The sequence below is a fragment of the Phocaeicola sp. RTP21198st1_B8_RTP21198_201120 genome (genome assembly GCF_040929485.1).
Lineage (GTDB): Bacteria > Bacteroidota > Bacteroidia > Bacteroidales > Bacteroidaceae > Phocaeicola > Phocaeicola dorei.
This window is the reverse complement of the sequence record NZ_JBCOCI010000007.1, coordinates 1-57,671: the sequence shown is the minus strand read 5'-3', so window position 1 is coordinate 57,671 and position 57,671 is coordinate 1. Positions and strand designations below refer to the sequence as shown.

The following is a 57,671-nucleotide window of genomic DNA, read 5'->3' as shown; positions in this document are numbered from 1 at the left end:
CGTCATGCGGATGCTGTCTATCAGGAATTCTCCCGTATAGCTGATTCCTCTGATCGTCTCGAATACCTTGTCGATCTCCGCCTTGTTGTTTCCGGTATTTTCGGAAAAGCCGGTGCTCCCGGGCCTGTAGGTCACATATGCCCGCAGGCTGACCTCGTCCTTGCGGGTGATGATCCTCTTCTTGTAACGTGGCGTACGGTCAAGGAACTGCACCATGCTTGAGATGAAATAGGTGATCGTGTCCGACGGGGGAAGCGCTGTCCGTGTCTCGTCCTTCGAGAGTATCTGGCCGTCAAGCGTGAGGTCTATCTTCTTCGTGTTCTCGGTGGCGGGAAGTTCCTGCTTGTAATAATACACGAAACTGTCGCCCTCCTTTATGACCGTGTCCAGACGGGCGCTCTCATAGGGGAAGCGCACATACTTCTCGTACATTTCGCCGGCCAGCTCCTTTTTTTTCTGGTTCTCGGCCATTTTCCCATAATCGGTGAAACGCTCCGTTATCGCGGCGGAGTCTTCCGGAGTGATGCTTTTTGTGCGGATCCTGTGGTTGCCGTCGGCGAAGATCCTCCATTTGGAGGGGATGTACCGGCCGTCCATCTCCCGGCGCAGCCAGTATGCCGGAAGATGCTCGAGTATGGAGTTGTATCCGGCGATGGCCTGCCGGTTGCGCTCCATCTTGTAATTGAACAGCGCGAACCGGGCGTTGGCCTTGTCGGACCAGTCAATCCACCTCTCCTTGGCGATGACCTCGTGTTTCCATGCCTGGAAGTATTCGTCCTCAAGCTCGGCCAGCGCCTTCCTGTAGCCTTTCTCGTCAAACAGTTTCTGCAGGTAAAGGCTGTCCGGAATGATGGAGTTCATGAACGCCTGGTACCGCATGTAGCCCTTTTTCTGCATTTTGGCGAAATCGGCCCCCGAAAGGAAGATCCTGTCCAGACGGATCGTGTCCGTCCTCTTGTAGGCCACGGGGGTGAGCTGGAGCTGCCATTTGTTGCTGATCAGTTCGCCGGGAACCGTGACTACAAAATCCAGGTTGATCCTGCCGTTCCTCTCGGCCACCTGTTTGCTTTTCGCCACCACGGTGATTTCCGTCAGTTCCATCTGGGTTATGTATTCCCCCGTCACACTGTCCTTCGCAGCTTCCGTCACGATATGCTGCACCCCCTTCTCGTCCGTCCAGGTAACCTGTTTGGGAAGCTGGTAGTTCGTGTCGGCTGCCGTCTCCCTCATTTGCGGCTGGGAGATGCGCACACGTGCCAGGCGGGGAGCGGTGGAGCATGAAAGCAGCAGGCCGGAGAACACTGCGAACGGCAGGATATGTCTTGTCTTTCTCATCATGGCGGAATTAGAACAGATATACGAGGTTCAGTGCGGCGCGGGTGGGCAGGAAGCGCCAGCCGTAGTCACTCTCCACCAGGTCCCCGCAGCGTCTGCACAGGTACCTGTCATATCCCAGCCACACCGCACCCGCACCGATCTCCCATTCGAGGTTCCAGCGTGTACCCAGCTGGTAGGCTCTCCCGATACTGACGCCCGCACCGTATCCTTCGCCCTCGTAACGGTACCTGCTGCCGAACAGGTTGCCCGCACTGTATGTGCCGGCAGTGGCGTACATGCCGATAAAACCGCCCATGTAACTTTCCAAAAGCCAGTAACGTACTCCAGGAGCGGCATAAAAATTGCGGAACTGCCGGTTCTTTGAGAAGGTGAACGGGTTATACTGAAGCGGCAGGTGCAGCGACCATTTGCGGTTCAGCGTCATGGACGCCTCCAGATTCAGGTTGGCCGTCCCCAGCCCGAGCAGGTTGGTGCGCAGGGAGTAGGACTGCGCCGCCGCGGACAACGAGCAGGCAAGCAGCCCGCAGAGAAGAAAAGAACGCTTTCTCATACCTGTACATCCTCCTTGTCCTTGATGACGGTCACCTCCCATGCGGTAAGGGTGTTGAACCACCGGTTATCCCACTGGCGGGCGGAAATGTCAAACTTGACATGTACAGTCATGCCGGTTTCGACCGCATAACGGTCGATGTTGGCGTTCATCAGTTGCAGGCACACGCTCTGTGGCCTGCTCTCCTCGGTCTCAAGAACGAACTCGCGGCTTTTCCACTCGTTGCCGGAGGTTTTGCCGATCCCGTCCCTGACGGGAAGTACGGCGATGATTTTTCCTTTTATTTCCATTCTGTTAATATTTGGTTTTCAAAATGTTACATTTTTATCCGTTACAGGCTGTCAGCCGGGCCGTAAGGCCCGCCATAGGGCTGTGACATGGCCGGGATACGTCCTGCAGGGTTTATTGAGATGTCATTGTCGACTATAGGTCGGATGGACGCATCCCGGTATGTTGCTTCTGCCGGCCGGTGTGACCGGTTATCGGTTACCGGTACCCGGTTCATTCCTGTATTACCTTGTATATTTCAACTTCGGGGACAACTTTCCCCACTCTGTTACGCATGAAGTCGGTTATGATATCTTCGTAGCTCCATTCTTCGGAGTAGGACATTGTATCCTGGTGCCCGTCACAAATTACGGTTCTTATTACCGGTTATGGACAAGCTGAAATGGGTGGCCGTTTCAGCCGGATTATGGCACTTGAAATGCCGGGTTCCTTTGATGAGAATATAGTTTACTTTCATATTTATCCTTCCTTTAGAGGGTTATCCCACAATCGGATTCAATAAGAAAAAAGGTCTCTTTCGTATCTTTACAGACCCTACGTTTCGCACCAAGGGCCTTCAAGGTCTTATGCGGAATTGCCGCTCTGGTATCCTCAACTGAATCCATACCGTCAATACGGATATGAATTTTAACATTCTTTGTTGTCACTGCCCGTGCCATATTTTAACTCCTTCTATTTTGTTTTGAGGGTTATTCAGTAGCCTTTTTGATAGCATCACATAATACATCATAGGCAGGTTCTTCCACACAGACATATTTTAGTGCTTCTTGGCACGCTTTTAATAATTCAGGAGCAGCTGCTATTAACTTGGCTCTCTCCCGTTGCTTTTTCGTTCCATTCTCATGTCCCCCCAATGGAAAAGCTACAATAGCCAAAGGGAATTCAATAGATGTATCTTCTTTTATAAAGATTGCACCATCAGGAAAGTCGGGAGTAATTGTTTCAACCGTTTTCCATTTTATCAAAATTTCTTTTTTACTCATAATTTTATTGTTTTAAATCAGACAAAAGCATGAATTACTTCACCAAAAGTATCTTTCATGGTTTTACAGGGACACGTACCTTGACGGTAATGTAAGCATGTCGTATTACATTCATCAGTGCATACCTGACCAATAACCGTATGTGGCACATCATTATCTGTCAGTCCTCCTAACCCGTCATTATCGTTCATGACGAATATTTCACCATGAATTTCAATTGCTAAATATTTCTCCGTCATTTCCGTATTCTTTTTTTTATTCATGTTACTGTACCGGTTATGATTCCTCCACCGGATTCTCCGGATCGTTTTCATTCCGGTTCGGGAAAGGATCTCCTCAATGACGTACCACTCCACGTCGTCCTCCTCCAGTCCGAAGAAGGCGGTGAGCCCCGCAGGATCGGTGAAGCCGACGTATGCGGTGGTAAGCGGTAGCGGAGAACCGGTCTCCTTGATGACAATCTCATAGTGTCTGTATTCCATGTTCAGGCATTTATGACTGTTTCTCCTTTTCCTTCCCCGGGAGGCGGAGGTACTTCTTCAGGAAATAACTGCAGATCTTTGACAGACGCAGCCTGAAGGTTTCCTCGCAGGGGAGGACCTCCAGTGTCACCGCAATGGGGGCGTCCTGCCAGGTGATACCGGGAAACATCTCCTTGAGTGCACCTTGGGGGATGTACAGCGACTCCTCACCGGTCCATATGCCGGTATCCCTTTCGGGTTTGTATATGAAAAGATGCCCCGTACCGTTATAATCCACCGCGAACCAGTATGTGTTCCTCATCTTTCGTCCGCATCAGTTTTTTCCCCGGGAAAGGCAATCGTGCCTTTTCCCAGCAGTTTCTTTACTTCCGTGATCCGGACGATGCATATCAGGCTGTCCGGTTTTCCCTTCACATGAATGTACCACCGGGAGGCGGTACCGCCTCCCGTGTCAAAATGCAGCGGCAGGGTGCGCGGATATTTGGCGTCCAGCTCCTCGATCCGGTTGTGGATGTCCTCCTTCAGGTTCTCCAGTCCCTCACGGTCTCTCACCAGGCTGTCCTGAAACTTCAGGATGTATTCCTGGAGCTCGTTTCCCTTACGGTTTACCGACGCGTAGGTCTGTATGGAATGTATGAAGAACATGCCCCCGTTGTCCGGTTCCCGGCATGCGCTCCGCATCCATCCTGTTTTCAGGTGGAAATCATGAAAGCAGCCGCCTTTGCCTCCGGATGGGGCCGTGTCAACGTACCGGACCGTCACAAGTGTGCGGCCGGCCATCGTCTCGACCTTCTCAACTACAGCCCTGATGTCGGTTCCCAAACCGGTGGCTGTGCCCGGAACGGTTACTTTTTCTCCTGTTCTCATCATTGTACGTATTGGTTATGTGCCGTTTGACGGCATTGTTCTCTTGTATTCATTCTATCTCCTCACCCCACAGTTCCAGATCGGTGGGGGCATGTCTGATCTGGTATATGATCCGCAGCATGCCCAGAAGATACAGGACGCCGGCCAGTATCAACAGTGTCTTCATATGCCCCCTCCCTCCGTCCGCCTGTTCAGGCTGACGCTCCGGCCGTCACCCGTTTTGGACCGGCAGGCCGGACAGTCCACGTCCGCACCGGACGGCGGGAGGCTGTATTCATCCGGGATCTTCTCCGGCATGTTGTCTTTCCGTTGTCTCATCATTCATTTTTTGTCGGTTTGCAAGTTTTGCTTTCCTTCACATCTCACGGCCGTTGACCGGAGATTTGATTTTCTGCAGAAACTCATTGAAATCATTGCATGAGGGGTACAGCCGTTCCGACTCGTTCACCAGCACCGTGGTTTTCGGCAGCAGGCCCTGTATCCTCCTCAGGGCTTCACGGCCGGGCGGATCATTGTCGAGAAACGCGTGCACCTTCCCATACCTTGAAAGGAAATCCTTCGAGCGGTCGGCGATGGCCGTGGAGTTCAGCACGCAGATGTCGAGCTTTCCGAGCTCCGGAATTTCGGGATGGTCCTTGGCATACTGCCTGAAACTGAGCAGGTCGAAGAACCCCTCGAAAAGAGCGCAGGATTTGTTCCCGCCCGCAATACAGGTGATATCCTTGGCGTTGGCACACCCCTTGAACATGCTGTTGCGGAGTTCGAATCCCGAGCGGTCGTTGGCAAAGCCAAGCGCGTATTTCTCACGGGGATTCCTCTCGAAACAGTAATGCACCTCCACACAGTGGCTGCGGACAATATCCGCATCAATGTGGCGTGAAGCGGCATAGTCAAGCAGGTGCCTGTTCTCCACCGGGATGACTTTCAGTACCGTCATTGAAGGGGCCTGTACCGTCCTGCCGGGGGATGCTGCCGCCGGCAGGACGGGAGGAACGCCGGCCAGACCGGAGAAGCCGAGCTCCTCGATCCGGCGCATGGCCTGCGGGAAGGCACAGTTCTCCATGCGCATGACCAGATCGACAACCCTGCCGTGGCTGCCTTCCCCGAAATCATACCAGCGGTTCTCGTTTATGAAAACCTTGAAGCTCGGGGAGCTGTCACGCCGGAAAGGCGAACTGTACATGTCATACCCTCCGTACCGTCTGGACGGCTTGTAGCCGTAGCGGGCAAGGATATCTCCCAACGGGATTGAATTGGCTTCCTGTGATGTCATGGTTATGTTGTTTTTATGGGTTTCCGTAAGGCTCCCGCCGGGCCTCGCGGACGGGCGGGAGGAGTTTTTTAAATTTATAAATTCATCCCTGCCATCCTCACGGACAGCCTTCGGCGGGATATGTCTTCTTCTGATAATTCCGTTGTTTCAGAACGCCTCCCTATGCGGGGACGGCCTGCCGCATACGGCTCAGGAGAAACCGTGTGGGACTTTTGATCCTCTTGTTGCCCCAGGTCTCCTTCAGGGCCGTGTCAAGCACCACGGGTGCCACGGAGGCGAGCTGCAGGATCTCCTGCTGGTCCCTCGCCGCGACCCCCAGAAGCTCGAGCGTTTTGCGGCGGTTGCGCATGGTTTCCTCCTGCCTCCTCTGCCGGTCGGCCTGTCCGTACTCGGCGTTGTATTTGGCGATATAGTTCTCGATCAGAGGGTACAGGAAGTTGAGATTGGTAAGTTGGAAATTACTCTGTTCAAGCTCCCGGATCCCCCTCTCGATGGGAAAGTCCGGATAATATCTTTTCAGGACATGCACCCATCCGATGTAGTGGTCGGACACGCCCAGATATTTAAGTTTTTCTGAAAGGAAGATCCCGTCCTCCTCCCCGGCCGGAATTCCGGCGGGCTGTGCCGGAGGGGTTGGGGAGGATATTTGTTTTTCTTTTATTTTATGTGGTTTATTTTCGCGAGGTATTTCCGTTTTTTCGCGAACATCCCTGTTAACCGTGTCTGAGGCCGGTAGTGTGTGCGGGCCGGACACCGCCTGTTCGGGAGCCGGGACATTCTCCGGCGGGGAGGGCGTGTCGCACCCGGATGCGGGCATCTCCGTCAGCCCGGATCGGCATGGTGCGGAAACGGCATGATGCGGTGCCGGAACCGATAAAGCTGACCCTTCGGCGGCCAGCAGGAAAATATCCCCGGGGATCGAGGGTTTCCGGTGGATGGCCTTGCAGATGCCCACATACAGTTCCTGTATATCCTCACTGGTGAGAATCTGTCTTTCACGCCACAGGTCCTTGTTGAAAAGGCCCAGGTCGGCACAATAGTCTATTATGGACGAGATCTCCTGTTCGTCCATACGGGAGTAGTCGGATATGTCGAACAGTCCGTCGGCATCCATGAGCATGTAGCACCCTTCAACACGGAAAATCTCGTTAATGATGAAATGGTACACGCCCCAGCCTTCCATGCCGAACTTGTTTTTTAGCCTTTTGACTTTCGGATCATAGAAGTGGTCGGTTTCGAACCTGAAATAGGTGAAACCTTTTTTCGCTGTTTTTGGCATAAGCTTATTTATTTAAAGTGGATAATGATCTTATGGATCAACTGGCCGAAAGCTCGAACTCCTTGGGGATTTCGGGAAACGGGGGGAACACGCCGCAGGACTGGAGATAGTTCCGCTGGATGTCCGCGGAGGTCAGCACGCGGTGTTTCTCGTATAGCTCACCGTTGAAAAGACCGACCTGTATGCAGCCGTTGACAATTCTTGTGATATCTTCCAAAGAGGCATTCCAGTAGGAGGCGACCGCACGGGCGGTCTCCTCGCACCAGGGAAGAAGATAACCTCCCTTGCAGAGCGTCTCGTTCACGAGATACCGGTAAATGCTGTAGCCGGAAAAACCGTATTTGCGGGTGAGTCTTCTGATCTTCATGTCTGAAAACTGAGAAGTGCCGATCTCATAGCAGGGACGGGTGCCGTACTCCTGCCGCCGTGTGTTCCCTGAGAGGGGACGGCCCGTTGTAAAACTTTGGATATTCATATATAATAAGGTATAATGTTGCTGTATTAAAAGACAAGTACACGAAAGCCCGGGTTCCGCCGGGAAAGGCGGAAGCGGAAAATCACCTTGCGGAAAGAATATGGTGCTTTTTGCGGATGAACTGCACATAATTGTGCACAGTCTTCTCACAGACCCGGGGAAAGTCCGGATAATGCTCTTTTAAATGGTCGTGGACACGACTGCTGGAAATGGAGGGGAAACGCAGCAGCAGCGAGACAACTGCCTGCTCATAACGGTGAAGTTTGTACCGGCGGTTCTTTGAGTTCTGACATTCTAAAATGAGATCCTCAGAACTCAAAGATTCGAGATGTTTCACTGTATCGCGGGAAACTCCAAGACGTTGTGCGGTTCTCGTAATGTTGATTCCACGAGAACGAAGATCAAGGATAGTATTCCGTAAAATGTATTTTTTCCTTAAATGTGCCGTATCCATATGCTATTGAATGGAAATCGAAACTGGAACATTCCAGTTTACGAATGTTTGATACGGCTAAATTACCATTCACACTATTTCTATTTGATTATTTTCCTCAGAGTATATATCAACAGTTGTTAGTTCATTCTCATATTTAAGGGTGCAACTTTCAATTCTCTCTTTGTTGTTTAAGAAGTAGGGCTTTTAAAATATCACAATTTTTTTATTTTCCCTCTTCTCTAAATCCTTTATCCCCATCCACAAAATTATTATAGATACTATTAAAAATATAGGTGCAATGTAAAGAAGAGCTATTAGTCCTATGAATATTAAAATTAAATATAATATCAGTCTTAATTTATCTAGCATACAGCTTCAATTATTATTTTAATTATATTGCTAATATTATAAATACTATTCCTGCATATTGGAGCATGGAAAATTTACGTTTTCCATTATATTTTAGACATTGCTATTTCAAATTTTGATTTTATTTCAGCTGTTAATTCTCCTTTGGGGAGTGAATCCATTCTTTTAAGCAGTTCATTTGTTCTGCGCTTTTCCTTGCGATATTCAGCAACACCGAAATAATTTTTTAGACATTGCAGATAATAATCATACCTGTCAGACTTGGCAAATATATATCTTTTTATATCATTTTCCAAATAGCCTGTATAATCCACTTCAATATCATCAAAAACAATTTTATCAAATATCTTTTTCATTAAACGTTTGAAACGTATATAATGCAAAGGACTTAATAGGTTACTGCCTGTCACATTGGTGAATCCCTTGTTCTTTAATTGCTTACGTGATAATTTAATTTCATACCGCAATAAATTCACAGGAACTTTATCACGCTCTGCTATAGGGATACGGGAGCTCTTGATAGCTTCAAAAGTCTTATCATAGAACTTTATGGAATATTCCGAGAAGCTACACCTACATCCTCTCAATTGACTCGTTCCTTTTAATGGTGTCATAGGAATAAACCTATTTGATTTATAGCTATGTATTGTATTAAGATAACGTGATACATCTTTATCCATTTGAAAATTGACACCTAATTCTATACTGGTAACGATAAAGTATTCCAAAGGTATGTTCGTTATATCAGACAATTTCAACAATACAGCTTTAGCTTCTTCATAAGTAAACAAAGAATAATTATTTCCTTTCGCATATTTGTGCAAAGAACCTGTTATGGTTAAACGGTTGCCTTTATAAGTAAACCTTAAGTTGCTTATAAGTGAAGAATATATAAAGCTTTCATCCTCAGCAACCTTTGATGGCGTTAAACCAAGTCGTTTTTCTACATCTTCAAACTTTACATCATCTATATAGATTGTTATTCTATCTATCATTACTACGATTATCTATATTAATGGAAGTAAAGATACAAAAAACAAGTTTACAATAAACATATTATGCTGTTTTAAAATGGAGGAAAATACGGTTCCATTATATGGCATACAAATATAATACCATACATTTTACGCCCTTCATGCCACTCATCTTCTGCTATTTCGGTTATTCCCTTACTGCATTTCCATAAAACAATCAAATTGGGTTTTGCTTTACTGCAACCAAAATCATTATTAGCTATTTCAACTACATCATCCACTAATGACGCAACATCTTTTGTTTTGTGGGCATAAAGAGCTATTGTTTCCATACAAACACGAACAATCGGTTTTTTATAGAAATTCTTGTTTAGTTTTATCTCTCTTTCTATTCCACAAATTTGTTTATATGCAGCATTCCAAAAAGAAAGGCTATCGGTTCGATATTTGCAGAACGGTAAAGATTGCTTGTTGCTTTTAAGTTCTAAAAACAAATGATATTCATTTTTCTTTCTTGCATTGCATCGGCAGTAATAATCCACTCGTCCCCAATGATTTTCTTTTCCAACTTTCCGCTCAATAGGGTATTCAAGAATAAAGCAATCAGTATTTTTAGCTAATGCCGGTATTATTATAGAGTGCATTTGTAACTCTCCGAAACAGAAAGTCGTGTAATTTGTTATCTCAATATATTTTTTTGCAGATATTATACTATCACGAATAACCTCTATCAGAAAGTCAGAAACGACTTGCTTAAATCGAAAATTCCCTGTTCTTTCTATACGTATGATTTCCTCTGTGTTTGGTATTTTTTCTTCCATAAAAAACGTGGGCTAAACTACATTTGCTTCTATGGTATCGCCAAACACCGTGCTGTCAAATGAGTAAAGCCCACGCATAAGCATGGGCACTAACACTTTACTCTTGACAGCTTCAATTTTGGCGATTTTTAGAAGCAAGAATAAAAGCTAATGCTTTTAATCAATATGTATGTTATTAATTATTGTCTGTTTCTTATTATTTATTAGGGATTTTTGCAAAGGTATAAAAAGTAAATCAGTTACCAGCATAAAAATAAAAAATATCTCAATTTTCATTTTCATGCCCGAATTTAAACAAACCACCCTTGTCTATTCTCTTATCTGTTGTCATTTAAGGGGGGGGCTAATAGCTTGGCTTACGTCCAAATGCTTTCCTCTTACTTATGCCGCTAGGCTAGCCATGTGGTTGAGGCTTTTCATTTTTACACAACCGTATTTTTACCACATTTTCTATCGGTTAGATATACTAACCTGATTCCCTCATTTTCTTTATATGACTATGATACAGCATTTTACGTATTATAGTAAAAGGCTTTTATAGTTTACTCGTTATTTTTATTTTTTGCGTATTCTGAAAATTCAAAAATAAGGTTGAATAATGTTTCCATTTTAATTATCTAAAAAAATAATGGAAATGGCAATTTTGTCATCTCCATTATTTATTACTTTAATTTGAATTATAATTTTACCGTGTATTTCTCTATGAGCGCGTTAACTCTATCTTTCTGATAGGAACAGCAATTGCTTTGTTTTAAAAAATCAACCACATCTTCCACACGATATCGAATCGTCTTAGGACTAATTTTATAAAATACTAATTTACCTTCGGAGCGGTAATTTTGTAATGTGCGTTTGCTTACCATTAAAATGGCAGCAACAGCTTTGGAGTCTAAAAATAAATTTGAATTATCCATGATATACTTTATTTAAACATTCTACAACTTCATTTCGTTTGCTGTCCACAACCTTTGCGTAAATCTGAGTAACTTTTATATCACTATGTCCAAGCATTTCTTTTATTACTGGTAATGGTATATTATTGGTTAGTAACGCAGTCGCATATGAATGCCTGGCACAGTGAGTGGACAAGTTCTTATCAATATTAGCTTGTTCTGCAATCTTCTTTAATTGTTTATTGATAACCGCCGTAGCTGAACTGATAGCGTTCAAAGCATCTTGTGCTGACACTTCATCCACATCCACTTTTAATATATTAAAGACATATTTTTCAGATGTTATTTTTCCTCCATTATTCTCTACCGCACAACGTCTTCTATCCAAGACAGACCTAACATAATCATTTATTGGAATAGTCAACAACTTTTCAGTCTTACGCATACGGATTGATATTTTTTCATCAGTGATATGCTTCCACTTCAAAGTTAATATGTCCGAGATTCTAATTCCCGTATAGCATTCAAACAAGAAAACTTCTCTTGCATCATATAACGGATTTCTAACTCTCAATCTAAGATGTTGGATTTTATGTATTTCCTCTATTTCTAAAAACGTCCTGTCTGTTTGTTCACGTTTAAATCTCATTTTACGGAATGGATTTCCCGTTTCATCCATATCATAATTTCGATAAATATCCCCTACCAATTTTGCAAGTGCTTTCAGATTAACAGTAGTGGTATTTCTATTATTACCTATGTGATTCATCAGATAATTTTCATACCCTTTGATAAAATCCAATGATATAGATTTTATAGGTAAAGAACCATTCCCCACATAAAAACGTAGTTTCTTAACTACAGATTTATACTTTTTATATGTAGCGTGCTTCCCATCCTTGTATAATTGTTCAATATACTTGTTGGCATACTCAAATAAATCAAACGAAGTTCTATTATTAATTTTGTTTCTGATTGTTGCCATACTAATGGAACTGTCCGCTAATGTTAGAAACAAAGTTTCTTTTTCTAATTCAGCTTTCTTTTGGTTTATAGTAGTATTTAATATCTCTGCATTCGGATGTTGTTTCTTTATACATCTATTTTTATCATCCCAAAACTCCGGACTAACATGAAATAATGTCTTGTACATAACTCTCCTATCTTTGGTAATCCGTAAACATACAGGGGCTTCATTCGTGGACTTTGATAATTTCTCACGTCTAATTACTGCTACAATTCGTGCTACGTTCATTTCTACAATTATTTAATCGGATTCAACATTCATTTTATGCTTGCAATTTACAGGGGTAAAACATTGGTAAAACATTTGCTCCCCATTTTTACGAATAATAGAAATAAAAATGAAAAATCCAAATCACCAATGGTCTGATAAGAAGTTGGAAATCAGTAACCAAATTATTTTAGTTAAAAAATAAAAGAAAATGAGAGCAATCTGTTTTAGAACTGGTGGCACCACCAAAGAAAGTACATAACTTTACTTAAAAGCGCATTAGGCAGGTAATTACATATGTAATTACCTGCTTTCTTTTATATCTTTCCTATCAGTATTTTTAGATATTTGTCAGTTTGGCTTATATTTAAAGTTCAACTAATTCCCGGATTATGATGGCCGCTATCCTGCCTGCCGAAAAATTCCGGGATAGTATATGGTGGGGTAAGAGTTTTTCGTTATCTTTGCTCTCTACATGATAAAACTGATTTTATTTTCCTGTTAACCATTAGGATCATAAGATATACCTTCTTGATGATTTCTTTAAGTAAAAAATGAGAATTAATGAATATGAGAAATTTGTTTTTGACTTTAGCTTTTGGTCTATGTTCCGGCATATTCGCCCAAAATACGACAGTTTTTGAATCTCCTATTATGGGGTGGAGCTCATGGAATACCTATCGGGTTCATATCAATGACACCTTAATAATAAGACAAGCGGATGCTATGGTGCAGAAAGGGTTGAAAGAAGTGGGCTATTCCTATGTGAATGTAGATGACGGTTTTTTTGGATGGCGGGATGAAAGAGGAGTGATGCAAACACATCCCGAACGTTTTCCGAACGGATTGAAGGGGGTGGCTGATCATATTCATTCTTTAGGATTAAAAGCCGGCATTTATTCGGATGCGGGAAGCAATACTTGTGGTTCTATCTGGGATAAAGATATGAACGGAATAGGTTCCGGTTTGTATGGACATGAATTTCAGGATGCCACGTTGTATTTTAAAGAGTGGGGATTTGATTTTATCAAAATTGATTATTGCGGAGCCGGTCAGGAATTGAATTTGGAAGAGGAAAAGCGATATACAGAGATTCGTCAGGCTATAGATAATCTGGGTTGCGGACATGTTTCTATTAATATCTGTCGATGGGCTTTCCCGGGTACTTGGGCTAGAAACATTGCTCGTTCATGGCGAATCAGTGCGGATATCCGTCCGGAGTGGGGATCAGTAAAGTATATTATCAATAAAAATCTTTATCTGTCTGCCTATGCGGGAGAAGGTCATTATAATGATATGGATATGTTGGAAATAGGCCGGGGGCTAAAGCCTGAAGAGGAAGAGGTGCATTTTGGAATGTGGTGCATCATGAGTTCACCTTTGTTGATAGGATGTGATCTGACAACCATTCCGGAGGCGTCATTAAAACTGTTGAAAAATAAAGAACTGATAGCTTTGAACCAAGACCCTTTAGGATTACAGGCATACGTAGTTCAGCATGAAAATGAAGGGTATGTGTTGGTGAAAGATATAGAACGGAAGCGTGGTAATGTACGTGCGGTTGCTTTATACAATCCTTCGGACACGATTTGTAACTTTACAGTTCCGATGAATATTTTGGAATTAGGAGGAAAAGTTAAGGTACGAGACCTGATGAAACAGCAGGATTTACCGGAGATAAAAGGGGGTGTTCTGAATCGGGAATTGCCTCCCCATAGTGTGCTGATTTTACGTATGGAGTCCGAAAAGAGGTTGGAACCGACTGTTTATGAAGCGGAATGGGCTTATCTGCCTTGTTTCAATGATTTGGGAAAGACTCCGAAAAGCATCGTATATGTTCCGTTACATGAAGCATCCGGAGGCATGAAGGTAAGCTATCTGGGAGGGCGAAAAGAGAATTTTGCAGAATGGAAAGAGGTGTACAGTGAGCAAGGCGGTAAATACGAAATGACTATCCGCTATGTGCCTAAAGCAGACCGTAAGCTGGAAGTCTGTGTGAATAATGAAAAAAGGATTCTTCTTGATTCGCTGTCGGCGGATGAAACTCAAAAAATAGCTTCGATTACTGTTCCGGTGCATTTGAAAGCAGGGTATAATAAGGTACGTATGGGAAGTTCATTTTGCTGGGCTCCGGATATTGACTGTTTTACTTTGAAAAAAGTAAGTGAGTAAGCTGAGAAGATCTATCCTCTTGAAGTACTACTTTGATAAAGAGTAAGAATATGAGTGTAACAGATGTCACCCGTGAGGAATTGTGGGCAAAGCAACATTTGTCTTGCAAAAACATAGATTATGCAGTATGGGAACGGGATAAATCCATGCTCCGGAAGTTATCTAGAATCAATGGCGGCTGTTCTTTCGTGGTGGATGTATATAAAGGATGTTATGCGTATGCTTCTACGGGTTTTGTCGATTGGTTGGGGTATGACAGGCACAAGATAGAAACATTGGAAAAACAGGGTGATTATCTGGAGTCGCGTATTCATCCGCATGATCGTTCCCTATTGGAAGACTTGCAAGTCAGGCTGGGGAAGTTCATTTATAACCAGCCTTTGGAACATCGGAATGACTATTGTAATGTATATAGTTTTCGTATACTCAATGCTCGTGGTAACTATGTGCGTGTAACAAGCAGGCATCAAGTTTTGGAACAGAGCCATGACGGAAAAGCATGGCTCATTATAGGGAATATGAGTATGGCCCCCGGTCAGAAAGAATCAGAACAGGTGGAATGTACTGTTCTGAATCTGAGAAATGGAGAAATGTTTTCACCCGGTGTGGTGATAATGAATCCGGTTGTCAGTCTTACCGGACGTGAAATGGAGATATTACGCCTCATCCAACGAGGATTCTTAAGCAAAGAAATTGCCGATAAATTATGTATCAGTATTCATACCGTCCATATTCACCGGCAAAATCTGTTGCGTAAGCTGGGAGTACACAACTCTTTGGAGGCGATACGCCTGGGACAGGAGTCGGGGCTGTTAAGCTGATTGCCCGATTTCATCGGGTTAAGGCATCCATTCCACTACTCCCGTAATAGGATGCTGCTTTCTCCATTCCTTAAATCCGCTATAATCCCGTACCCCATCTCGGAGGACTGCCTGATAATATTCCACTCCGATAATCTTCTCGGTTTCCGGTGTCTCATATTTTAACCTTAGAATAGTTTCCCGTATTTCATCGGTCATAATTTCCGAAATGCGTTGGGCTACCTTTTCAAAATAACCGTCATAACGTGAACCTTCCCGGATGTGAATCATATCCATCTGCCAAAGTTCGTTTTCTTCATTCTGATACCATGCATGCCATTCAATACAGGCTTCAGAGGTATGCAGTAGATTGGCACATTCTATTCTTTTGATAGACGGATTCTCTGCTAGTCTGGCCATTGCCAGAAAACTGTCCGCTAGGTTCAAGGGTGATGAATAAATATGGAAATCAATGTCCCTATGTTTCATCAGTAACCCTGTTCTGAGTGAACCTACCAGATTAATTTTTGCACCGGCATCTTCCCATATCTGGATGATGTTCGTGTTTTTGATAACTTGCCAGGCTTTCTCCTGATTCTGTTTGGCAATGTCGAAAATATTCATACGCTATCTTTTATGGTGAGTTTGCAAAAGTAGAGAAAAGCTTTCAAACTGAAGATAGTTATAAATAACTATTTATTGCCGGAATGAATCGGGAGAAAGGGTGTGGCAAGGAACTTAGTAATGCTTCCTTTTCAAGTAAATGACAGATTGTATTCCTAACATGATGACAAACAGATATTCTGTTGTCATATATACCGCTAGAGGTGCATATATACAGTGGCTCAGCCAGTAAAGATAAAGAAGATATACCATAATGGTAACCATTTGAAAGATAAAGGCAATTTTTGTCTTTCCGGTTCCAGTGACAGCACTGATGTAAACATATCCGGGCACTGCGAATACATAATTAAACAGCATAACGATGAAAGGGGGGACAGTGTGTTGCACCAGTGTTTCATTGTTGGTGTAAAATCTGATAATCCAATAATTACAAAGCAATGCGATTCCTACCAGTGGAAGACCGATGGCATATCCCATTTTGATGATTTTGTGGCAGATAGGAAAAACACCTTTTCGTTGTCCAGCTCCTACAAGATTGCTTACTAAGGAACTATTGGTGGTTCCTAAAGAACTGACAATCACAAAAAAGAGGGTGGAAACGCTGCGGGTAATGTTGGATACGGCCAGTTCCATCTTTCCTAAATGTTCGATGGCGACGAAGAACAGGAACCATGGCGCCATGCTGATAAAAGAATGCAGCATGCTCCATACGGACAGGTAAAACAGTCTTTTCAATAGTTTTCCATCAACTACCGGTTGTAGTCCATATTTGTTTTTATCAATCTTTCTCCACATATAGATAAGGAGAATGATTAAAGATACCATTTCTGCCAGCGTTGAGGCTATTGCCGATCCTGCTATCCCAAACTTTAAGGTAAATATCAATAGATAATTGAAAGGAATGTTGATAAGTACGGCTGCTATTGCAGACCAAGATAAGGTCCTGGTCTTTGTTATTCCCACAAAAAAAGCCCGGAGTGCCAGAAAGGGAAATGAAAATAAAAGTCCGAAACTGCGCCAGTCCAGATAGTCCGTTATGGCCTGATAGATTTCCGGTGAGGTAATTAATTGTTTCAAAAGGAAGGGAGAAAGGCCCTGTATCAACAAATATAAAGAGAGCGCTAGTCCGGAAAGGAAAAAGAGTCCTTGAAAGAAGGTACGTCCTGTCTCGGCATAGTTCTGTTCTCCATTCCTGCAGGCAATCATGACTTGCAGCCCTATGCTGAAACCGAAGCCTAGCATATAAGTTACCAGATAATATATTCCTGCTAAGGCAGATGCGCCAAGTTCCACTTCACCGACATGGCCCAGAAAGACGGCATCGGTAATATTGATTAATTGCTCCATTAAAACGCTCATCATTATGGGAAAGTTGATGAGCCATATTTGTCTATATGTATAATTCATTGTTTAACTTAATGTATACACCATGCTTATGCACTTATCGGTTTGGGGATGGTGCATAATCTGTATGAATTGATAATAGGGGTATAAAACTCTGTAACGAATCTTGTTTAAGATCCGTCAGAATAGCTGAATAGCTTGGGGAGGTAGTGCTATTTGTTGAATGTAGCTATATACAGAGTTGATGTTTCATTAGTTAAACAATTGTGTTTTGCAGGTTAAATCAAATCTCCTGGTTCGGCATAAATTTTGTATTCGCTCTCTAGTCCCTTGAAATCTTTTCTGAGGAGTACAATTTTAGCTTTGGGGGTAAGCCAAATGTTTAGTGGAATGGCATTCTCTTCTTGAAATGAAAATATAGTGCTGAATTCTTTTCTCAAAGATTCGTCTGAGGTTGCGGTATAATTAGGTAATGAGAAAAATGAATTTATGTAGTCATACAGTATCTGTTTACTTTTTATAGATCCCCCTTTTTCATATTTCTCACTTCTAGCATACAGCACAACAGATGGAATACCTTGATGGATATGAGTCTGTGTACTCAGATGATATTCGTCTAGATTATTTGCATAGCCTGTGATAAAACTGGAGTCGGTTACGTCTTTCCAATTGAAAGCTAGGAAATCTTTTTTATTTGTGATATCAATGGATATTGTATCACTACTATAGATTATTTCATTGTTTTTGTAACCTAGCAGATAAGTCTTGTATGTGCCGGGTGAGTAATAAACATGTGCCCATTTGAAGAATGTTGTTTCCACATATCTGGCGTAATTTGAATGACTGAATACTTTAAAACTATTTGGGGAATGAGATGATTTCCACACTATGGAATCATACACTTCGCTTAAACAAGGTGCATCTTTACCAAAATCAAAAGATTGGTAGAACACAATAGGAGCAAATATGTTTTGAGAACTTTTTTCTGCTTCTAATATAATTTTTATGTCTTTATTTTCTGTTTCTTTATTTTTGTCACCATCCATATCGGCCTCTTCTTTGGAGCAAGACAAAGCAAAGAAGGTAAGTAGCAAACAGTAGAATCTCTTTTTCATATTGTTTCTGAGGCTTGGTAAATAGTTCTGTTTGTAATGTCGAAAACAAAGTTAGCAAATATATTTGATAATCTTAGCTCTATATCCTATATTTTATTTCAGACTGATGATTTGATAATCAAAATTGGTAAAAAAGAGACATTTACAGAGACTCGAAAGGTTCCTGCACATACCTCATATACTCCTCATAGTCTATATACCTTCCACCCATTGACTTTAAGTGTGGTGTCTCAAATTGACAATCTATCAAGGTCCCTCCCAATTCTTGAAATGTTTGTGCCAGATAGATAAGCGCCAGTTTCGACGCATTAGGAACCAAAGAAAACATACTTTCACCAAAAAAACACTTTCCCAAAGTGACTCCATAGAGCCCGCCGACCAGGCAAGATTCTTCCCATACTTCCACACTGGCTGCAAAACCTTGTTCATGCAGGCGGGTGTAGGCTTTCATGATATCCTCTCCCAACCATGCTCCCGCTTCTTCCATCCGCAGATTACCGCAAGTTTGAATCACTTCATGAAATGCCTGGTTAAAACTAACTCCGTATCGTCCTTTGTTCATAAGGGTACGCATGGAGTGGGAAATGTGAATCTCGTTAGGGAAAATCACAAATCGTTTCAGGGGACACCACCATTGTATCTGTTTTTCACGGAAAGCATACCAGGGAAATATGCCATTGGAATAGGCAAGGATGAGGCGGTCTACAGAGAGGTCACCACCCACAGCCAATAGTCCGTCCGGCTCGCCATAGTAAGGGTCGGGGAAAACAAGTTTTTGAGTTAGTTGAAAGACCATAATGTTTTTTATTTGTGTGATTCATATACTGTCTCCTGTAGGGACTGACTCGTATGTATGCCCCTACGGAGGAGTTACCGGTTTCATTTAGGCTTGTTGCTCTTTGAGTACTTGCAAGCTCAATTGTCCGTTCTCTACTGTCACTTCCACTTTGCCTCCCGTTTTTAATGTTCCGAATAGAATTTCACGCATAAGCAGTGGTTTCAGATGCGAGGCAATTGCCCTGTCCATTTCTCTGGCCCCATATTCTTTGGTAAAACCTAGCTTCAGCAGATGTTTATAGGCTTCCAGGCTGAGTTCCATTTCTACATGACGCGCCGACAGCTTGTTTCTCAGTTCGCCGAGCTTTTTGTTTAGGATGAGGGAAGCCATTCCGTAATCCATATCATGGAAAACAACTGTTGCAGATAACCGGTTGATGAATTCAGGCTTGAAAGTTTTCTTAACTTGTTTCAACATTGCCTCTCCAGCAGCAACCTGTCCGCCGAAACCTATAGAGGCTTGGTGTGCGAATTGCGCTCCGGCATTGGAGGTCATGATAAGTATCACATGACGGCAGTCCGCTTTTCGTCCTTTGTTATCCGTCAGTACGGCATAGTCCATAACTTGCAGCAGAATATTGAACACATCGGGATGTGCTTTCTCGATTTCGTCAAGCAGTAACACACAATTGGGAGTTTTGCGGATAGCATCTGTCAGCAGTCCACCGTCTTCATAACCTACATATCCGGCAGGTGAGCCGATGAGTTTGGCCACTGTATGCTTTTCCGTATATTCGCTCATGTCAAAGCGTTGCAGGGCGATACCTAGTTCGGAAGCCAATACTTTGGCTACCTCTGTCTTTCCCACACCGGTGGGGCCGACGAAGAGAAGGCTTGCCAGTGGTTTGTTTTCGTCCAGTAGCCCGGCTTTGGCCATTTGTACGGCTTCCACCACTTGGCAGACAGCTTCTTCCTGACCGTATATCTTTGCACTGATGCGTTCATGCAAGGTTTCTAATGTGGCATTGTCTTCTTCCTTCATGGCAAGTACATCCACTTTACAGATACGTGCCAGTATATCGGTTATCAATGCTTTGTCCACCGTTTGTTTTTCTGTATCTGTGGGGTGGATCTCACGATAAGCACCGGCTTCGTCTACCAGGTCTATGGCCTTGTCGGGCAAGAAACGGTCGCTGATGTACCGTGCGGCGGCTGTAACGGCATACGCTATCACTCCTTCTTCATAAATCACTCCGTGGAACGTTTCGTATTTTTCTTTTAACCCTTCCACTATGTGGATGGTTTCCTCGATTCCCGGTTCTTGTATGTCAATCTGTTGGAAACGCCGTACTAATCCTCTGCTACGCGAAAAATAGCGGTTGAATTCTTCGTAAGTAGTGGAGCCGATAAATCGGATCTCTCCTCCTTCCAGATAAGGCTTGAGCATATTAGAGGCATCCATCGAACCGTCTCCCGTCCGTCCGGCGCCTATCAGGTTATGTATTTCATCTATATATACGATGGCGTGTCCTTCTTTCCGTATTCCTTCCATAATGGCTTTCAGCCTTTTCTCGAACTCACCCCGATATTGTGTACCGGCCAATAAGTTGCCTAAATCCAGCTCGTAGATACGACAACCTGTGAGACGTTCGGGAACATTGCCTGCTTCTATACGTGCGGCCAGTCCGTAGGCCAGTGCGGTTTTTCCCACTCCCGGTTCGCCCACGTGCAGAGGATTGTTCTTTTCTTTGCGGCAGAGAACCTGAATGGTGCGTTCCAATTCCACATCCCTGCCTATAAGCGGATTCCGGTCTTGCAGGCCCTCGTTGAGGCAGGTAACATAGTTACGCCAAGGCTCGCTTTTCTCTTGCTCAGAGGAAGTTTCCTCTTGAAACTGATTCATGTGCTCGTAATTTGAAATGAGGGTGCTGAGGAATTCCGGCATATCTTCGCCCACTGTTTTTTTTAACAGATAGCCAGCCCATGAATCTTCCAGTTGAAGCATTCCTTGTACCAGATGAGGAACATCCATTTCTTCTGCGCTTGAATGGCTGATTGTCATATAGGCATATTGCAGCAGCTCGGAGAGTTGACCTGAAATTTCCAATTCATATTCTATTTCTTGAGGAACTCGTTCCACTTCTTTTGACAGATATTCGGAAATGGACTGGGACAGTTCTTCCGGGGTACAAAAACACTCTGCCAATGCTTTTTGAAAAGGAACTTGTTTCAGCAATGCGCTCAATAAGTGTTCGGGCGTGATAAATTCATGCCGATATTGCATCGCTTGGCTCTGCGCAGAAGCGAAAGCGTAGTTCACCGAATCGGTATTTGGTATATCCATATCTTATTCTTGATTTTTTATTCTTCTTCCGGTGTAACCGTGAGTCGGAGAGGGAATCCCTCTTCACGAGCCATACGGGTGGCTTTTTGTACTTTTGACCGGGCGATATCATACGTATAGATGCCTACTACGGCCGATTCACTTTTATGTACCTGCATCATCAAAGCTTCTGCTTCCATCGTTGATTTGAAAAAAACGGTAGTTAATATCTTTACAACAAATTCCATTGTAGTAAAGTCGTCATTGAAAATGATAACTTTGAAGCGTCGCGGCTCGTGAAGGTCTATACGTTCTTTTTCTTTATAAGATGATTGTTGTTGTTCCATATTGGTATTTGTCATACGTACTTATGGCACAAAGGTAGGGAAAGTATTGGAAAGGTAGGGTAGGGAAGAGATGAATTTTGTCTCCCAAAGTAGCTAGAATGGCGAACTTCACAAAACTCATAACCATACCATGGATTGCATTGAAAGATTTGTATCATTCATAAATGGTATCACTAATAAAAAAGGGCAGAAACAATGCTATTATAAATAAAAAGAACAGAATATCACTCTTTTTCATAGATAGAAATGTGTTTTTCATTAATATTTGCGATAAACATACGAAAAAACTTCTAACTTCCTAACCAAACAACAATTTAAATTCGAGGTGTGAAGGAATGGCAAATAAGATTGCTTTCAGGCAATTTTATGTATAATATGGTCTGTGATTAATAATTCGACGGCTCTTTATTTGTTATCTAGCCATAATCTTTTATCTTTGTTTCCCGTCATGGAATAAAGTAAAAAGGTTATTATGAAAACAAGAGGATGGATTTTAACTGTAATTTGTAGTATGTTGTTATTGGTGGCGGGTATCACTTTTGCATCAATGGTGCTTGTCGGGCAACCGGCTTTGGCAAACGAATCATTGTGGTGGTGGATCTTGATAAATCTTGGTGTGATGGTTTTATTATTCGGGTACGGCGTGAAGCGGGGAATCCAGATATTGCGTATCTTCAGCATACCGAAAAGCAAACTGACACGGGAACCAGGTGTCGTGGTTTGTGATTATAATATCAGCCTGAAAAAGTATGCTTTGTATAAATTGTGGGACATCCGTCATTTCAGTTTTTCTTTGTTGTTTATCATTTATATTTGTATTGCATTGTGTACAGGGCACTATATTGTTCCCGAAGAGCAAAGCCTGTTCAGCCCGCTGCTGATTTGGTTCTTGTGTCTTATCTATATCTTGATTATGCTGCCTGTCAGACTAAATAAAATTTATAAGCGGAGTATTGCAGGGCAGACTTGGGTGGAAATAACTCCGGAAGGGTTGACATATGACAAGGCGAAACTGAAACAGACATTCCCTTGGGAAGAGATAGCAGGTATAGCTCTTTATAAGACCTATTGCTTTCTGTATGATAAAAGAGGCGGTGAATTTTTGATTGTAACTTCGGATGAAAAGGTGAAAGAATCCCTTCTTTACTATTTAAATACGAAAAAATAATGAATTAAAGCTAAGTGTTTTTCATAATAAGGTTGTTCGTATTATTATAATGTGTATTTTTGTAACAAAGTAATAATGAAAAACCTCTTAAGTATGAAAACACCTGTTCTCGCGCTATTCATTTCTTTAGTGGCATTTGGAGCCTGTGTGTCCAATAAACAAACCCAGCCGTCAACCGATTATACCCAATTGGTGAATCCGTTTATCGGAACCGATTTTACCGGCAATACTTATCCGGGAGCGCAAGCGCCTTTCGGAATGGTACAACTTAGTCCGGATAACGGCTTGCCCGGATGGGACCGTATTTCCGGCTATTTTTATCCGGACAGTACGATTGCCGGATTCAGTCATACCCATTTGTCGGGGACGGGAGCCGGAGACTTGTATGATATCTCTTTTATGCCTGTTACTTTGCCTTATCAGGAAGCGGAAGCTCCTTTAGGCATCTATTCCAAATTCTCTCATGCGGATGAAGAGGCTTCAGCAGGTTACTATCGCGTGTTGCTGAAAGATTATGATATCAATGTGGAATTAACTGCTACAGAGCGTTGCGGCATCCAGCGTTATACGTTTCCTGAAGGGGAGTCGGCTGTCTTTCTGAATCTGAAGAAAGCGATGAATTGGGATTTTACCAATGATTCTTATATTGAAATAATTGACTCATGCACTATTCAGGGATATCGTTTTTCTGAAGGATGGGCAAGAGACCAGCATGTGTATTTTCGTACTCGTTTCTCCAAACCGTTTGCTTCGGTAGAGATGGATACTACTGCCATTACTTTGAAAGGTAAACGTGTAGGTACGGCTTATATCGCCCGCTTTAATTTTGATACGGAAAAAGGAGAACAGATTGTTCTGAGTACTGCTCTTTCGGGAGTGAGCATGGAAGGTGCCGCTAAAAACATGGCGGCTGAGGCACCTCACAATGATTTCGATAAATATTTGGCTGAAACTAAAGATAATTGGAACCGCCAGCTAGGAAAAATAGAAATAACAGGTGACAACAAGGACGATAAGGTCAATTTCTATACAGCATTGTATCATACTATGATTGCCCCGACTATTTACAGTGATGTGGACGGGTCTTATTATGGTCCCGATAAGAAAATTCATCAGACGGATGGTTGGGTGAATTATGGAACCTTTTCATTGTGGGATACTTATCGTGCCGCACATCCGTTATTTACTTATACGGAACCTCAACGTGTCAATGATATGGTGAAATCATTCATTGCTTTTTATGAACAGAACGGACGTTTGCCGGTATGGAACTTTTGGGGAAGTGAAACTGATATGATGATTGGCTACCATGCTGTGCCTGTTATTGTTGATGCTTATTTGAAAGGTATTGGTGATTTTGATGCTGAGAAGGCATTGGAGGCTTGTGTGACTACTGCTAATTTGGATAATTATCGTGGCATTGGTTTGTATAAAAAGTTAGGATATATACCTTATAATATAAAGGATGAATATAATGCGGAAAATTGGTCGCTTTCCAAGACATTAGAATATGCTTTTGATGATTATTGCATAGCCGAAATGGCCCGGAAGATGGGGAGGACTCAATTAGCGGACGAATTCTACAAGCGTTCTCAGAATTATCGCAATGTGTTCAATCCGGCATCAAGCTTCATGCAGCCGATAGATGATAAAGGAATATTCCAACCTAATTTCAGCCCGGATGACTACACTGCCCATATTTGTGAAAGTAACGGTTGGCAGTACTTTTGGTCTGTACAGCAGGATATTAAGGGGTTAATTGCCTTGACTGGTGGTAAGGATCGTTTTACAGAAAAGTTGGATAGTATGTTTACTTATATCCCGGCTAGTAATGCAGATTTGCCTCTTTTCAGTACAGGTATGATTGGTCAGTATGCTCATGGTAATGAGCCTAGCCATCATGTGATTTATCTATATAATAAGGTACGTCAGCCTTGGAAAACTCAGAAGTATGCGGCGCAGGTCATGCATGACCTTTATTTCAATGCACCTGCCGGACTGTGTGGTAATGAGGATTGTGGACAGATGTCTGCTTGGTATGTATTCAGTGCTATGGGATTTTATCCTGTCAATCCGGTAAGTGGTGAATATGAGATTGGTACGCCGTTGTTCTCCGAAATACAGATGCATTTGGATAATGGAAAAACGTTCACAGTACTGGCCCCTGGAGTAAGTCGTGAAAATATCTATATCCAGTCGGTGAAAGTAAATGGGCAACCATACGATAAGAGCTATATCACACACCGGCAAATAATGGACGGTGCTACTGTAGAATTTGAAATGGGTCCGGAACCGGGAAATATTTGGTATAGATAATAATTGGTTCAACTTATTAAGAATTGTACAAGAGGTGAGTTAAAAGTGATATTTGTTGTTATCGTTTTGCTGTAGAGGCGGGTTGAATCTGCGTGAAAATTGTATGATGAGCGGAAGCTTTCTACCCCTGCAGTGGATGATTGGATCGTTATTTGGAACATTGGCTCCCTCCTCATACAAAGGTGAATTATATAATATGAACGAGGAACTTGATGACACCTATAAGGCCGTCTTTCGTCAATGCTATCCTAAGCTGTTGTTTTATGCGACACGGCTGGTCGGTACCGAAGAAGCCGAAGATGTAGTGCAGGATGTTTTTGTGGAGTTGTGGAGGCGGAGAGATTCAGTCGTCATAGGAGAGCAGATTTTAGCTTTCCTTTATCGTTCTGTATATACCAAGGCTATAAATTTATTGAAGCATCAGGTTATAGAGAACAACTACAGTGCGGCAATGATAGAAATCTATGAACGAAAATTGCAATATTACCAGCCGGATCATGCTGAAGTTATTAAAAAGATAGAGAATCAGGAATTACGTCAGGAAATTTTTGAAGCGATTAATGAATTGCCGGATAAATGTAAGGAGGTGTTCAAACTGAGTTATCTTCATGATATGAAAAACAAGGAAATTGCTGATACTCTTGGTATTTCTTTACGTACCGTAGAGGCACATATGTATAAGGCCTTGAAATTTTTGCGCGAACGTCTCAGCCATTTATTATTGTCATTGATTATATTTTCAGCAAAACTGCTAAGTGTTTTTACAAGTTGAATTGTTTACTATATGAATAGGGAAAAAGATGAGTAAACTTAACGAAGATATTATTATCAGGTATTTGGAAAACCGATGCTCGGAGGAGGATTTTGTTCTTATCAATGAATGGATGAAAGAATCTGATGAGAATGCCGGAGAGTTATTCCGTATGGAGGAGATTTATCAGTTAGGTAAATTCCCCTTTGAGGAGGAAAATCTGGTAGCGAAGGCAGAGCGCAGGTTGGGTAGAAGATTGGAACAGGAAAATCAAAAGAGACAGGAGGTGTTCAAGCTTAAGAGTGTGTTGCGTTATGCAGCTGCTATAGTGGGCGTGATAGTGCTGGCTGCGGGATTGGCCTATTGGTTCCGGAATAAAGCGGAGGAATTGGTGGTAGCATCGGCTGCTCATGGACAAGTGCGTGAGATGTTGTTGCCTGACGGGACAAAAGTATGGTTGAACCAGTCGTCTGTTTTAAAATATCCGCGTGCTTTTGAAGGAAAAGAACGTCATGTATATCTGGATGGGGAGGCTTATTTTGAAGTGGCACGTAATCATGAGAAACCTTTTACGGTAAAAAGTCAGGCAATGGATGTCAGGGTCTTGGGAACCTCTTTCAATATAAAATGCCGTCCGGATAACAGTTTTGCTGAAACGACTCTGGTAGAGGGGGAAGTTGAGGTAAAAGATAAATCAGATAAAGGCAGAATTACTTTGTTACCGGGACAAAAGGCTGTTTTAAACAGGGTGACAGGGCGGATGCAGGTAAAACAGGTCGATCCCAAGATGGAGATAGTCTGGCATAATGATTTGATTCCATTTGAAAAATCATCTATTTTCCAGATTGCGGCAGCATTGGAACGGTTCTATGGGGTGAAGATTATCCTTTCACCGGATGTAGACAGTACCAATACTTATTCAGGAGTGCTGAAAAAGAAAGATAATATAGAGTCTGTGCTGAATTCTTTGCGTAACTCTATTCCTTTCAATTATAAGAAAGTAGATGATAACAATATATTTATCTCATCGGAAACGAAATAATTTTTAAATAAAGAACTATGAAAATCAACATGCTCTTAAGCGGCTGTCTTCTAGGGTTATTGTGTTTCACCGCATGTGATTCTGAGGGCAATGAAATGAATGATTACACCCACTATGTCAACTCTTTTATTGGTACAGGAGGCCATGGACATACCCATCCGGGTGCTATGGTTCCCCATGGCATGATACAGCCGGGACCAGATACTCGTATTGACGGTTGGGATTCTTGTTCCGGATATTATTATGAAGATACTACGATCAATGGCTTTGCCCATACACGTCTTAGTGGTACCGGGTGTGCGGATTTCGGAGATTTCCTGTTGATGCCGACTGTAGGTGTGCAACGCACTGATTTCTTGGGAACAGAAAGCCAGAAGCGTCCTTTCGCATCGGCTTTTTCTCATGAAAAGGAACATGCCGAACCGGGATATTATTCTGTCTTCCTGGATACATACGGGGTAAAAGCCGAACTGACCTCAACAGAGCGTGCGGCAATGCATCGGTATACTTTCCCGGAAAGTAAGGAGTCAGGATTTATCTTGGATATGGACTATAATATTCAGCAACAAATCAATCAGGTCATGGAAGTGGAGGCTGTGAATGATACTGTGTTGCGGGGGCGCAAACGCAGTGCCTATTGGGCATACCGGCAGGATCTTTATTTTTATGCCGTATTTTCCAAACCCTTCACGTATACTTTGTACACGGATACTGTTCAGGAAAATGACAAACAGATTCCTGTATGCAAAATGCTTTTGCATTTTGAAACGGCGAAAGACGAACAAGTGCTGGCTAAGTTCTCTATCTCTTCTGTTGATGCGGAAGGTGCTTATAAGAACCTCCAGGCTGAGATGCCCGGTTGGAATTTTGATGGAGTGCGTGCCGATGCTAAGAAGAAATGGAATGAATGCCTGTCAAAGATTGCAGTCAAAACCAATAATGAAGACCAGCGTGCCATTTTCTATACGGCTATGTATCATGCTTTCCTAAGTCCCAATCTGTTTACAGATGTAGACGGGCGTTACTTGGGAATGGATTTGAAAGTGCATACCACCGACATGAAACATCCGGTTTATACCATTTTCTCTTTGTGGGATACTTTCCGTGCGTTACATCCGTTACTGACTATTGTCGATCCTCAGTTGAATACGGAGTTTATCCGTTCATTGATAAAGAAGCATCAAGAAGGTGGTATTTTCCCGAAATGGGATTGTGTATCCAATTATACCGGAACGATGGTAGGGTATCATGCGGCTTCGTTGGTAGCCGATTCTTATGTGAAGGGATATCGCGATTTTGATGTGCAGGAAGCTTACAAGGCATGTTTGCGTGCGGCGGAATATGATACGACCGGCATTGTCGCTCCCGGTTGGCTGATTCCTTATGTAATGCCTAAGGCTCGTTACTATAAGAATACCCTTGGCTATATCCCGTGTGATCGTGAGAATGAATCGGTTGCGAAAGCGTTGGAATATGCATACGATGACTGGTGTATTTCCGTGTTGGCAGACAGCCTGGGAGATACTGAAACCAAGGAGAAATATGCCCGTTTTGCGGATGCGTACGAATTTTATTTTGATCCTGCCACCCGTTTCATGCGCGGATTGGATAGTAAAGGTGAATGGCGTACCCCGTTCAATCCCCGTTCTTCCAATCACCGTAATGATGATTATTGTGAAGGAACTGCATGGCAGTGGACTTGGTTTGTTCCGCATGATATTCCGGGATTGGTGAAGTTGATGGGTGGAGAGGATGCTTTCGTTGGAAAGCTGGATTCTTTGTTTACGGTTTCTTCCCAGTTGGAAGGAGAGGCTACCTCTGCTGATATCACAGGACTGATAGGCCAGTATGCGCATGGCAATGAGCCGAGTCATCACATTACTCACATGTATAACTATGTAAACCGTCCATGGCGTACTCAGGAATTGGTTGACAGTGTGCTGCATAACCAGTATTTCAATGCTCCTGACGGCTTGTCGGGTAATGAAGATTGCGGTCAGATGTCTGCATGGTATATTTTGAACTCCATGGGCTTCTATCAGGTATGTCCCGGCAAGCCGGTTTATTCTATCGGACGTCCGTTGTTTGAGGAGGTGACGATTAATCTGCCCGACCGCAAGACTTTCGTTATCCGTACCCACAACAACTCGAAGACCAATAAGTACATTGAGTCGGTTCTGTTGAACGGAAAACCACTGGATGTTCCTTTCTTTACCCATAATGACATAGTACGTGGGGGAACGATGGAGATTACCATGAGCTCCGTACCGACGGAATGGGGAAAACAGATAAAGAATTAAAAAGTATAACTTAACCCAAATAACAATATCATGAAAAAATTATTTCTATCAGTTGCAGTCCTGTGTGTTACACTGTTTGTGCAGGCAAAGGATTATGCAGACTATGTGAGTCCGTTGGTAGGTACACAGTCTTCCTTTGAACTCTCTACAGGAAATACTTATCCTGCCATATCCCGTCCATGGGGTATGAATTTCTGGACTCCCCAGACAGGAAAGATGGGGGACGGATGGCAGTATGTCTATACGGCTAATAAAATCCGTGGTTTCAAACAAACCCATCAGCCCAGTCCGTGGATTAATGACTATGGTCAATTTTCCATCATGCCCGTAACTGGAAAACCGGAATTTGAGGAGGACAAGCGTGCAAGTTGGTTCTCTCATAAAGCTGAAATTGCAAAACCTTATTATTATAAGGTTTATTTGGCAGAACATGATGTGGTGACTGAAATGGTTCCTACGGAACGTGCCGTTATGTTCCGCTTTACTTTTCCTGAAAATGACTCATACGTAGTGGTTGATGCTTTTGATCGTGGCTCATCTATCAAGGTGATTCCCGGAGAAAACAAAATTGTGGGCTATACCACTCGCAACAGTGGTGGTGTTCCTGCCAACTTCAAGAATTATTTCGTTATTGAGTTTGATAAGCCGTTTACTTATGAGGCTACGTTCTCTAACGATGTACAGCCTGAAAAACCGGACGGCAGTGTTCCTGTAACCTTGAAAGAAGGTAAACTGGAGCAGACTGATTTCCATACCGGAGCCGTTATCGGTTTCAAGACAAAGAAAGGCGAAGTAGTTCATGCCCGTGTCGCTTCTTCATTCATCAGTCCTGAACAAGCAATTCAGAATCTGAAGGAATTGGGTGGAGACAGTTTTGAAGTATTGGTACAGAAAGGTAAAGATGCCTGGAATGAGGTCTTAGGTAAAGTAGAAGTGGAAGGTGGAACATTGGATCAATACCGTACTTTCTATTCCTGCTTGTACCGTTCCTTGTTGTTCCCGCGTAAATTCTATGAACTGGATGCCAATGGGCAACCTGTTCATTACAGTCCTTACAATGGGGAAACATTGCCGGGATATATGTATACGGATACAGGATTCTGGGATACATTCCGTTGCTTGTTCCCTTTCTTGAACCTGATGTATCCTTCGGTAAATCAGGAAATACAGGAAGGTTTGATTAATACTTATAAGGAAAGCGGCTTCTTCCCCGAATGGGCCAGCCCCGGTCATCGTGGTTGCATGGTCGGCAATAATTCAGCTTCTATCTTGGTCGATGCTTATCTGAAAGGAGTACGTGTGGAAGATGTGGAAACATTATACAAAGGACTGATTCATGGAACGGAAGCTGTACATCCTGAAGTTTCTTCTACCGGACGTCTGGGGTATGAATATTATAACAAGCTGGGCTATGTGCCTTGTGATGTGAAGATTCATGAGAATGCAGCCCGTACATTGGAATATGCATACGATGACTGGTGTATTTATCAGCTGGCGAAAGAATTGAAACGTCCGAAGAAGGAAATCGCACTCTTTGCCAAGCGTGCCATGAATTACAAGAACCTGTTTGATTCGGAAAGCAAGCTGATGCGCGGCAAGCAGAAGGACGGCAAATTCGCTCCTAAATTCTCACCGTTGAAGTGGGGAGGTGACTTTACGGAAGGAAACAGCTGGCACTATTCTTGGTCTGTATTCCATGATCCCCAAGGCTTGATTGACTTGATGGGAGGTAAGGAAATGTTCGTTACCATGCTTGATTCTGTCTTTTCGGTTCCCCCTATCTTTGATGATAGCTATTATGGACAGGTGATTCATGAAATCCGTGAAATGACAGTTATGAATATGGGTAACTATGCACATGGAAACCAGCCCATTCAGCACATGATTTATATGTATGATTATGCGGGTCAGCCTTGGAAAGCCCAATATTGGTTGCGTGAGGTGATGAACCGTATGTATACAGCCGGACCTGACGGATATTGCGGTGACGAGGATAATGGACAGACTTCGGCATGGTATGTATTCTCTGCATTAGGATTCTATCCGGTATGTCCCGGTACAGATGAATATATTCTGGGTGCTCCGTTGTTCAAGAAAGCGACACTGCATTTTGAAAACGGAAAGAACTTGGTAATAACCGCACCGGATAACAGCGATACCAACCGATATGTAGATGAAATGCGTGTAAACGGTACTGTTTATACCAAGAATTATTTGAAACACAATGAATTGTTACAAGGTGGTGTTATCGATTTCAAGATGACCGACCGTCCGAATATGCAACGTGGAACACAAGAAAGTGATTTGCCTTATTCATTTTCAAAAGACGAAACAATGAAATAAAAGTTTCACCATGCATTTCTCTTTTGTAAAGAGAGGTTGGAGGGGGATGTTCTCTTTTGGCAGCATTGCAAGAGTACATCCCCTTTTTGTTTTTAAATATTTCTTCTATACGTCAAAGTCCGATGATATCACTACTTTTGCCTTTCCTCTGTTTTTTCTAGAAAATTTAGAAAAAAGAACGAGATGGAGTAAGTGTTTTCTTTTAGCTGCCTGTTTTTATTCTCGAAAGGGGCATGAGAACCCCTTCACTGGAGAAAAATAAGTCAGTGTTAACTAATTTAATAAATTATGAAAGGCAATCAATTAATGAGAAAGCCCAAATTACTCAGGGCACTTTTGATTCTTTTGTTTGTGGCTGCACCCATGCAATGGACCCGCGCACAAATTGTTCTTTCAACTCCCAAGACAACTCTTGGAGCGGTAATCAAGAACATCAAATCACAGTCTAACTATCAGTTTTTCTATGATGACAAACTGGCTGAAACGCCGGTGAATGCCATTGATGTAAAGAACGGTTCATTGCAGTCTGTACTTGATGCAGCTTTGCAAGGCAAGGGAATCACCTACAAGATAGAGGATAATATTGTCTATCTATCAGCACCCGGAGAACCTCAGACACCTCAACAGACAGGACAGGAGCATACAGTGACCGGAACAGTGGTTGATGCGACAGGAGAGGCCTTGATTGGTGTAAACGTACAAGTGAAAGGAAACCCTACAGCCGGTACGATTACTGACTTTGAAGGTAACTATTCTTTGTCGGTTCCCGGAAATGGCGAGATTGTGTTCTCATACATTGGTTACCGTTCGGAAACGTTGAAGCCCGATGGCAAGAATGTACTGAACGTAACCATGCAGGAAGACACACAGCAGATTGGCGAAGTGGTGGTAACCGCTTTGGGGATCAAACGTGAGAAGAAGATGTTGGGTTATGCGGTTCAGGAACTGAAAAGTGATGAACTGAACAAGACAGGTGACCCGTCTGTGACCAGTGCCTTGCAAGGTAAGGTGGCAGGTCTTCAGATGAATACTTCGGCTACAGGTTTAGGTGGTTCTACGAAAATCACCATTCGTGGTAACTCTTCTCTTACCGACAACAATCAGCCGTTATGGATTGTGGATGGCGTTCCTTTCAGCGACACTAGCACTTCAAGCGCATCCCGCTATGATGGTGTTGACCGTGGTAGCGCTTCCATGGACATTAATCCGGATGACATCGAGAGCATCTCGGTATTGAAAGGTCCGAATGCGGCTGCTCTTTACGGTTCGCGTGCAGGTAATGGCGTTATCTTGATTACGACAAAGAAAGGCAGTAAGAAAGATGGTTTCGGAATCCGTTATAGTGGTAACTTCACTTGGACAGCTATCGGCGAGACATTGGATATGCAACGCCGTTACGGACAAGGACATATTGATACAAAAGATGCCAAGACTGCGGTGTATGACAAAACGGATAGCGGAAGCTGGGGCCCGGTATTGGATGGAAGCATGAAAGAGGCTTGGAACGGAGAAACTTACGCTTACTCTAACTATGGGGATAAGTTGAAAGATTATTTTGATACCGGTTTCTCGCATACGCATAACGTATCTATCAGCAACGGTACAGAGAAATCACATTTCCGTACTTCTTTCGGATACTCAGATAATGACGGTGTATTCCCCACTGAAAGTTTGAGCCGTGTGAATGCCGACCTGAATGCAGGAACGGAATTGAACAAATGGGTGTCTATGGACGGAAAGATTTCTCTTTCACGTACAAAAGCCGATAACCGTCCACTGTATGGTGATTACGGTGCTATTTCCCAGTTGATGAGAATCCCTAACAACGTCCGTCTGGATGACTTGAAACAATATTCTGATGAAACTCATGCGCATGTGAACTGGACAGGACCTACTGCCAGTATCCGTAATCCTTATTATGTATTGCATCAGCGTCAGAATTCAGATGAACGCTGGCGTGCTTTCGGATATTATAGCATGAAAATCAATTTCACAGATTGGCTGCATCTGTCTGCCAAATACGCTTTTGACTACTACCGCACCAGAGTGCAAAGCACCAATGCGGGTGATGGTATCAATGGAGAAGCCAATACTTCCATGATTACGAATGACTCAATGGATCGTAGTGAAGAAAACTTCTTCGAGTCAAATGCTGAAGTCATTTTGATGGGTGACCGTCAGTTGACTGATAACTTCCGTCTGGGCTTCAATGTCGGTGGTAACTTTATGTACCAGCGTTCGGAAACTTTGGGTGTGGGCGTAGGTAATATGGTGGATAAAGGTAATTGGATGCTGAATGCGGCCAATTTGTTGAGAACCGGTAGTGAGGATGGTTACAAGCGTGCCATGAACTCAGTGTTCGGCTCTGTACAGATGGCATGGAAGGAATATCTGTCTTTGGATTTGACAGCTCGTAACGACTGGTCATCCACTCTTCCGTCAGGTAACAATTCTTTCTTCTATCCGTCTGCCAACCTCAGTTTCGTAGTTTCCGACTTTTTGCGCTCCATCGACAAACCGTTGCCAAGTTGGGTAACATTTGCCAAGGCACGTCTGTCTGCCGCACAGGTAGGTAAGGACACAAGCCCTTATCAGTTATACAACACCTACTCTTTCAAATTCGATAATGGTGTATTGACTCCGACCAAGGATAATGTGAAGATGAACGATCAGTTGAAGCCTGAAATCGCGACCTCTTATGAAGCAGGTCTGGACATGAAGTTCTTGAACAACCGTCTGGGCTTTGACTTTACTTACTATTACAGCAAAACAAAGAACCAGATTATGAAAGTGCCCGCAGCAGCTCCCTGGAGTGGTGGCCAATGGGTAAACGCAGGTATGGTAACCAATCAAGGTGTAGAATTTATGTTGTATTCCACTCTGGTAGAAACAAAGGATTTCGCTTTTGATTTGAATGTGAATATGGCTCACAACGTATCGAAAGTGAAAGAACTGGCTCCGGAAGAAAATGTGAACTATATGTTCTTTAACGGTGATGGAAACTTCCCTGTAAAAGTAGGTACACGCGCCGGACACAAATTAGGCGAGATTTATGCTACATCGCTTTATAAGCGCAATGAAAACGGTGATATTATCGTAAATGAAAATGGTTTGCCCATGACTGTGACCAATGAGTCTGAATATGTGAACAAACCTATCGGTAATATCCAACCTAAGCTGACCATGTCTGTATCTCCTACCTTTACTTATAAAGGGATTACACTGTCTGCACTGTTTGATATGAAATTCGGTGGTGATATCTTCTCTTATTCCGAGATGCTGGCTACCGGAAACGGTTTGGCTAAGCGTACCTTGAACCGTGGTGAGGAAAACAACTATATGATGGTATTCCCCGGTGTGACAGAATCAGGCGAGGTGAATACAAAACAGGTTTCCGCCTCAGAATACTACGGCTCATTGCAGGCTGAGGATTTCATCTACGATGCTTCATTCATTAAACTGAAAGAATTGTCAATCGGCTATTCATTCCCTTCATCTATGCTGAAGAAGACTCCTGTCAACTCGCTGAATGTTTCATTTGTAGCACGTAACTTGTGTTATCTGATGAAGCACACGCCGGGTACAAGCCCCGAAGGCGGCTATGACACTACGATGTTCTCACAAGCCATTGACTATGCATCGTTGCCGTTTACACGTACTTTCGGTATTTCTATCAACTTAGGTTTCTAATTAATTAAAAGGAAAAACTGATTATGAAAATCAAATTATATAAATCCGTAGCCTTATGCTCATTGCTGGCTCTGGCCGGATGCCATGATTTTGAGGAATTGAATACAAATCCTTACGCACCGATTTACGACCCGACTGTGGAGAATGTATCGGCCGATGGAATAGACATTGATTACACCTTGACAGACAATGCCATGGCAAGTTTGAAAGGGATGGAAGGCGCTATCGGAAGTATTTTTGCCAATTTCACCTACGAAGGTCTTTACAATGATTATCAGACAACGACCAATCTGACTCATGATATCTATGCCGGTTATTGGGGAAACAATGTCAGCGGCTTTGTGAATCAGGCGCCTACCTATTCTTATACGGATGGATGGTCGGCCAGCCGATGGAAGCATTTCTATGATGACCGCAGCACTTCGGAATACAGTCAGTTGGTCAAGACATTCTATTTCTGTAATAAGGATTATTATCATACGGCATTCTATATTACCCGCATTTATTATGCTTTCTTGTTGTCCATGCAGACAGATACTTACGGAGATATTCCCGTCGCTTATTATGTGAAGGGAGCTATGCCGCCGGAAGAAAATGTGTCTTATACGCCTCAGAAAGAGGTCTATAATATCCTTTTCCAGCTGTTGGATCAGGCTATAACAGAGTTGCACCAGGAAAATCTTCCTGCTGTCAGTCAGTATGATTTAGGTGACAATGACAAATGCTATGGAGGTGATGTGGACAAATGGCGTCGTTTTGCCAACACACTGCGTTTGCGCCTTGCTTTGCGTGTATCCAATGTAAATCCGGAATTGGCCCAGACTCAGGCAAAAGCAGCTTTGACAGATCCGGCCGGTCTGATGCAAAGCCAGGATGACAATATGAAGCAGACTCCAAAACGTCAGTATATCGCCGGCGGTAATGAAAATATATACGCATTGTTGTTCAGCTGGACCGGCAATGCTGTATTGTCGAAAGAAATGGAACGGGCCTATAAGAATCAGGCCTTGAAAGAAGGTGCGGCAGCCGATGCCGTTACTTTCAATGAGAATTCAGAGAATTGTTATCTCGACCCTCGTTGTGAAGTTTTATGGTTCCGTCCTACTCCGTTTGATTCGTTGACTACCAGTCCGCTTCCCACAGAGAATCTGAAGAGAGATTTCAACGGGGTGATGAATGGAGAAACCAATGTAGGCGGCTCTTATCTGAACAGATACTCTGCCAACCGTTGTATTCTGTCATCTGATGCCATGAACAAGGATTATTGGTGGAATCTGGCCCGTGAAATAGTCTGGATGGGGTATTCTGAAAGTTTGTTCCTGAAAGCGGAAGCAGCATTGCGCTGGCCGTCATTGGTGGATGAAACTGCTGAAGCTCTTTATTTGAAAGGTATCAAGGCATCTATGGATTATTATGAAATTGATGCGGACAAGGCCAATGAATACATCAGTCATCTGGATGGCGTAAAAGCATTTGCCGGTGGTAGTAAGGAAGAACAATTGGAACAGATTATTACTCAGAAGTGGATTGCCGTTTTCCCGAATGGAAATGAAGGATGGGCAGAAGTGCGTCGTACCGACTATCCGCGTTATCTGCTGGCTCCGGTTAATGGAAACAATTCCAATGGAGAAGTGGCGTCCGGCAAGCTTATCAAACGCATCAACTATCCTAACAGCGAGTCCCGTAACCCTAATAAACCGGGCAATGTGAACCAGGGTAGCCGTGTATGGTGGGATGTGGCCGATACGATGAATGATAAAGGTCAGTGGCATACTCCGAATAATTTCCGATAGAAATTGCTATCTTTGTATCCTAGGGAACATAAAAAGAAACAAAATGAAGCAAATTCTATTTTTATTGGCAGCCGTCCTGTTATTGGGCGGCTGTGCGGAAGAGAAGAAGACCGACGTTCGTTGGGCTACTTTTAATGTCCGTTATGACAATCCGCAAGACAGTTTGAACAATTGGCAATATCGGAAAGACCGTGTGTGCCAGTTTATTAAGGACCGTGAACTGGATATTGTCGGTATGCAGGAAGTTTTGCATAACCAGTTTCAGGATCTTCGTGCAGGCTTGCCCGAATACGATGGTATCGGTGTGGGACGTGATGACGGGAAGACAGCAGGTGAATATGCGCCGCTATTCTATCGTAAGGACAAATATGAGGTGTTGGACTCCAATACTTTCTGGTTGGCCGAAAATCCCGATAGCGTAGGAATGATGGGATGGGATGCGGTTTGTGTCCGTATCGCCACTTGGGCGAAATTTAAAGACAAGGCCACCGGAAAGATATTCATGGCTGTCAATACTCATTTTGACCATGTAGGTGAAGAGGCTCGCCGTCAAAGCGCATTGCTCATTATTCGTAAGATAAAAGAGATCGTAGGCGAACGCCCCGCAGTGGTTACGGGTGACTTTAATGTGACCGATGCGAGCGATGCATACGAAACGATTACTACCAACGAGTTTGTGATGAAGGATGCTTATAAGACGGCTGCCCGTGTGACCGGCGTTGATTATACTTTTCATGATTTTGCCCGTATTCCGGCCGAGGATTGTGAAAAGATTGATTTCATCTTTGTCACTCCGCAAGTTCTGGTAAAGAACTGTGAGATACCGGCTGAAGTACCGGAAGCTTTGCTTTCCGATCATAATCCTCAGTTGGCTGACTTGGAATTCTGATTTTTTTAATAGGTGAACTTACGCCGGTAGAGTCTTTAAAAGGGCTTTATCGGCGTTTGTATTACAATAACTTTTTCAAATCTTCAATGTTTGGCAGAGCGTTACGAAGTCGTTCCGGCATATCTTTAGATGCACGGTAAGTGGCAACTCCCATCGGCTTGTTATAATCACGAACGGCAAACTCTACAAAGGTTTGGTTCATTTCTTTGCAAAGAATTATTCCGATAGAAGGGTTTTCGTGCGGTTTTCTGATATATGTATCTAAAGCGGATAGATAAGTATTCAACTGCCCCAAATAAGAAGTGCGGAATTTTCCGGATTTAAGCTCAACTGCGACTAAGGAGTTAAGCTCCCGATTGAAAAAGAGCAAATCAATAAACATTTCTTCTCCTGCAACTTCCATGCGATATTGATTGCCTATAAAGCTGAAATCTTGTCCGAAGGTCATAATAAACTTCTTCACATTGGCAACAAATTGCCTTTTCTACTATTTTTTCGTCTAAGTCCTCTTCCTGCTTTCAGTTCCTCCACATTGATGAAATCAAGCAAGTATTCATCTTTGAATGAACAAACAACTTTTAGCGCTTGCTTAGTATCAGGCAATGTTTGTGCAAAATTGTTGGGTAAAGTTCCCCGATGGCTGTATAGATCTGCTTTTAAGTAATCCCTTAACGTGTATTTACTCCAATAGCGAATGGCGCACTCATGTATATAAAATAGTCTTGCTTCTAAAGTCTTGGCTTTGGATATTATTTCGGTATGGTGACTAAAGCCGATTGAAAAGAAGTCTGACCAATTAAATTCATCCGCCACTGGCTGATGAATTGCTACAAGAAGCAATTTTTCATTCAACACCAAATCATCAGCCAATGGCGGATGATTTAAAACTTTATCCCACTCTTCATAAAAAATACGCATATTTCTTATGCTTGTTGCTGAAAATCCCCTCAGCCCCGGCAATTCTTTTTGTAACAGAGAAGATATTTGTTCAATGGCACCTTTCCCCCAAAAGCCTGTACGGGAATTTTCCGACACGTAACGCCCGATGCCGTAATAAAGAGATAATTGTTCCTTATTTACTGATGCGGCTGCACGGTACTGGCTTCGTAAGATAGCTTCTTTTATGGCCTTTACTGCTTCTCTATAATTCTGATTTATATTCATTTGCACTTTGTTATATGTGACAAAAGTACAAAATTAATGCTGTCAGTACAAATAAGCTTATCATTCCCTCTCCCATTTAAAATAATTTTCCTCCTTCGATAAGTGTAATACCTTATTTAATTGTTTTATATTTGTATCATTAATCCAATTTAATATTATGAAGGCATACAGTTACTATGTATTATTTTTGTTAGTCGTGTTTTGTGGGTGTTCTCGCCCCACAGAATTGACATCGCCGGATGGCAATATAAAATTAGTATTCAATCTCAATGAAGCGGGAGAGATGACCTACGGAGTTTCTGTAGGAGGGAATCCATTCATCACCCCCTCCGTTATGGGCTTTGAAGGCCGTGACGGGGTAAATCTTTCCAAAGGTTTTCTGATAGAAAGTACCGAGTACACCACAAAGGATGAAACTTGGACCCAACCTTGGGGAGAAAATAAATCAATCCGGAACCATTATAACGAAATGGCCGTGCGTTTGAAAGACCAGGCAAATACACAGCTGACCCTCCGTTTCCGCGTGTTCGATGACGGCCTGGGCTTCCGCTATGAATATCAAGTACCCCAAGTGGACAGTGTGTTCGTAATGGATGAGCTCACTTCATTTAATTTGGCACAAGACGGCAAGTCATGGTCTATTCCCGCCAGTTTTGAAACCTACGAATTGCTGTATCGCACCCTGCCCGTCAGCAAGGTGGATAATGCCAATACCCCGATGACTTTCAAAACAGATAACGGGGTATATGCCAGTATCCACGAAGCAGCTTTGACCGATTTCCCCGAAATGACTTTGAAGCATACCGAAGGTTGTCACTTCAAATCGGAACTGGCTTCCTGGCCCGATGGGGTGAAAGCCCGTTTTGCCGGAGGGACTTTCGTGACTCCGTGGCGCAGTATTCAGATAGCTCCCAAAGCGGTAGGTCTGATAAACTCCGGCCTGATACTGAATCTGAATGAGCCTTGTGTGCTGGAGGGGGATTTGAGCTGGATACGTCCTATGAAATACGTAGGTATCTGGTGGGGAATGCATCTGGGAGTCGAAACGTGGACGATGGATGAACGCCACGGCGCCACCACCGCTAATGCCAAACGTTATATAGACTTTGCTGCTGCCAATAACATAGAAGCGGTAATGTTCGAGGGATGGAATGAAGGCTGGGAAAGTTGGGGCGGTATGCAGACTTTTGACTATACCAAACCCTACGCCGATTTTGATATGGCAGAGGTGGCACGTTATGCCAAGGAGAAAGGGATTGAAATAATCGGTCACCACGAAACAGGTGGCAATATCTTTAATTACGAACGCCAGTTGGACAATGCTTACAAATGGTATGCCGACTTGGGAGTGCACAGCGTGAAGACCGGTTATGCCGGAGGACTGCCGGGCGGTCATAGCCATCATGGACAGTTCAATGTACGCCATTACCGCAAGGTGGTGCAGACTGCCGCCGGTTATCATACAACCGTTAATGCCCACGAACCTATCAAAGATACAGGAATTCGTCGTACTTACCCCAATATGATGACACGGGAAGGCGCCCGCGGTATGGAGTGGAACGGATGGAGTGAAGGTAATCCTCCAGAGCATCACGAGTTATTGCCGTTTACCCGCTTGCTGGGCGGTCCGATGGATTATACGCCGGGTACTTTTGATATTCTTTATGAAAAGACACGCAATTCTCCCCGTCGCAAGAAATGGAATGACTTGGATAAAGGAAACAGCCGTGTGAATACCACCTTGGCAAAGCAGATTGCCAATTGGGTAATCATTTATTCTCCATTGCAAATGGCATCGGATATGATTGAGAATTATGAAGGGCATCCTGCTTTCCAGTTTTTCCGGGATTTTGATGCGGACTGTGACTGGTCTGAAGCCTTGCAGGGCGAACCGGGAGAGTTTGTAGCCGTAGTACGGAAAGCGAAAGACAATTATTTCTTAGGAGCTACGACCAATGAGGAAGCACGTACGCTGACCATTCCTCTGGATTTCCTTGAGAAAGATAAAAAATACCATGCGGTGATTTATGCTGATGGAGAAGATGCCGACTGGAAAACAAATCCTACTTCTTATCAGATTAAGGACAGAGAGGTGACAGCAGCCGATACCTTGTCTGTAGTCATGGCAAAAGGTGGTGGACAAGCGGTAAGCTTTATTCCTGTAACTGACTGATTTACCAAATGCTTCGTCCTATTGCATTAATAGATTCCGAAAGGTAACTTCATCCCCTCTCAGAAGGAGATGAAGTTATCTTCGGTTATAGCCGAATTCAACAACCTTAAAACTTAGATATAAATGAAAACAACCGAAACCCCAACTCCGTCCAGACGCCGTAGTCCTATTTTCTGGGTTCCCACCGCTTATTTTGGTATGGGGCTCCCTTTTGTTGTCCTCAATATGGTAGCCGTACTGATGTACAAAGGTCTGGGAGTCAGTGATGCGAAAATAGCCTTCTGGACTTCCCTTATCATGCTTCCTTGGACACTGAAACCCCTTTGGAGTCCGTTGCTGGAGATGTACCGTACCAAGAAATTCTTTGTTGTCCTCACTCAGATGGTGTCGGGAGTTACTTTCGGGTTGATCGCTTTGTCGCTTCATCTTCCGTCTTTCTTTGCGGTCACTATTGCCTTGTTCGCCATTGTCGCTTTTAGCGGAGCAACGCACGATGTGGCCTGTGACGGAGTATATATGGACGAGTTGAATGCGCAGGAACAAGCTAAATATATAGGTTGGCAGGGAGCTTTTTATAATGTGGCGAAGATTATCGGTACAGGCTTGCTGGTCTATCTGGCCGGTTTTCTGAAAGATGAATACGAAGGGCCTGCAGAAGATGCGGTACTTTATTCCTGGACGGTCATTATGATTATCCTCGGAGTAGTGATGTTCGCCTTGGGAATTTATCATACCCGTATGTTACCTTCGGGCAAGCACGCCCATTCGGTCACCTCTTTTTCGCAGAGTATGACCGAGTTATGGAATGTCATCCGGAACTTCTTTACGAAAAAGCATATTGTTTACTATATTTGCTTTATTATTTTATATCGTTTTGCCGAAGGGTTTGTGATGAAAATTGTACCTTTGTTCCTGAAAGCCGGTCGTGATGTGGGTGGCTTGGGATTGACAGAACAGGAGATTGGTATTTATTATGGAACCTTCGGAGCGGCAGCTTTCGTACTCGGTTCATTGCTGGGTGGATATTATATTTCCGCACGTGGATTGAAAAAGACTTTGTTCTCCTTGTGTTGTGTGTTCAATCTGCCTTTTATGGCTTACACGCTGCTTGCCATTTTCCAACCGCAGAGTGCGCCCCTTATCGGAGGGGCCATTGTGCTGGAGTATTTCGGATATGGTTTCGGCTTTGTGGGGCTTACCTTGTTCATGATGCAGCAAGTGGCTGCCGGTCCTCATCAGATGGCGCATTATGCTTTTGCATCGGGTATCATGAATCTGGGTGTCATGTTGCCCGGTATGATGTCCGGATATGTCAGCGACTGGTTGGGCTATAAACTGTTTTTCATCTTTGTGCTGGTGGCTACCATTCCGGCCTTTCTGATGACCTGGTTTGTACCCTTCACACACGAAGACAAGAAATAGAGAAAAACTATTAACCTAACAAAAAAGAGAATATGAGTGAATTGAAGATTGCGGGCAATCCGTTGCCCGGTATGCCGTGGGAGGAGCGTCCCGAAGGTTGTAAAAATGTAATGTGGAGATGTAGTGCGAATCCTATCATTCCCCGTGATTTGCTGCCTACATCCAATAGTATATTCAATAGTGCGGTAGTACCTTTCGGCGAAGGGTATGCCGGAGTGTTCCGTTGTGATGATACAAACCGCCGGATGGCGCTTCATGTGGGATTCAGCAAGGATGCCGTTCATTGGGACATCAATCCGGAGAAGTTGCAGTTCCAGTGTGATATCCCCGAGATAGGTGAATGGGTGTATGGTTATGACCCGCGTGTCTGCTTTATCGATGACCGTTACTATGTGACTTGGTGTAACGGATATAAGGGCCAGCCCACCATCGGCGTGGCATGGACTACGGATTTCAAGACGTTCCACCAGGTGGAGAATGCTTTCCTGCCTTTCAACCGTAATGGCGTGCTGTTCCCTCGCAAGATTAATGGTAATTTTGCCATGTTGAGCCGTCCCAGTGACAACGGGCATACTCCTTTCGGAGATATTTATTATAGCGAGTCGCCCGACTTGGAGTTTTGGGGACGCCATCGGCATGTCATGTCGCCTGCGCCTTTTGAACAGAGTGCATGGCAGTGCTTGAAAATAGGTGCCGGTCCTATTCCTATCGAAACCAGTGAAGGCTGGTTGTTGTTCTACCACGGTGTGCTTCGTTCCTGCAATGGTTATGTCTATGCCTTTGGATCGGCATTGCTTGATTTGGACGAGCCTTGGAAGGTGAAGTTCCGTTCGGGACCTTATCTCCTCTCTCCGCGTGAACCTTACGAATGTATGGGTGATGTGCCCAATGTATGCTTCCCTTGTGCGGCTTTGCATGATCCGGCAACGGGACGGGTAGCCGTTTATTATGGTTGTGCCGATACGGTGACCGGTCTGGCATTCGGTTATATTCCTGAAATTATAGAATTTACCAAGCGTACTTCTATTATTTAAGCACAGTTTGTACTGTTCTCATTAGAAAACAGAGGATGTGTCCTGTGGCTGTCACTTCGGCCCGGACACATCCTTTTTGTTTTTTCCCGGAAAAGGGACCTGTCTGGTTATAAAGCGGTTCTTAAGTGCCATCTTCTCTTTGGCTAAGTGTTTTCTTCCGGATGATTAAGGGCTTTTATACTGAAACCTTCTACAGTCCATTGTAATGGACTGTACGGTCTGCCGTAATGGACTGTACGGTCTGCTACAGTGGACTGTACGGTCTGCACTGGAAGACTATAGAAGATAATAGGAATAAAGACCTTAGTTGTATGGATAAAAAGGCTTATGTTTACTGTTGAACGTCTTCGTCGCAGAGGATGCGGAGTGTATTGCCGAAGTCGCGGAACAGTTCTTCTGTGACGGTTTGGGTGGCGGATTCCACCAAACGATCCGCATGGTATGATGTATCATAAATGTTCGTTTTATAAGTAAATAAATCTGTTTCTTCGAGTTTGTTTAAGTGGAACTCGGTGGAGATTTATTTTTTATAAAGCGAACAGCATCAGGCCATCAAAGTAGAAAACCAGCATAAACATACACGAGTACGTGTTGCGGCATACGAAATTCATTCAGCCAGTCATCGGGTAGGAAGCAACTGAATACTATATCATCGAAATTATGTAGTCTGTCTTCAAGCATTAGAGCGTTTCGAGTAATTCGATAAGACGTTCGGTGTGCGCTACTGATATATTTCTTTGTTGCTCGATAAGTTCCGGTGTGGTACGGTTGCCGTAACTTACGCCGCAGGTATAAACACTGCCGCTATACTCCATGTGTGTCAGTCGGCAGGTTGCTTTGTAGCAAGCTAAAAATTCGTCTATGGTGTAGCCCATCGCCCCCTTGTGGCTATACAATGCTTCGGGTGCTCCCGTTGTGAAAGAGAGAACGAGTTTCTTGCCTTTGAGTTTGTCTCCGGTACTTCCGTGCGAGAATCCGTGACGGAAAGTCTCTTCCATCCAGCGTTCCAATATGGAGGGTGCGGAGTACCAGAAAAGGGGGAACTGCAATACGATGATGTCTGCCCGGAGCAATTTCTGCTGTTCGGCTTCCACGTCGATTTTGAAATCGGGATAGAGTTCATCCAGCTTTACGATTTCGGCTTCCGGCAGCCGTTCGTTCAGGGTTTCGAGAATCGTTTTATTGGCTACAGATGCGGCAAGGTTTGTATGGCCGCTGATAATCAATACATTTTTCATATTCATTCTTTTTATTGTTATTTGTTTTATGCACCTACACCACCGTCCACTTTATAGTCGGCTCCGGTTACGAAGCTGGCTTCGTCGCTCGTCAGGAAAGCGACGACGGCGGCAACCTCTTCGGGCTGTCCCATTCTACCGAGAGGCACGCTCTTCGTTACCATATCCTTGTGGGCTTTCGCGGCCTCGTCCGAAAGCTCGGTCTTGCCGTAAATAGGGGTTTCGATGGGCCCCACGCCGAGTGAATTGACACGCACGCCGTCTTTTGCCAACTCTTTCGCCCATGCACGTGTCATGGTATAGACGGCAGCTTTCGAGGCGGCATAGTTCGCCATCGTCGCGATAGGATTGGTTGTCATAGTTGTCGTGACATTCAGGATATTGCCTTTTGCTGCCTTTATCATCGGCAGGAAGGCTTGTGTCAGCATGACAACGGCACGCACGTTGATGGCGAATACCTTGTCGTATTCGTCGATTTTCATCGTTGCAAACGGGGTGACGGGTGCCCATCCGGCATTATTGACAAGAATGTCGAGACGACCGTACCGTTCTCCGACAGTACGGATGATAGTGCGTATCCCGTCTTCCGATTCGAGGTCGATGGCAAGATAGGAGATTTTATCACTGTAAGCAGCCGTTTCGACAAGTGTCGTTTCCGTGCGGCCTACAATCAATACGTTAGCACCTTCATCGGCCAGACGTTGGGCAATAGCTCTTCCGATGCCCGTCCCGGCTCCGGTTACAAGAGCGACTTTGTTGTTCAATGACTTATACATGGGTTATTATTTGTTATTAGGGTTAAATTGTTTGTCGTAATTCAGAAGGAATTTTACGAGTTCGGGATTACGGTGCGACCAGCGGAAGTCGGCAGGTTTGTCGAGCGGACGGATACTTTCCATATCTTCCGGTGTAAGTGTGAAATCGAATACATCCAGATTTTGTTTCATTCGCTCGATATGCGTGCTTTTCGGGATGGCGATGATGCCGCGTTGCACCAAGTAACGCAGGGCGACTTGCTGTACCGTTTTATTGTATCGTTCGGCCAAAGCCGTCAGTATGGGATTGGTCAGAAGGTCGGGATCGCCTTGTGCCAGTGGGGCCCAAGCCATGATACGTGTATCATAGGGCTTCATTTCAGCTTCAGCATCCCACTGCTGACTGAATACATTGGTTTTTAGTTGGTTTACGGCAGGTTTTATTTCGGCACATTCGGCCATATCCACGAAGCGGTCGGGATAGAAATTCGATAGCCCAATGGCACGGACTTTTCCGGCCTTTACCGCTTTCTCCATCGCCCGCCATGTTCCCGGATAGTCGCTAAACGGCTGATGGATAAGCAGCAGGTCGATGTAATCGGTGCGCAACTTACGGAGCGATTCGTCGATGCTGTGGGTTGCCTTTTCCTCTCCGGCATTGGTAATCCACACTTTGGTCGTGAGAAAAAGTTCATCACGGGACACGCCGCATCTGGCGACGGCATTACCCACGCCCTCTTCGTTATAATACGCCTGCGCCGTGTCTATCAACCGATAACCCGCGCCGATGGCATCGAGTACGCAACGCTCGCACTCTTCGGGCGATACTTGAAATACACCATATCCTAATACCGGCATTTCGATGCCGTTGTTCAATTTTACAGTCTGCATATGATTCTGTTTTAAGGGGTAATATTCTATTTGTTTTTTGAAATCATTCATGGATTTTGTGCAACCCGATACCTTTTACCGTAAGTAAATCCATGTCATCGTAGATAGGACTTTTCCCTGTCTCCAGCAGGGCGATGGCATCCATTTCCTCTTTGGACAGCGTAAAATCGAGAATATTGAAGTTCTCGATCATCCGTTCCTTATGTACGGATTTCGGGATAACCACGATGTTACGCTGGTTCAGCCAACGAAGAATAATAGCTCCGACCCCCTTATCGTGTTGCTCTGCTATCGCTTTCAATGTAGGATGATTGAATATGTCATTCTGCCCTTCAGCAAAAGGCGCCCATGCTTCGTGCTGGATGCCTTCCTGCTGTAAGAAAGCATTGGCAGCCTGCTGCTGGAAAAACGGATGCGTTTCAAGCTGGTTTACGACGGGTTTTATTTCGTTATGCAAGAAAAGGTCTTGCAGGCGTTCATTAGAGAAACTCGTAACCCCGATAGCCCGGATGCGTCCCTCTTTATAGAGCCGCTCCATCGCCCGCCATGCGGCATAGTAATTCCCGTACGGTTTGTGCATCAAATAGAGGTCAAGATAGTCCAACCCGAGCTTTTTCATCGAGAGGTCGAAAGCCCGCAGGGCATCGTCGTACTCGTAGTCCTGCACCCACAATTTGGTGGTTATGAAGAATTCCTCCCGTTTGATACCGCTTTGCCGGATGGCATTTCCCAACTGTTCCTCGTTGAAATAAGCAGCGGCCGTATCGAATTTCCGATAACCGATCTCGATAGCATCATTTACGGCTCGTTCCGTTTCGTTTTCAGGAATCTGAAAGACACCGAACCCGATAGCAGGCATCATTACTCCATTGTTTAATCTTACATTTTTCATATCCTTTATGGTTTTTAATTCTGATGCAAAGTTACAGGGTACCTATCATTTTATTGTTTCATTATTCGGGGAAGAATTTTCACTATTCGTGGTTTTTCGTTATTTTTGCAGGAAATGAAAGAGAAATGACACATACAGACTTCGACGGGATTATTTTTGCTGATACATTGCAGGAATTTAATGCTTTACGATATGCAGGAAGAGTAATCCATATTCTTTGCAGCGGAGGAAATATGGGTTTCACGTTTCAGGATACCCGTTATAACATCGCGGCCGGGGATTATGTAATTCTGCCCAACGCCACACTCGTATCGGAATTTTCGGACTCCGAAGACTTTCAAGGTATCCTGATGAACCTTTCGGATGCGTTCGTTTCCTCGATTGCTATTCGCAGCAATTACGGCATTATTGGGTATCTATCACTCTTGCAGAATCCGGTCATGAAACTTTCCTCTCATGATTTTCAAGTATGCGAGCAGGCAATGCGCTGTATCCGGCAACGTCTGAAAGATAAAGAGCATCTGTTTTGGGAAGAATTGATGGGAAGCCTGCTTACGGCGCACATCCTCGACCTTTATGATATTCATGCACGCAGTCAGAATACCATGCAGGTATCGGAGCGTATTACGGTCTTACTGCGAAATTTCATAGAACTGTTATATAACGGCGAATATATCCGAAATCGAGATCTCGATTTTTATGCATCCCGGCTTTGCATAACACCTCATTATCTGTCGGAGATATGTAAAAAGGTAAGCGGCAAACCTGCCACTTATTGGATTGACCGTTTTACTCTTCAAGAGATTACCCGCTTGCTGCGACAAAAAGAGTTGTCTTTAACTACGATTGCCGAACGAATGAATTTCTCCTCTGTTTCTTATTTCAGTCGGTATGTGCAAAAGAGGATGAAGACAACACCGTCAGAGTATAGGAAAGATATATCTGTCCGCTAAACAACAAGATATTTGTTCAAGATACAAATAAGAACAACCGTTTTATACGGCTGTTTTTTACTTAAATTTTTATTCCTCTGTATACGACCAGATCGTGTTATTGCAGTGGTTCTTTTCCACTTTGAGGAACAACTCGAAGTCGGTGATGAATGCCGGAGTAAGCTCTTTCAGCGCAATATCGCTGGCCTTGTACCGCTTTTCGACGAACTCCGCGAGGTGTTTGTAAACGACGCAGTATTTCCAATAGCTGCGCAGACTTTTGAGTTTACCGACCTGCGTCTCGTGGTTCATGCCCAAACCTAAATAGGCATTGCGAACTTTCTCGGCGGTAACATAGTTGTCGCCCGGTTTCAGTTGGCTTTTCGATGGCTTCGGTTTGGCTTCGATATCGCAGTTCGATTCTCTCTAAATCCCTTGTTTACAACCTTCTTGCTCCAATCCGCTCCCATTCTCGAATTTTCTCTTTATCTTTGTCAGAAAAATAAAGCAGTCCATGAAACGACCCAACGTACTTAATTTAACCTGCCCTGCCATCCCCGTAGTTCGGATCGGTTTTGTCGGATTAGGAAACAGGGGCATTCTTGCACTCGAGAGATATATGCACCTGGAAGGCATTGAGGTGAAAGCGCTTTGTGATTTGCGGAAGGAAAACATAGAGCGTGCAGAGCGGATTTTGCAGGAGTCCGGCCGCCCCAAGGCTGAGAACTATTCGGAAGAGGGGATGTGGCGCAGGATGTGCGAATGTAAAGAGATAGATCTTGTTTATATTTGTACAGACTGGCTGACTCATACCGAGATTGCGGTTTATGCTTTGCAGCAGGGACGCCATGTCGCTTTGGAGGTTCCTGCCGCCATGAGTGTGGCCGATTGCTGGCGTTTGGTGGATACAGCCGAAGAAACCCGCCGTCATTGCATGATGCTGGAGAACTGTTGTTACGATGCGTTTGCCTTGACTACATTGAACATGGTGCAGCAGGGGGTGTTGGGAGAGATCACTCATGCCGAGGGGGCATACATACATGACTTGCGCAAGCATTATTTTGCAGATGAAAAGGCGGGTGGGTATCACAATCACTGGATAAAGCTTTACAGTCAGCAGCATACGGGGAATCCTTATCCTACTCACGGTTTGGGTCCTGTCTGCCAATGGATGAATATTCATCGGGGAGACCGTATGGAATATCTGGTTTCCATGTCCTCGCGTCAGGCCGGTCTTTCTGCTTATGCCGGACAGGCGTTTGGCGCATCCTCCGAAGAAGCGGCACAGAATTATGAGATGGGGGATGTGAATACCACGCTGATTCATACCGCAAAAGGAAGAACTATCTTGTTGCAATATGATGTGACCACTCCTCGCCCGTACAGCCGCCATCAGACGGTGTGCGGCACGAAGGGATTCATGCAGAAATATCCCGTTCCCTGTCTTATGCTGGATAAATACGGAAAAGAGCCTTTGTCCGGCGAGCAGTTTGAGCGGATGATGGAGCAGTATAAACATCCTTTTACAGCTGTTATCGGAGAAGAGGCCCGGCGGAAGAATATGCCGAATGAAATGAATTATATCATGGACTATCGGCTTATTCATTGTTTGAGGAACGGTTTGCCGTTGGATCAGGATGTGTATGATGCCGCCGAATGGTCCTGCATTACGGAACTGAGCGAGCGTTCCGTGCGGCAGGGCAGTGTTCCGGTGGAGATTCCCGATTTCACACGAGGGGACTGGAAAAAGAGATAGTGCTGTAGGTTCTTTAGCACAGGGGGATAAACCGAATGGTTCTCACCTGAAGATGAAAAGAACGCTGATATTTTAATCTCCAGATGAAAATATAGGCTTGTTTATTGAACTCCCATTGATGTTATCGTTTCTTGTCTTGTGGTGTTTCCACTATTATTTTTCCTTCTTTCATGGTGAACTGTGCGATTTTCAAATCATTCAGCGCATCCAGTACGGTATTCATCGGGAGTTGGCGGTTGATATGGAAATAGATGCGTTCGTCCAGCAACGGACGTGAACGGAATACGATGCTGATGTTATACCATGAACCTATTTCTTGCATGACTTGCCTCAAGTCGGTATTGTCAAAAGAAAATTTATTCTCCGCCCATCCTTTTCTCTTCTCCGTATCGACTCTTTTCAATTGGAGTTTTCCTTGTTTATCCAAGGATATTTGTTCCCCCGGGTGCATTTCCCGGCTTTGACGGCGCTTGGTATGACTTACATTCACTCGTCCTTGATAGAGGATGACATCCGGCGAGTAACGGGGATAGGCTTTCACATCGAACACCGTTCCCAATACTCGTGTTTGTAGTTGCTCGGTGCAGACTATAAAGGGGCGGGAAGCGTCTTTGGCTACTTCAAAACGGGCTTCTCCGCTTAGTTTGACACTGCGAATGGTATCTGTAAACTCTTTCTGATACTCCAGACGGCTGTTTGCGCTGAGCAATACCTTGCTTCCGTCGCTTAATTGAACGGAGGTAATGGTAGCGGGCGGGGTGTTTACAATTATCCTTTTCCCTTCTTTCCGAAAAGTAATTTCCTCAGGAACTTCCAGTGAAGTGAAGACTTCCACTTCCTGCTGCTCAGGTTGCAGTAAAGGCTGGAATACAAGTGCCAAGGCGATGACAGCGGCGGCTATACCTAGTATCATTATCCGGCGGATAGATTGGTGTCTGATACGGTGACGACGGATGAATGTCTGCCAGGCTTTCCGGGTTTCGTCCGCGGTGGGAGTATCCCCCAATGCTTCACCGAAGAGCTGTTCCAATTGATGGTCATTCCAAGTCCCGTTTTCTTGGGAGCTTTGGTTATGGGTATCCTTTCCGCTGTCCGGATGGATGTGGTCATTTGTTGAAAACTCCTTTTTCATTGTTTCTCCTCCTTTCCCAGCATCGCTTCGCGTAGAGTCCGCAATGCTTTTGATATATGTTTTTTCACGGTGTCGGGGCTGATTCCCAGTTCTTCGGCTACCTGTTGATATGTTTTTTTCTCCCAATAGCAGCTTCGCAAGATGGTGCAAGTCGGTTCGGGCAAACTGTGGGCTATGTTTTCCGCTTGCTGCAACAGTGCCTCGTGTGCACGATAACCTTGATTCATTTCCGCACGGGTGGCTTCGGTGAGGCGGTCGATGTGTTGCTGTTCCACATTCAAATGCTTCAAACGGTTGAGACACCCGTTACGCACGGCGGCATAGAGCCAAGCGCTACGGGTGTTTTCCTTCAGTTGGTCGAACTCCTTCCAGGCTTGTTCCATGGTTTCGCTTACTATGTCCTTGGCTTCTTCCGTATTGTCCATCAAGGTGGTGGCAAAACGGACGAGGCGTGGGTACATCTCTGAGAACAGTCGTTCGAAGTGCTCTTCTTTATGGTTTCTTCTCCTGAATAAAATCTGCATGTTTCTTTGTCTTCCGTGAACAAAGGTACGGAAATTTCCTTTTCTCCGCTGGGGTTACAGACGATTCTTTTCACTTTGTCCGGCTCCGGTTCCTTTATATTTGCTCTTGGTGGCATTGAATTTATAGGATACTTGGAGGCCAAAGCGTTGGAAGTCGCGGTAAATCCGATTTTCCATATAAGCGTTTATGCCGTATAAATTGAAATGATAGTAACCGGTATGAAGAATGTCATTGGCGGTAAGTGCTATGTTTAATGTTTCATTTAAAAATGATTTGGATAAGCGTGCACTGATTTGTCCTTCCGTGCGCGTTACAAAAAATCCTTGCCGGGAAGCGGTGGAGAGATATCCTTCTATATTGAAGAACCAGCCTTTGGGAAGGTTGAAGTTGTTGTCCAGACTGATATAGAAACGGGGTTGGTTCCGGCGTTCGGTGATTCCTATTTTATTCGCATTCATATCCAAAAAAGCCATATTCACATTGAGTTGCGGTTCCCAATACCCTAGCTTGGGAGAGGCGTTGAGACTAATGCCGTAATTATGGGTTGTAGGAATGGTCTGTGTGGCAAATAAGAGGACGCCCGGATGTGTATCTTCCTTGTATGGCATAATTATATTGGTATACATATTGAGAATACGGCTGAAATAGGCTGAGAAATAGAGCCAATTCCAAGAGGTACTGGCCGAAAAACGGTGCGTCTTTTGTGTTTTCAGCAAAGGGTTTCCTTGAGAATACTCATATTTGCTGCGATAGCGGATGGAATTGGTCAATAAACTATAGTCGGGATTATTTTTCCTTAACCGGTAAGAGAGGCTGAAACTTTTGCCATTGTGTGACCAACTGGCGGCCAATACAGGAATAATATCATTATAGGTAGGGCTTTGTGCATCTATCCTTATTCCTTTTTCATAATAATCTGTTTGTTGATGTTCATAACGTATTCCCATATTCAGTTTCCAATGGCGGATGGATTTTGAATAGTCAGCAAATGTGGCATATACGGATTGTTTGATGTGGTCGTCGGCATCGGCAGAGAAACCGTTTTGGGTAAAGATATCATGGCGGTTGGTAAAAGTTTCTTCCGTACCGAATGAAAAACGTCCGTTCCATAAAGGGGCACTGACTACCAGCTTGGCGGCATAGAGGGAGCTGCGCATACGACTGTCTGCTTGCACGGTTGCATCGTCATTATTCATGGCGTTCTGGTCGGAATGCGAGCGTTTGAATAGATAATCGGCGTTGAAGTCAATATTCCATTTGCCCAGTTCTCCTGCGTAGTAGGCGTTTGCCGCGTGATCCCAACCTGTATGTGTTTGTTCTGCTGTAGTAAAGTTTATCCGGTCGGTTTCTTCATCGTTACGTCTGGTGACGGTTCTACCGGATGAATTTCTGTCTGCATTCCCTATTCCGGTTTCGGGCATATAGCGCAGACCGAAAGAATGGTGTTCATCCGGTTCATAATTGAATCCCAGCTCACCGGAAAAACGTTGGCTCTTATGGGTTTGCACATCATTTTTGTTGGTTTGCCAAATGGCGGAACCCTTGATGCGGTTCATATTTGTGGTTTTTCCATACGAGTTTTGTTGTGCCAGATAGCCTTTTACAAAGAGATCCAGACCGCCGGTGCGATAATTTAATGCCATATATTCGTTGGCGTTGGCAGAATGTCCTTGTGAATAAGTCGTATTGAAATGGCCGCTCAACCCTTGTCCGCGCCGGCGGATGGTGTGGAGGCGGATGACGGCTGCTACGTCCGAGGCATATTCGGCTCCGGGAGTGGTGATGACTTCCGCGGATAAGATTTCGTTGGCTCGGATACGCTCCAGTTCTGTAATGTCGCGTACCTTCTTATTATTTATATAGATTACAGGAGAACCACATCCCATTACATTGTATTCGCCGTTACGGCCGGTGACGAAAGGAAGATGGGGCAACATTTCTGCGGCAGACCCCATTCGGGCCAGGGAAGTTCCTGCCACGTTGGCTTTTAGTCCGTTGGGACCCACTTCTATCATGGGGCGTCGGGCGCTGATGGTGACTTCCTGCATCAGTTGGGTGTCGGGAAGCAGGTGAAACGTAGGAGTAGGGTGGTAAGGTTGCACTTCTGTCTTATAGCCTATGTAAGAAACCCGTATCAAGTAAGGTCTCCCTTCTTCCGCTATCATCAGGAAACTTCCGTCTTCACGGGTGACACATCCGTTTACAAAGGTGGAATCGCCGGGGGTCAATAAGAGTACATTGGAGTAGGGCAGCGGTTCATTCTTTTCATTGGTTACTTGTCCTCGTATTTCGGTGGTGGGTACATTCTTTCCCTTTTTCTGTATGACGAAGTATTCTTCCCGTTCTTTGCAAATGAAAGGAGTGCCGTTCAGGACAGTGCCGATGGCTTCAAGTTCAGTTTTTTGCCGGATGGAGGCTGTAACCCGGTAACTTTCAGTTTCGTTATAGGAGAAGATAATATTCTTTCCACCTTCCTTTTCGATTAGTTTAAGGGCAGCGGGAAGTGGTTTGTCCTTTAATTCTATAGAGAATTGCCGGGGTGTTTGTGAATGAAGCGGAAGGATGATGCTGAATAATATGGTCATGATCCACGCTGTTTTCAAATAGCCGTCTGGTCTCATTTTACTAGTGTTTAATTGTTCTTTATGAGTAATACAACCGAGGTTTGTAATCGGGTACGGTAAAATAAGGAAAAAGATTCGATGGGTTGTCGGAATGGATTCCCGTGGTTGGTTCATGCAAAGGGAACGGATATAACTTTATGAAGAATTTATGAAGGATTGGAATAAGAATGATTCATTGTAATAGTTTGATATTCAGTGTATTGGTTGTGTATGAAGGATTTGAAGGGAAAAAAGGTGGAAAATGTATCTTGAAAGGAGATGATTAGGCCAGCTACTTGTGTTACACTTGTTGCATAGGAAATTGTAGATGGCGGTAGCTATGAAGAACAGAGAGAATAGAATAGGGTGGCTGAGAACCAAATCCAGCCACCCTGTTTCTATCGTTTAAATTCTTGTCTTATTCTATTTCAATCTGATGTTTTACCGGAGTCAGGATGAAAGTAAATTCATAATCACCGTAAGGCAACATATATTGAGGCAACGGCAGAGCTCCCCAGCTGTTTACACAACCTAATCCCATCTGAGCCTTGTCGATAATCAGGTTGGTCAGGTCTGCTTTCTGTACTTCGGGCGAGTGACGCTGGTCTTTTTGTTCGCCATCATCCAGTGAACAGATGGTATAATGCAAGGCAGATGCGGAGAATGGAGCATCACCTACCACCTTCAGGCCGTTACCACCGGCATTCAGTTGCTTCCACCAACGGATATCGGTCTTGGTTCCTGTTTCCTGCGGACGGATATAGGAATAGAATTGTTCATTCACACTCTGGCGATAAATACCCAAGTCTGTGCTGTGGTTGCGGTCACTGTAGTTTTCTACCGGACCACGACCATAATATTCTACGGTTTCAAAACACTTAGGCATCTGCATTTGCATACCGAAGCGGAACATCGGAGATACTGTGGCATTCTTGTCGGCTGTCATCTTTTGGGTCACTTTGATGGCTCCTTCGTTGTTGATGACATAAGTCAGATATAATTTGGCGGAAACATTCTTCATGTCATATTCCGCATTCACTACTATCTGGTCATTTTCTGTTTTGGAATTCAAGGAAACCAGTTTCAATCCCGGGTTCTTCCATGCTGCATATTTGTTTTGCAGGCCGGCTCCCATATCATTGTCTGTCGGGGCACGCCAGAAGTTAGGGGTCAGGGCTGCGCCTTCTTTCAGCATTTCCGTTCCGTCCACTGCATATTTGCTTAAGTAACCGTTCTGTTTGTTGAACTCGGCTACGAAGTTATTGCCTTTTACGATCAGATAATGATATTGGTTGTCGATGATTTGCGGAACAACGGTGGCTACATTGGTTGTTTCCACGTTCTTCAAATCCATAGACGGTGCTTTGTAATCATTCAGTGTCAACTGATTCTTGGCGACGGTGAAACCTGCAGGCAGCAAACCTTCGCGGTTTTTCAGTTTGTAGGAAACGTTCAGCAACCATTCCTTGCAGGTACAGGTCTTGCCGATATTCAACGTAATTTTGGCTGTTTCCTGAGGAGCGATTTTTAAATCATCCACGCGTCCGGTGCGGATTATTTTTCCATCTTTCAGTACTTGCCATTCCATATAGTAGGCGGATAGGTCACGGAAGAAGTTCTCATTGAACACATTTACTTCCCCTTTGCTTAAATCGGCGGGAGTAGTCCAAATGTTCTGATAGAAATAGCCTACTTCATACATGTGCGGATTAGGAACGCGGTCGGGGCTGATCAAACCATTGTCACAGAAGTTGTTGTCAGAAGCGTCAAAGCGGTTGAAGTCTCCACCGTAAGCGTAAATCATCACACCGTCTTTTCCTTTCCAACGGCAGGACTGGTCAACGAAGTCCCAGATAAATCCACCTTGCAGGTTCGGATATTTGCGAATCAAATCCCAGTATTCTTTGAAACCACCTTGCGAGTTACCCATTGCATGGGCATATTCACACTGAATCAATGGTTTGGTAGCATCGGTACGTTGACCGTATTTTTCCATTCCTTCGTAGCCATAATACATCGGACAGAAGATGTCGGTATGGTCTTTCTGGCGTGCTTGTTCATATTGGCAGGCACGGCTGGGGTCTTCTGCTTTAATCCATTGATAGCATTGTTCGAAGTTGGGGCCGTCGCCGGCTTCATTACCCAATGACCAGAAGATGATGCTTGGGTGGTTGAATCCGCGCTGTACATTGCGCTGGTTACGTTCCAGATGGGCTTTCTTATAAGAGGGGTTCTTGGCCAGAGTCTTTTCGCCGTAGCCCATGCCGTGAGATTCTATATTGGCTTCGGCTACGACATAGATACCGTATTGGTCACATAAATCGTACCATAAGTTGTCATCCGGGTAGTGGCAGGTACGTACAGCGTTCAGGTTGAATTGCTTCATTATCTGGATATCCTGTAGCATACGTTCGGGAGATACTACATAGCCTCCGTCCGGATCCATTTCGTGGCGGTCGGCCCCCTTGAACAGGACTGCTTTACCGTTAACTAAGATCTGGTCACCTTTCAATTCAATCTTGCGGAAACCTACTTTGACGGGAATTACTTCATTGCTGCCCTGCATACTGGCACGCAACGTATATAAATAAGGTGTTTCGGCACTCCACTTTTTGGGGTTTTCTACGTTCATCGTTACCAGACCGGATTTGTTGGCGGTAGCGGTTGCCACTTGCTTGCCCTGTGCATCCACCAGTTCCAAATCGACTTTGCCACTGCCTTTCAAATCCAGATTGATAGCCAGGCTACCGTTTTGATAAGCTGCGTCCAAATCGGGAGTTACACGGATATCTTGAATGCGTTTTTTGTTGCGGGCATATAGATAGCAGTCACGTCCCACACCACTGTAGCGGAAGAAATCCTGGTCTTCCAGGTAACTACCGTCGCACCAGCGGAATACTTGGAAAGCGATCAGATTCTTCTGACCCGGTTTTAAATACGGAGTCAGGTCAAATTCGGCTTCCAGTTTGCTGTCCTCGCTGTAGCCTACATAACGTCCGTTTACCCACAAATACATGTTAGACCTTAATTCCGCAACACTATTATAAATTAAACTTTTTAAGTACCTGAGCAACAAAAAGTTGCTCAGGATTTTGCCA

The 57,671-nt window shown here is 44.2% G+C and carries 45 protein-coding genes and 3 pseudogenes (1 of these 48 running past the window's edge); 16 read left to right on the top strand and 32 right to left on the bottom strand.

Features of this window, described 5'->3' with window-relative positions:
* The 16 genes from AB5935_RS05570 to AB5935_RS05495 form a co-directional block, all read right to left on the bottom strand.
* Positions 1 to 1,335 carry the 5' portion of a hypothetical protein gene (locus AB5935_RS05570; protein ID WP_368327362.1) on the bottom strand. 732 nt of this gene lie to the left of the window's left edge, so 1,335 of the gene's 2,067 nt are visible here — the first part of the coding sequence; the start codon lies at positions 1,333 to 1,335; its stop codon lies off the left edge, out of view.
* Positions 1,336 to 1,345: 10 nt separating this feature from the next.
* Positions 1,346 to 1,888, bottom strand: a complete 543-nt coding sequence (locus AB5935_RS05565; RefSeq protein ID WP_244058109.1) for a DUF3575 domain-containing protein — start codon at positions 1,886 to 1,888, stop codon at positions 1,346 to 1,348.
* On the bottom strand, positions 1,885 to 2,178 hold the full coding sequence (locus tag AB5935_RS05560) for a DUF3127 domain-containing protein (protein WP_368327345.1): 294 nt from the start codon (positions 2,176 to 2,178) through the stop codon (positions 1,885 to 1,887). Before AB5935_RS05560 ends, AB5935_RS05565 begins: the two co-directional genes overlap by 4 nt.
* A gap of 41 nt (positions 2,179 to 2,219) precedes the next feature.
* On the bottom strand, positions 2,220 to 2,393 hold the full coding sequence (locus AB5935_RS05555) for a hypothetical protein (RefSeq protein ID WP_244058111.1): 174 nt from the start codon (positions 2,391 to 2,393) through the stop codon (positions 2,220 to 2,222).
* Positions 2,394 to 2,865: 472 nt separating this feature from the next.
* Positions 2,866 to 3,159: a hypothetical protein gene (locus AB5935_RS05550; protein ID WP_244058112.1), complete on the bottom strand. Its 294-nt coding sequence runs from the start codon at positions 3,157 to 3,159 to the stop codon at positions 2,866 to 2,868.
* Positions 3,160 to 3,176: 17 nt separating this feature from the next.
* The gene (locus AB5935_RS05545; protein ID WP_244058113.1) at positions 3,177 to 3,641 is read right to left on the bottom strand and encodes a hypothetical protein; all 465 of its coding nucleotides are present in this window, start codon (positions 3,639 to 3,641) and stop codon (positions 3,177 to 3,179) included.
* A gap of 10 nt (positions 3,642 to 3,651) precedes the next feature.
* Complete coding sequence (locus tag AB5935_RS05540; protein ID WP_244058114.1) at positions 3,652 to 3,942, bottom strand: hypothetical protein; 291 nt, start codon at positions 3,940 to 3,942, stop codon at positions 3,652 to 3,654.
* Entirely contained in the window at positions 3,939 to 4,286 is a 348-nt protein-coding gene (locus AB5935_RS05535) for a hypothetical protein (RefSeq protein ID WP_309296075.1), read from the bottom strand. The genes AB5935_RS05540 and AB5935_RS05535 overlap by 4 nt, the downstream gene beginning before the upstream one ends.
* Positions 4,287 to 4,863: 577 nt before the next feature.
* A complete protein-coding gene (locus AB5935_RS05530; RefSeq protein ID WP_244058116.1) occupies positions 4,864 to 5,781 on the bottom strand; it encodes a toprim domain-containing protein in 918 nt (305 codons plus the stop codon).
* A gap of 160 nt (positions 5,782 to 5,941) precedes the next feature.
* Positions 5,942 to 7,060, bottom strand: coding sequence for a DUF4373 domain-containing protein (locus AB5935_RS05525; RefSeq protein ID WP_244058117.1), 1,119 nt, complete (start codon positions 7,058 to 7,060; stop codon positions 5,942 to 5,944).
* A gap of 37 nt (positions 7,061 to 7,097) precedes the next feature.
* A complete protein-coding gene (locus AB5935_RS05520; RefSeq protein WP_244058118.1) occupies positions 7,098 to 7,535 on the bottom strand; it encodes a DUF4373 domain-containing protein in 438 nt (145 codons plus the stop codon).
* An 82-nt stretch (positions 7,536 to 7,617) separates the two neighbouring features.
* Complete coding sequence (locus tag AB5935_RS05515; RefSeq protein ID WP_368327344.1) at positions 7,618 to 7,989, bottom strand: hypothetical protein; 372 nt, start codon at positions 7,987 to 7,989, stop codon at positions 7,618 to 7,620.
* 437 nt (positions 7,990 to 8,426) lie between these two features.
* Positions 8,427 to 9,335 (bottom strand): hypothetical protein, encoded by a 909-nt coding sequence (locus AB5935_RS05510; protein WP_038611707.1) that lies wholly within the window; start codon positions 9,333 to 9,335, stop codon positions 8,427 to 8,429.
* 71 nt (positions 9,336 to 9,406) lie between these two features.
* Positions 9,407 to 10,135, bottom strand: coding sequence for a hypothetical protein (locus AB5935_RS05505; RefSeq protein WP_038611704.1), 729 nt, complete (start codon positions 10,133 to 10,135; stop codon positions 9,407 to 9,409).
* Positions 10,136 to 10,812: 677 nt separating this feature from the next.
* On the bottom strand, positions 10,813 to 11,049 hold the full coding sequence (locus AB5935_RS05500; protein WP_007848860.1) for a helix-turn-helix domain-containing protein: 237 nt from the start codon (positions 11,047 to 11,049) through the stop codon (positions 10,813 to 10,815).
* Positions 11,042 to 12,283, bottom strand: coding sequence for a site-specific integrase (locus AB5935_RS05495; RefSeq protein WP_038611701.1), 1,242 nt, complete (start codon positions 12,281 to 12,283; stop codon positions 11,042 to 11,044). Before AB5935_RS05495 ends, AB5935_RS05500 begins: the two co-directional genes overlap by 8 nt.
* Positions 12,284 to 12,826: 543 nt before the next feature.
* On the opposite strand from AB5935_RS05495, the gene AB5935_RS05490 reads away from it, so the two are divergent.
* The gene (locus AB5935_RS05490) at positions 12,827 to 14,434 is read left to right on the top strand and encodes an alpha-galactosidase D (RefSeq protein WP_007832857.1); all 1,608 of its coding nucleotides are present in this window, start codon (positions 12,827 to 12,829) and stop codon (positions 14,432 to 14,434) included.
* A 50-nt stretch (positions 14,435 to 14,484) separates the two neighbouring features.
* The gene (locus AB5935_RS05485; RefSeq protein ID WP_007841100.1) at positions 14,485 to 15,255 is read left to right on the top strand and encodes a LuxR C-terminal-related transcriptional regulator; all 771 of its coding nucleotides are present in this window, start codon (positions 14,485 to 14,487) and stop codon (positions 15,253 to 15,255) included.
* A gap of 18 nt (positions 15,256 to 15,273) precedes the next feature.
* Here AB5935_RS05485 and AB5935_RS05480 read toward each other — a convergent pair whose 3' ends face one another.
* From AB5935_RS05480 to AB5935_RS05455, 6 genes are all read right to left on the bottom strand, one after another.
* Positions 15,274 to 15,858, bottom strand: coding sequence for a hypothetical protein (locus AB5935_RS05480; RefSeq protein ID WP_007832859.1), 585 nt, complete (start codon positions 15,856 to 15,858; stop codon positions 15,274 to 15,276).
* 114 nt (positions 15,859 to 15,972) lie between these two features.
* Complete coding sequence (locus AB5935_RS05475; RefSeq protein WP_008654535.1) at positions 15,973 to 17,265, bottom strand: MATE family efflux transporter; 1,293 nt, start codon at positions 17,263 to 17,265, stop codon at positions 15,973 to 15,975.
* A gap of 215 nt (positions 17,266 to 17,480) precedes the next feature.
* On the bottom strand, positions 17,481 to 18,317 hold the full coding sequence (locus tag AB5935_RS05470) for a hypothetical protein (protein ID WP_007832862.1): 837 nt from the start codon (positions 18,315 to 18,317) through the stop codon (positions 17,481 to 17,483).
* A 142-nt stretch (positions 18,318 to 18,459) separates the two neighbouring features.
* Positions 18,460 to 19,113, bottom strand: a complete 654-nt coding sequence (aat, locus tag AB5935_RS05465) for a leucyl/phenylalanyl-tRNA--protein transferase (protein WP_007832864.1) — start codon at positions 19,111 to 19,113, stop codon at positions 18,460 to 18,462.
* A gap of 87 nt (positions 19,114 to 19,200) precedes the next feature.
* Entirely contained in the window at positions 19,201 to 21,438 is a 2,238-nt protein-coding gene (locus tag AB5935_RS05460) for an AAA family ATPase (protein WP_008672787.1), read from the bottom strand.
* A 17-nt stretch (positions 21,439 to 21,455) separates the two neighbouring features.
* Complete coding sequence (locus AB5935_RS05455; protein WP_008654537.1) at positions 21,456 to 21,764, bottom strand: ATP-dependent Clp protease adaptor ClpS; 309 nt, start codon at positions 21,762 to 21,764, stop codon at positions 21,456 to 21,458.
* Between the two features lie 472 nt (positions 21,765 to 22,236).
* Here AB5935_RS05455 and AB5935_RS05450 point away from each other — a divergent pair, with 472 nt between their 5' ends.
* The 9 genes from AB5935_RS05450 to AB5935_RS05410 all read left to right on the top strand — a co-directional run bounded on the left by AB5935_RS05450 (position 22,237) and on the right by AB5935_RS05410 (position 38,056).
* The gene (locus AB5935_RS05450) at positions 22,237 to 22,932 is read left to right on the top strand and encodes a hypothetical protein (protein ID WP_007832870.1); all 696 of its coding nucleotides are present in this window, start codon (positions 22,237 to 22,239) and stop codon (positions 22,930 to 22,932) included.
* 93 nt (positions 22,933 to 23,025) lie between these two features.
* Complete coding sequence (locus tag AB5935_RS05445) at positions 23,026 to 25,248, top strand: GH92 family glycosyl hydrolase (protein ID WP_007848853.1); 2,223 nt, start codon at positions 23,026 to 23,028, stop codon at positions 25,246 to 25,248.
* 196 nt (positions 25,249 to 25,444) lie between these two features.
* The gene (locus AB5935_RS05440; protein ID WP_008654540.1) at positions 25,445 to 26,020 is read left to right on the top strand and encodes an RNA polymerase sigma-70 factor; all 576 of its coding nucleotides are present in this window, start codon (positions 25,445 to 25,447) and stop codon (positions 26,018 to 26,020) included.
* A gap of 28 nt (positions 26,021 to 26,048) precedes the next feature.
* Complete coding sequence (locus AB5935_RS05435) at positions 26,049 to 27,041, top strand: FecR family protein (RefSeq protein WP_007832876.1); 993 nt, start codon at positions 26,049 to 26,051, stop codon at positions 27,039 to 27,041.
* Between the two features lie 17 nt (positions 27,042 to 27,058).
* Positions 27,059 to 29,341, top strand: a complete 2,283-nt coding sequence (locus tag AB5935_RS05430) for a GH92 family glycosyl hydrolase (protein ID WP_032933578.1) — start codon at positions 27,059 to 27,061, stop codon at positions 29,339 to 29,341.
* A 30-nt stretch (positions 29,342 to 29,371) separates the two neighbouring features.
* The gene (locus AB5935_RS05425; protein WP_007841090.1) at positions 29,372 to 31,684 is read left to right on the top strand and encodes a GH92 family glycosyl hydrolase; all 2,313 of its coding nucleotides are present in this window, start codon (positions 29,372 to 29,374) and stop codon (positions 31,682 to 31,684) included.
* A 288-nt stretch (positions 31,685 to 31,972) separates the two neighbouring features.
* Positions 31,973 to 35,374 (top strand): SusC/RagA family TonB-linked outer membrane protein, encoded by a 3,402-nt coding sequence (locus AB5935_RS05420; protein ID WP_007832887.1) that lies wholly within the window; start codon positions 31,973 to 31,975, stop codon positions 35,372 to 35,374.
* Between the two features lie 23 nt (positions 35,375 to 35,397).
* The gene (locus AB5935_RS05415) at positions 35,398 to 37,167 is read left to right on the top strand and encodes a SusD/RagB family nutrient-binding outer membrane lipoprotein (protein ID WP_007832889.1); all 1,770 of its coding nucleotides are present in this window, start codon (positions 35,398 to 35,400) and stop codon (positions 37,165 to 37,167) included.
* A 43-nt stretch (positions 37,168 to 37,210) separates the two neighbouring features.
* Positions 37,211 to 38,056, top strand: a complete 846-nt coding sequence (locus tag AB5935_RS05410; RefSeq protein ID WP_007832891.1) for an endonuclease/exonuclease/phosphatase family protein — start codon at positions 37,211 to 37,213, stop codon at positions 38,054 to 38,056.
* 61 nt (positions 38,057 to 38,117) lie between these two features.
* On the opposite strand, the pseudogene AB5935_RS05405 reads toward AB5935_RS05410, so the two are convergent.
* Positions 38,118 to 39,220 (bottom strand): annotated as a pseudogene (locus AB5935_RS05405) (PDDEXK nuclease domain-containing protein).
* Between the two features lie 157 nt (positions 39,221 to 39,377).
* Here AB5935_RS05405 and AB5935_RS05400 point away from each other — a divergent pair.
* From AB5935_RS05400 to AB5935_RS05390, 3 genes are all read left to right on the top strand, one after another.
* Positions 39,378 to 41,393 carry a glycoside hydrolase family 97 protein gene (locus tag AB5935_RS05400; protein ID WP_007832894.1) on the top strand — a complete coding sequence of 672 codons (2,016 nt, stop codon included), beginning with the start codon at positions 39,378 to 39,380 and terminating at the stop codon, positions 41,391 to 41,393.
* Positions 41,394 to 41,516: 123 nt separating this feature from the next.
* Positions 41,517 to 42,815: an MFS transporter gene (locus tag AB5935_RS05395; protein WP_007841087.1), complete on the top strand. Its 1,299-nt coding sequence runs from the start codon at positions 41,517 to 41,519 to the stop codon at positions 42,813 to 42,815.
* 32 nt (positions 42,816 to 42,847) lie between these two features.
* Entirely contained in the window at positions 42,848 to 43,849 is a 1,002-nt protein-coding gene (locus tag AB5935_RS05390) for a glycoside hydrolase family 130 protein (protein WP_007832896.1), read from the top strand.
* 680 nt (positions 43,850 to 44,529) lie between these two features.
* Here the strand turns inward: AB5935_RS05390 and AB5935_RS05385 are convergent.
* The 4 genes from AB5935_RS05385 to AB5935_RS05370 are packed head-to-tail and all read right to left on the bottom strand — an operon-like array spanning position 44,530 to position 47,625.
* Entirely contained in the window at positions 44,530 to 45,087 is a 558-nt protein-coding gene (locus AB5935_RS05385; RefSeq protein ID WP_008654555.1) for an NAD(P)H-dependent oxidoreductase, read from the bottom strand.
* Between the two features lie 26 nt (positions 45,088 to 45,113).
* Positions 45,114 to 45,863 (bottom strand): SDR family NAD(P)-dependent oxidoreductase, encoded by a 750-nt coding sequence (locus AB5935_RS05380; RefSeq protein WP_007841077.1) that lies wholly within the window; start codon positions 45,861 to 45,863, stop codon positions 45,114 to 45,116.
* Positions 45,864 to 45,869: 6 nt separating this feature from the next.
* Positions 45,870 to 46,733, bottom strand: a complete 864-nt coding sequence (locus AB5935_RS05375) for an aldo/keto reductase (RefSeq protein WP_007848826.1) — start codon at positions 46,731 to 46,733, stop codon at positions 45,870 to 45,872.
* 43 nt (positions 46,734 to 46,776) lie between these two features.
* Positions 46,777 to 47,625, bottom strand: a complete 849-nt coding sequence (locus AB5935_RS05370; RefSeq protein ID WP_038611692.1) for an aldo/keto reductase — start codon at positions 47,623 to 47,625, stop codon at positions 46,777 to 46,779.
* 23 nt (positions 47,626 to 47,648) lie between these two features.
* Here AB5935_RS05370 and AB5935_RS05365 point away from each other — a divergent pair, with 23 nt between their 5' ends.
* Positions 47,649 to 48,578 (top strand): helix-turn-helix domain-containing protein, encoded by a 930-nt coding sequence (locus AB5935_RS05365; RefSeq protein ID WP_007832909.1) that lies wholly within the window; start codon positions 47,649 to 47,651, stop codon positions 48,576 to 48,578.
* Positions 48,579 to 48,659: 81 nt separating this feature from the next.
* Here the strand turns inward: AB5935_RS05365 and AB5935_RS05360 are convergent.
* Positions 48,660 to 48,935, bottom strand: a pseudogene (locus AB5935_RS05360) (phage integrase SAM-like domain-containing protein); the annotation flags it as partial.
* 136 nt (positions 48,936 to 49,071) lie between these two features.
* On the opposite strand from AB5935_RS05360, the gene AB5935_RS05355 reads away from it, so the two are divergent.
* Positions 49,072 to 50,313, top strand: coding sequence for a Gfo/Idh/MocA family protein (locus AB5935_RS05355; protein ID WP_007841074.1), 1,242 nt, complete (start codon positions 49,072 to 49,074; stop codon positions 50,311 to 50,313).
* Between the two features lie 121 nt (positions 50,314 to 50,434).
* On the opposite strand, the gene AB5935_RS05350 is transcribed toward AB5935_RS05355, so the two are convergent.
* The 4 genes and pseudogenes from AB5935_RS05350 to AB5935_RS05335 form a co-directional block, all read right to left on the bottom strand.
* Complete coding sequence (locus AB5935_RS05350; RefSeq protein ID WP_007841072.1) at positions 50,435 to 51,445, bottom strand: FecR family protein; 1,011 nt, start codon at positions 51,443 to 51,445, stop codon at positions 50,435 to 50,437.
* Positions 51,442 to 51,969 carry an RNA polymerase sigma-70 factor gene (locus AB5935_RS05345; protein ID WP_038611686.1) on the bottom strand — a complete coding sequence of 176 codons (528 nt, stop codon included), beginning with the start codon at positions 51,967 to 51,969 and terminating at the stop codon, positions 51,442 to 51,444. The genes AB5935_RS05350 and AB5935_RS05345 overlap by 4 nt, the downstream gene beginning before the upstream one ends.
* Positions 51,970 to 52,023: 54 nt before the next feature.
* The gene (locus AB5935_RS05340; RefSeq protein WP_038611682.1) at positions 52,024 to 54,591 is read right to left on the bottom strand and encodes an outer membrane beta-barrel family protein; all 2,568 of its coding nucleotides are present in this window, start codon (positions 54,589 to 54,591) and stop codon (positions 52,024 to 52,026) included.
* A 400-nt stretch (positions 54,592 to 54,991) separates the two neighbouring features.
* A pseudogene (locus AB5935_RS05335) lies at positions 54,992 to 57,595 on the bottom strand (glycoside hydrolase family 2 TIM barrel-domain containing protein); the annotation flags it as partial.
* Between the last annotated feature and the right edge of the window lie 76 nt (positions 57,596 to 57,671).

Excerpts from the sequence above, each read along its gene's own strand:
- aat (WP_007832864.1), bottom strand. The coding sequence starts at position 19,113 with ATGGTCTTTCAACTAACTCAAAAACTTGTTTTCCCCGACCCTTACTAT.
- AB5935_RS05415 (WP_007832889.1), top strand. The coding sequence starts at position 35,398 with ATGAAAATCAAATTATATAAATCCGTAGCCTTATGCTCATTGCTGGCT.
- AB5935_RS05340 (WP_038611682.1), bottom strand. The coding sequence starts at position 54,591 with ATGAGACCAGACGGCTATTTGAAAACAGCGTGGATCATGACCATATTA.
- AB5935_RS05350 (WP_007841072.1), bottom strand. The coding sequence starts at position 51,445 with ATGAAAAAGGAGTTTTCAACAAATGACCACATCCATCCGGACAGCGGA.
- AB5935_RS05400 (WP_007832894.1), top strand. The coding sequence starts at position 39,378 with ATGAAGGCATACAGTTACTATGTATTATTTTTGTTAGTCGTGTTTTGT.
- AB5935_RS05525 (WP_244058117.1), bottom strand. The coding sequence starts at position 7,060 with ATGCCAAAAACAGCGAAAAAAGGTTTCACCTATTTCAGGTTCGAAACC.
- AB5935_RS05530 (WP_244058116.1), bottom strand. The coding sequence starts at position 5,781 with ATGACATCACAGGAAGCCAATTCAATCCCGTTGGGAGATATCCTTGCC.
- AB5935_RS05565 (WP_244058109.1), bottom strand. The coding sequence starts at position 1,888 with ATGAGAAAGCGTTCTTTTCTTCTCTGCGGGCTGCTTGCCTGCTCGTTG.
- AB5935_RS05495 (WP_038611701.1), bottom strand. The coding sequence starts at position 12,283 with ATGAACGTAGCACGAATTGTAGCAGTAATTAGACGTGAGAAATTATCA.
- AB5935_RS05555 (WP_244058111.1), bottom strand. The coding sequence starts at position 2,393 with ATGAACCGGGTACCGGTAACCGATAACCGGTCACACCGGCCGGCAGAA.
- AB5935_RS05475 (WP_008654535.1), bottom strand. The coding sequence starts at position 17,265 with ATGAATTATACATATAGACAAATATGGCTCATCAACTTTCCCATAATG.
- AB5935_RS05505 (WP_038611704.1), bottom strand. The coding sequence starts at position 10,135 with ATGGAAGAAAAAATACCAAACACAGAGGAAATCATACGTATAGAAAGA.
- AB5935_RS05545 (WP_244058113.1), bottom strand. The coding sequence starts at position 3,641 with ATGGAATACAGACACTATGAGATTGTCATCAAGGAGACCGGTTCTCCG.
- AB5935_RS05380 (WP_007841077.1), bottom strand. The coding sequence starts at position 45,863 with ATGTATAAGTCATTGAACAACAAAGTCGCTCTTGTAACCGGAGCCGGG.
- AB5935_RS05515 (WP_368327344.1), bottom strand. The coding sequence starts at position 7,989 with ATGGATACGGCACATTTAAGGAAAAAATACATTTTACGGAATACTATC.
- AB5935_RS05390 (WP_007832896.1), top strand. The coding sequence starts at position 42,848 with ATGAGTGAATTGAAGATTGCGGGCAATCCGTTGCCCGGTATGCCGTGG.
- AB5935_RS05435 (WP_007832876.1), top strand. The coding sequence starts at position 26,049 with ATGAGTAAACTTAACGAAGATATTATTATCAGGTATTTGGAAAACCGA.
- AB5935_RS05420 (WP_007832887.1), top strand. The coding sequence starts at position 31,973 with ATGAAAGGCAATCAATTAATGAGAAAGCCCAAATTACTCAGGGCACTT.
- AB5935_RS05500 (WP_007848860.1), bottom strand. The coding sequence starts at position 11,049 with ATGGATAATTCAAATTTATTTTTAGACTCCAAAGCTGTTGCTGCCATT.
- AB5935_RS05425 (WP_007841090.1), top strand. The coding sequence starts at position 29,372 with ATGAAAAAATTATTTCTATCAGTTGCAGTCCTGTGTGTTACACTGTTT.
- AB5935_RS05445 (WP_007848853.1), top strand. The coding sequence starts at position 23,026 with ATGAAAACACCTGTTCTCGCGCTATTCATTTCTTTAGTGGCATTTGGA.
- AB5935_RS05385 (WP_008654555.1), bottom strand. The coding sequence starts at position 45,087 with ATGAAAAATGTATTGATTATCAGCGGCCATACAAACCTTGCCGCATCT.
- AB5935_RS05370 (WP_038611692.1), bottom strand. The coding sequence starts at position 47,625 with ATGAAAAATGTAAGATTAAACAATGGAGTAATGATGCCTGCTATCGGG.
- AB5935_RS05355 (WP_007841074.1), top strand. The coding sequence starts at position 49,072 with ATGAAACGACCCAACGTACTTAATTTAACCTGCCCTGCCATCCCCGTA.
- AB5935_RS05560 (WP_368327345.1), bottom strand. The coding sequence starts at position 2,178 with ATGGAAATAAAAGGAAAAATCATCGCCGTACTTCCCGTCAGGGACGGG.
- AB5935_RS05540 (WP_244058114.1), bottom strand. The coding sequence starts at position 3,942 with ATGAGGAACACATACTGGTTCGCGGTGGATTATAACGGTACGGGGCAT.
- AB5935_RS05485 (WP_007841100.1), top strand. The coding sequence starts at position 14,485 with ATGAGTGTAACAGATGTCACCCGTGAGGAATTGTGGGCAAAGCAACAT.
- AB5935_RS05510 (WP_038611707.1), bottom strand. The coding sequence starts at position 9,335 with ATGATAGATAGAATAACAATCTATATAGATGATGTAAAGTTTGAAGAT.
- AB5935_RS05520 (WP_244058118.1), bottom strand. The coding sequence starts at position 7,535 with ATGAATATCCAAAGTTTTACAACGGGCCGTCCCCTCTCAGGGAACACA.
- AB5935_RS05535 (WP_309296075.1), bottom strand. The coding sequence starts at position 4,286 with ATGTTCTTCATACATTCCATACAGACCTACGCGTCGGTAAACCGTAAG.
- AB5935_RS05375 (WP_007848826.1), bottom strand. The coding sequence starts at position 46,733 with ATGCAGACTGTAAAATTGAACAACGGCATCGAAATGCCGGTATTAGGA.
- AB5935_RS05450 (WP_007832870.1), top strand. The coding sequence starts at position 22,237 with ATGAAAACAAGAGGATGGATTTTAACTGTAATTTGTAGTATGTTGTTA.
- AB5935_RS05480 (WP_007832859.1), bottom strand. The coding sequence starts at position 15,858 with ATGAATATTTTCGACATTGCCAAACAGAATCAGGAGAAAGCCTGGCAA.
- AB5935_RS05460 (WP_008672787.1), bottom strand. The coding sequence starts at position 21,438 with ATGGATATACCAAATACCGATTCGGTGAACTACGCTTTCGCTTCTGCG.
- AB5935_RS05490 (WP_007832857.1), top strand. The coding sequence starts at position 12,827 with ATGAATATGAGAAATTTGTTTTTGACTTTAGCTTTTGGTCTATGTTCC.
- AB5935_RS05395 (WP_007841087.1), top strand. The coding sequence starts at position 41,517 with ATGAAAACAACCGAAACCCCAACTCCGTCCAGACGCCGTAGTCCTATT.
- AB5935_RS05410 (WP_007832891.1), top strand. The coding sequence starts at position 37,211 with ATGAAGCAAATTCTATTTTTATTGGCAGCCGTCCTGTTATTGGGCGGC.
- AB5935_RS05455 (WP_008654537.1), bottom strand. The coding sequence starts at position 21,764 with ATGGAACAACAACAATCATCTTATAAAGAAAAAGAACGTATAGACCTT.
- AB5935_RS05550 (WP_244058112.1), bottom strand. The coding sequence starts at position 3,159 with ATGAGTAAAAAAGAAATTTTGATAAAATGGAAAACGGTTGAAACAATT.
- AB5935_RS05365 (WP_007832909.1), top strand. The coding sequence starts at position 47,649 with ATGCAAAGTTACAGGGTACCTATCATTTTATTGTTTCATTATTCGGGG.
- AB5935_RS05430 (WP_032933578.1), top strand. The coding sequence starts at position 27,059 with ATGAAAATCAACATGCTCTTAAGCGGCTGTCTTCTAGGGTTATTGTGT.
- AB5935_RS05440 (WP_008654540.1), top strand. The coding sequence starts at position 25,445 with ATGAACGAGGAACTTGATGACACCTATAAGGCCGTCTTTCGTCAATGC.
- AB5935_RS05470 (WP_007832862.1), bottom strand. The coding sequence starts at position 18,317 with ATGAAAAAGAGATTCTACTGTTTGCTACTTACCTTCTTTGCTTTGTCT.
- AB5935_RS05345 (WP_038611686.1), bottom strand. The coding sequence starts at position 51,969 with ATGCAGATTTTATTCAGGAGAAGAAACCATAAAGAAGAGCACTTCGAA.